This is a genomic window from Flavobacterium sp. ABG, assembly GCF_001027725.1.
In the GTDB taxonomy this organism is placed as follows: domain Bacteria; phylum Bacteroidota; class Bacteroidia; order Flavobacteriales; family Flavobacteriaceae; genus Flavobacterium; species Flavobacterium cupriresistens.
Map to the genome: position 1 here is coordinate 1 of NZ_LEKS01000009.1, position 57,671 is coordinate 57,671.

Here is a 57,671-nt window from a genome sequence, read left to right on the forward strand (position 1 = left end):
GGAACAGGTCCTTATACAGTAGTCTATCAGGAAAATGGTGGTGCCAATCGTACACAGACTAATGTTACCAGTGGTACTGCTTTTACAACTTTTACGACTCCGGTTACGAGTTCTACGACTTATACTTTAGTTTCTGTAACAGGGGCAGATACCTGTGTTCGAAGCTCCGGCTTTACCGGTGGTTCGGCGACAATTACGGTCAATCCACTACCACAAGGTAGTTTAACAGCCAATGGTCCGTTTTGTGCGACGGGAGCTGGGCAATTAACTTTTACAGCAACCGCGGGTACAGGTCCTTATACAGTGGTTTATAAAGAAAATGGCGGAGCAGATCGTACGCAGACTAATGTGACCAGTGGTGTTGCTTTTGCGACTTTTACCACTCCGGTTACAACTTCTACAACGTATACTTTGGTTTCTGTAACCGGAGCTGATACTTGTGTTCGAAGTTCAGCATTTACAGGTGGTTCTGCTACTATCACAATAATTCCACAACCAACTGCGCCCGTTAATGGAGGAATTACTGATCCAACATGTCTAACGCCGACCGGTACGTTAGTTTTAAATGGATTGCCCAATATGAGTAATTATACGATAACGCAAAGCGGTTCTTTCCCCAATACTTATGCGGGAGGTGCTGGGCCTGATCCAACAACATATACAATTACCGGACTTGCACCCGGAACCTATAATTTTATTGTTCAATATAGTGGTAGTTGTGCTTCACCACCCTTATCGAATATAGTTATAAATCCACTTGTAACAAATACTTACACTATAGCAGGAGGCTGGTCGGGTGGAACACCAACAATAAATCATAATATTATCTTTGCTGACGATTATGCGACAACAGGAGATATAAACAGTTGTACCTGTAAAGTAAATGCAGGGAAAAAAGTGACCATAAATGCATTAAACACGCTAACGGTAACTAATGCATTAACTGTTGATTCAGCACCGGGAACGGAATTACTGTTTGAGAATAATGCAAGTTTAGTTCAGGCAAATGATAATCCGTTACTGAATTCGGGCTCTATTAGTTACAAACGTACAGGTAAACAGATTTTTATATACGATTATATTTATTGGTCAACACCGGTGAGTCCACAAAAATTAGTAGATGTGTCACCCTTAACGTTATCCGATAAATATTTTAGTTTTAATGGAACAAACTGGGTGATGACCAGTTCCAATACCGAAATGATAATTGGTAAAGGTTATATTATTCGTGGACCTCAAAGTTATTCAAATACGGTAAGAGCCGATTATACAGCTCAATTTGTTGGCGCTCCAAACAATGGTGCTTTGTCCGGAGAAACAATGGATGCGGGTAACTTTTATTTAATCGGAAATCCATATCCTTCTGCTTTGGACGCGGATCTTTTTTTACCTGCAAATTCTTTTCTGGATGGAACTATCTTTTTCTGGACTCATAATACGCCTATAGGTAGAGTAGGGCCATATAAATACAACGCAGATGATTATGCGAGTTATAATGTTGTTGGAGGTGTAGCAATATCTGCAAAAAGTGATCCCGGGCATACGGATAATCCGGCTACGGATGCCGGGGTTAAACCAACGGGTAAAATTGGGGCAGGACAATCTTTTTTCGCCACAACGGTTAGTGCCGGAACGGTCGCTTTTACTAATGCAATGAGGTTGGGGGGTGCGGATAACAGTCAGTTTTTTAAAATAAAAAATACTTCAAAAAATACCGATTTAGAGCGACACCGCATATGGCTTGATCTGGAAAATGAGGAAGGAGCATTTAAACAATTGCTGATTGGTTATGTAGAAGGAGCAACAAACGGTCATGATAATAGATTTGATGGTGTAACACTTGACGGAAATCCGTTTTTGGATTTTTACAGTATTAACAGTAACAAAAAATATGTTATCCAAGGGCGTGCGCTGCCTTTTTTAGACACCGATACAATTCCTTTGGGATATCGTTCTGCAATTGTAAGTGATTTTACTATTTCTATAGATGATTCCGATGGGAATTTGGTACATCAGGCCATTTATATCGAAGATAAAATAACCGGACAAGTACATGATTTAAGAGAAAGTGATTATAAGTTTTCAACCGGAATAGGTGTCTTTGACGATCGTTTTATATTGCGTTATGTCAACAAATCATTGGGAGTTGGCGAGTTTGAAAATAAAGGAAAAGAGATTATTGTAAGCGCAAAAGATAAAATAATCAATATCAATGCTTCTGAAAGTACAATTAGTGAGATTCTTATTTTTGATGTAAGCGGAAACATGATTTATAAAAAATCAGCGATTAATGATCCGGCTTTTCAAATTGTAAATTTAAAATCTCAGGATCAGCTTCTTTTTGTAAAAGTTAAGTTAGAGAATAATACAGTATCAATTAAGAAAGTGATGTTTTAAAAGTTAAAGCGAGTGCGATGACTTGTTTTTCTTGCAGAGTCGCAGTATTGCAAAGAATCAAACTTTGCGTTTCTGCGACTTTGCGAGGAATAATTTTCAGGTTCAAAGGTACAGAGGCAGAGTAAGATAAAGGTTAAAAAAACTTTGAAACTCCTTTATAGTTAAAACAAGTATTCTAAATACCTTCCTAAATAAAGATTTCTCTTTGTCAGACTGAGCGAAGTCGAAGTCAGACAAAGAGAAAAAACTTTGCGTTTTCGCGTCTTTGCGTGATTATTCAAAAACACACACTTTATTAATACTGATGAACGTAACAAGGGAAGATCCTTCCTTAGTCAGACTTGATACAATTGTAAAATTTGTAAATAGAATCAGATCTTGAGATTTTCCTTTCTCATTTTCCTAAATAAAAAAATTGCTTTTGACCTTAAGCCAAAAGCAATTTAAAATAGTATTTGAGATTTATAAAATCTTTATGTTAAACTTTTGCTTTACCTGAAGCTTCAAGATTTCTTTCAATGCTATGCCCCGGTCTTGACCACTTTGGTTTTTCACCCAGTGGGACAAATTGAGAGTCAGCTGCTTCAACCGTTTTTGGTTGCGAAACTTTTGTAAAAGGTTTTTGTGGATTCAATCCTAATAATTCGAACATTTTCATGTCTTCGTGAACATCAGGGTTTGGTGTTGTAAGCAATTTATCTCCGGCAAAAATAGAATTTGCTCCGGCAAAAAAGCACATTGCCTGTCCTTCGCGGCTCATATTGGTTCTTCCTGCAGACAAACGAACTTGTGTGTCCGGCATTACAATTCTTGTTGTAGCAACCATACGAATCATTTCCCAGATTTCAACAGGTTTTTCATCTTCCATAGGCGTTCCTTCCACGGCAACCAAAGCATTAATTGGCACAGATTCCGGTTGTGGATTTAAGGTAGAAAGCGCTACAAGCATTCCTGCTCTGTCTTCAATACTTTCGCCCATTCCAATAATACCTCCGCTACAAACCGTAACATTGGTTTTACGAACATTTTCGATCGTTTCTAAACGGTCTTCAAAACCACGGGTTGAGATGACATCTTTATAATATTCTTCAGAAGTATCTAAATTGTGATTGTAAGCATATAAACCAGCTTCTGCCAGTCGTTGTGCCTGATTTTCGGTGATCATACCCAAAGTACAACAAACTTCCATGTCCAGCTTATTGATGGTACGAACCATTTCTAATACCTGATCAAATTCTGCTCCGTCTTTTACGTTTCTCCAAGCAGCTCCCATACAAACACGAGATGATCCGCTTGATTTAGCACGCAAAGCCTGAGCTTTTACCTGACTTACACTCATTAAGTCGTTTCCTTCAACTCCGGTGTTATAACGCGCAGCCTGTGGGCAATAACCACAATCTTCAGGGCATCCTCCCGTTTTAATAGATAACAGTGTAGATACCTGTACTACGTTTGGATCATGGTTTTGTCTATGAAGTGTTGCTGCTTCATACAGCAAGTCCATCATAGGTTTATTATATATTGCGATTATTTCGTCTTTTGTCCAGTTGTGTTTCGTAATGCTCATTGATACATTTTTTTGATGCTCCAAAAGTAGTTAAATTGTTCTAATCAACCAATGATGTGTTCTGTAAATGAATATTTGATAGGCATTTTCAAAAAAGAAACACTCTAAAATCATAGAATTATATTTTTTTATGATTTTAGAGTGCTAAAATGTTTGTTTTACTTTGAAAAATTAATCGGCTACATACTTGTTATTCCAGTATAACATCATCATTAAAGTGACGATTACCGACGATGCGATCCCTTCAAACAATAAACAGATACAGTAAGTTGGTACTGAGGGATTTCCTCCAAACATAAAAGTCTCTGATAATGTTTTAACATAGGCATCTCCACCTCTTGCATAACTATAAACTAACAGCCCGAAAACGCTCATTGCGACACCAACTACAGAGGTTGCCATCGCAGAAACGGCATTCGAAACAAAGTTGGTTTCTCCTTCGTGAAGGTTCATTCGCATGGTTTTATTTACGCCATAAAATATAAAAAACACATTTAAGGTTCGTAAATAGAATAAATGGGCTAAACCTAATACATTCATCAATAAAAAATAAACGCCAATTCCAAGGAATATCAAAAAACCGTTGGTTATTTCTTTAGGTAATTTCATAATGGTTATTTTTAAAGAAGTTAATAGTAAGCGATTGACAAACAGAGTTGTATATCAAATTTACTAAAAAAATAACTACGATGATTTAAAAACGATAAAAAGTATAACAGGAGTTTCTAAAGCTGATTGATAAAAGCTAAAGCATTTGTTTTATCCTGATTGAGCTGCTCTTTGAGTAAGTCAACAGAGCCGAATTTCTGTTCTTCGCGAAGATAAGTTAGTAAAGAAATTTCTATTTTTTTACCGTAAATATCAGCATCAAAATCAAAAAGATGTACTTCTATGGTTTGTTTGTCCCCGTTTACAGTGGGGTTAAAACCGATATTCATCATTCCAAAAACGATTCTTCCATTATGGAATGTTGTCTGAACGACATAAACACCATTTTTCGGGATTTTTTTATAATCTTCCTTAATATGGATGTTGGCTGTCGGGAATCCGATTGTTCTTCCGAGCTGTTTTCCTTTTACAACTTCACCACTTAAAAAATAATTATAACCTAAATATTCGTTGGCCAAAGTGACATGACCTTCGTCTAAAGCCTTTCTGATTTTGGTCGAACTTACCGAAACATCCTGAATTTCCTGAGCCGTAATTTGTTCCACTTCAAAACCATATTCTTTTCCAAAAGCAATAAGATCATCAATATTGGCCGTTCGGTTTCTGCCAAAGCGATGATCGTGGCCAATGATTATTTTTTGAATATGAAATTGATCTACTAAAATAGAATGCACGAATTCTTCGGCAGTTAATCTGGAGAAGCTTTCGTCAAACGGGTGTATTACCAGATTTTCAATTCCGGTTTGCTCCAGAAGTTTTGTCTTTTCAGCAATGGTATTCAATAGTTTTATTTCCGATTTTTCCTGCAGTACCATTCTGGGATGCGGAAAAAAAGTAAGCACTAAACTTTCGTATTTTCCATTTTCGGTGTTTTGAGTAATTCGTTCCAGAATTTTTTTATGACCAATATGCACACCATCAAAGGTGCCAAGAGTTAAAATAGTTTTCTTGGTTGACCGAAAATCGTTTATAGAATGAAAAAGCTTCAAAGCAAATTATTTAAGATGCTGCAAATTTATACTATCTATTTTAAATTTGATACTCAGCTCAATTGATTTTTTTAATGAAATTGAGTGTCTTTTTGTGAAAAGAGCAAGAGTCATAGGTAAAAAAGGAAAAATCACTTTATTAATGTAGGAATTCACTACACGTATGGAAGCGAAATTTTAATTTAATTAGCTTATCTTTGATGTCTAAAATATACTTTTGAATTTATGAAAAAACTACTACTTTTTATATTGATTCTTTTTTCTAGTGCCGAAATCAATGCGCAAAGCGATGTTTTATGGCAAAAAGTAAGTTCAGCTTCTAATCTTGGTAGAAAAGTAACGGCTGATGATTCAGAAAAAATGTATTTTAAATTAAACTCAGATTTTCTGAAGACAAAGCTGTCCACTACCACCGATAAAAAAGCAAAAAGTACTACTACTGAAATTACTTTTCCAAATTCGAACGGAGTTTTAGAGCGATTCTCTGTTTGGGAGTCATCGAATTTTGATCCTGAACTGCAGGCAAAATATCCGGACATTAGGGCATATGAAGGTAATGGGATCGATGATAAATCAGCAAAAATTCATTTTAGTGTTTCTCCGGACGGAGTACAATCTATGGTACTACGCGCAGAAAAAAATCCCGAGTTTGTAGAAAAGAACCCGGATAATAAAACGCAATATGTTGCTTTTGCTTCAAAAAACAGTCTTTCAAAATCAACTCTGATTTGCTCTACTAAAGAATCTACAGCTAATAAAAAAACAGCTAATAAGGCCAGTACTGGAAAGAGCAGTTCAAATAATAAAGTTTTCAAAACATTGCGATTGGCTCTGTCATGTACGGGAGAGTATACCACTTTTTTTGGAGGGACAAAACAAGGTGCATTAGCAGGTATGAATGCTACTTTAACAAGAGTTAATGGTGTTTTTAACAGAGATCTCGCCATTAAAGTAATTTTGATTGCGAATAATGATGTCCTTATTTATACGGATGCGAATACGGATCCTTATTCAGTTGCTGATGTAGGTGCTGAAGGAGCTTGGAACCAGGAAATTCAAACTACGTTAACCAATGTTATTGGTAATGACGGTTATGATATCGGACATTTATTTGGTGCTTCGGGCGGAGGAGGAAATGCTGGTTGTGTAGGTTGTATTTGTACGAATCCTACAAGCTCTGAACCATTAGGAAAAGGGAGTGCTTATACTTCGCCTTCAAATAAAAAACCTCAAGGAGATACTTTTGATATTGATTTTGTGGTTCATGAATTTGGACACCAGTTAGGAGCCGAACACACTTTTTCGTTTGATGGCAGTCAGAGAACAAATGTTAATGTAGAGCCCGGTAGTGGTTCTACAATTATGGGATATGCCGGGATTTCTAAAGGTTACGATGTGCAAAACAGATCAGACGATTATTTTGCCTATGTTAGTATTTTGCAAATTCAGAATGTGCTTTCAACTGCGAATTGTGCAGTGAGTTTACCTTTAACCAACAATCCGCCAACGATAAGTGCGGGTCCTGATTATACCATACCAAAAGAAACCGCCTTTATTCTAAAAGGAACAGGTTCTGATCCGGATGGAGATACAGTGACGTATTGTTGGGAGGAAAATGATGTTGCAAGCATTACAGCTGGAGAGACCAGTATAGCTTATCCGACTAAACCGGATGGACCTTTGTTTCGTTCTTTTTTACCGGTGACGTCACCAATTAGGTATATGCCTCAGCAAAATGATGTTTTGAACAATAAATTAACATCTACGTGGGAATCCGTTTCTTCTATAGCAAGAACCTTGAATTTTACTTTAACGGGGCGTGACAATGCTGCTCAAGGCACAGGACAGACTAATACGGACGCGATGGTTGTTGTTGTGAATGCTAACGCAGGTCCCTTTGCAATTTCGTCGCAAAATACAGACAATATCGGTTGGATCAATGGAAGTCTGCAAACGATAACCTGGACGGTTAATAATACAAATACTTTAGCGGGTTCTTCCAATGTTAATATCAAACTTTCTACGGATGGGGGATTGACATTTCCAATAACCTTAGTATCAAATACGCCAAATGATGGTTCAGAAACCATTACTGTTCCTGCTGATCTTAAGGCTACCGCCTGCAGGTTATTGATCGAGCCAACTGCTAATATTTATTATGCTGTAAATAGTAAACAGTTTGCAGTAGGATACAACACTGTTGCAAATACAAATACGTACACTTTTGCTGCGCCAATTGTAATTCCGGATAACGATTTGGTATATACTACAAGAATAATTACGGTGTCTGCTCCTACAGGGAAAAATACGATTACGGCAGGATTAAACGATGCTGACAGTGCTGCTAAAAAAACAGTGACTACTGCTGATGGAGCTGAAATTCTTGATGTAGATTTGAATATTAATTTTACGCACTCTTTTTTATCCGATGTTCAGATAAGTATAAAGAGTCCAAAAGGGACGATAGTTCCATTGTTTGATGGTGGTTGTGGCAGTACTTCAAACACCTTGTCTTTAAAATATGATGATACAGGTGCTGCCCTTTCTTGCGGAGCAAACACCTTGCAAATCGTTGTTCCTGTAGGTAAATTAAGTGCATTCAATAAAGAGAGTCCTTACGGAGACTGGACTTTAATGGTTCGCGATATTGATGTCGGAAAAACAGGAACTATAAATGCTGCATCGATTACAATTAAGACTCAAAAATTTACTTTAGGAACGGACAAGGTTGAGGCGCCTATTGATTTTGTTCTTTATCCAAATCCAAATAAAGGTAGTTTCACGATTCAATTTTTATCCGAATCAGGTTCAGGAATTAACGTTTTTGTAAATGATATTTTGGGAAGAACTGTTTATTCAAACTCTTTTGCAGGATCGGCTATTTTTAATCAAAACATTCAACTTGCAAATGTGTCTTCAGGGATTTATCTGGTAAGTGTTATTGATGGTAACCGAAAAACCGTTAAGAAAATAGTAATCAATTAAGGTAAAATCTTTTTAACCTAAACGGGACTACTATTCGAAATTTAAATCAGTATTGGCCCGTATTTAATCTGTTTTTTTATTTCGTACAAGGTCTTTTTTTGAGCTTGTAGGGGTAAGACATAAATTAAGATACCTACAAGGTCAAGAAAAGACCTTGCAGGAAAATAGGAATGCTTGAAAATAAGTAGTTTAATAATCAAACTTGGTTTTTTAGTGTGCGATTGCCATACAGACAATGCTGATTTTTGCGCCCGGAATTTTTAATAAGGCCCGGGAACAAGCCTCCAGTGTCGCTCCTGTGGTAAGAACATCATCGACAATTAAAAAGTGTTTATAATGGTGTTCTTCTGAAAAACGGACATCAAATATATTTTCGATATTCTCTGAACGTCCGGAAAGATTCTTTTTGGACTGTGTTTTAGTGTATGTTTTGCGGTATAAAATGGTATCATCATAAGGAATGGATAAACTTTCGGCCAAGGCTTTTCCAAAAGTTGTGACCTGATTATAACCTCTTTCTTTAAATTTTCGTTTGTGAAGCGGAACCGGAATTATCGTATGGAAAGGACTTTCTAATGGTAGTTTCTTCAGATCTTCGGCGTACCAATGCCCTAAAACAGTTCCAATTTCTTCCTGTGCCTTGTATTTTAAATTGTGAATGAGTTCCTGAACGATCCCTTTTTTATTGAAATATAGAAAAGTGGAAGCATGCTCGATAGCAATTTTTCCGTAAAATTTCTTGACCGCTTCATTTTCAGGATCTAAATGATATTGCGTAAGCGGTAGTTCATGACGGCATTTGGTGCACAAAACAGATTCATAAGTCATTAAAACGCTGTGACATCCGGCGCAAACTTTAGGAAAAAACAGGTCAATAATATAATTAAACACAAATAGAAAGAATTTAGTTACAAAAATAACGAAATCAATCCCTCAAACTTTATTATTTTTCTTTTTTTTAATGGTACTTTTTATATTTTTGCATCACTATGGCAAAACAAGAAGATTTATTTAAGAATGTGGTTTCGCACGCAAAAGAGTACGGATTTATTTTTCCGTCAAGCGAAGTATACGATGGATTGAGTGCAGTATATGATTATGCACAAAATGGCGTCGAGTTAAAAAAGAATATTCGTGAATATTGGTGGAAATCAATGGTTCAGATGAATGAAAATATTGTCGGCTTAGATGCTGCAATATTAATGCACCCTACGACCTGGAAAGCTTCAGGCCACGTTGATGCCTTCAATGATCCGTTAATTGACAATAAAGATTCGAAAAAAAGATACAGAGCAGACGTTTTGGTTGAAGATCATGCTGAAAAGATCAATCTGAAAGCCAAAAAAGAAATCGAAAAAGCAAAAGCTCGTTTTGGCGATGCTTTTAATGAAGAAGAATTTATTACCACTAACGCACGAGTGGTTGAATATCTTGCAAAAGAAAAAGAAATTCGTGAAAGACTTGGACGTTCTTTGGGTAATGGTGATCTGGAAGATGTAAAAGCTTTAATCGAAGAATTGGAAATTGCTGATCCTGAAACAGGTTCCAGAAACTGGACAGATGTAAAGCAATTTAACCTAATGTTCGGAACTAAATTGGGAGCTTCTGCAGAATCTGCAATGGATTTATATTTACGTCCGGAAACGGCTCAGGGTATTTTCGTGAATTTTGCCAATGTGCAAAAATCAGGTCGTATGAAAGTTCCTTTTGGAATTGCTCAAACGGGAAAAGCCTTTAGAAATGAAATTGTGGCAAGACAATTTATCTTCCGTATGCGTGAATTTGAACAAATGGAAATGCAATTTTTTGTACGTCCGGGTGAAGAAATGCAATGGTACGAACACTGGAAAACAACACGTTTGAACTGGCATTTATCTTTAGGACTAGGAAAAGAGAATTACCGTTTTCACGATCATGAAAAATTAGCACACTACGCTAATGCGGCGGCTGATATAGAATTTAATTTCCCTTTCGGATTTAAAGAATTAGAAGGAATTCACTCTCGTACAGACTTTGATTTAAAAGCGCACGAAAAATTCTCAGGAAGAAAATTACAATATTTTGATTCTGAATTGAATGAGAACTACGTGCCATACGTAGTAGAAACTTCAGTTGGTTTAGATCGTATGTTCCTGGCGGTTTTTGCAACTTCATTGCAAGAAGAAACTTTAGAAGATGGTTCTACAAGAACGGTTCTAAAATTACCGGCAGTTTTAGCGCCAACAAAAGCAGCTGTTTTACCATTAATTAAAAGAGACGGTTTACCTGAAATTTCTAAAAAAATCATCGAAGATTTAAAATGGGATTTCAATGTAGCGTATGACGAAAAAGATGCAGTAGGGCGTCGTTACAGAAGACAAGATGCTTTAGGAACTCCGTTTTGTATTACAGTAGATCATCAGACTATCGAAGATGAAACGGTTACGATTCGTCATAGAGACACCATGAAACAAGATCGTGTTAAAATTGCTGAATTAAGAGCCATCATTGAGAACGAAGTTTCAATGAAAAACTGGTTAATGAAGATGTAATTTTTCAAATAGAAATATAAAAATCCCAAATTCCACATCAGGAATTTGGGATTTTTTTTAATTTAGACCTTGTATTTCATCGGACATATTGGTATTTTGTCTTTATGTTTTAACATTTGTTGGTAATGTATTAACAATGAAATGTTTATGCGTTTGTAATTCGTAGCTTTAATTGTAGATAGAATCAAGACATTCCGATATTGAAAAAGTATTCGTATATTATTATTGATGATGACACTGAAAGTATTTTGAAAACCAGAACTGTTGCAGCTGGTTTTTCGGACTTAACTTTTGTGGGATCAGCTGTGAATTACCAACAGGGATTAAATCTGATTTTGCAACACAAACCTTCTCTTGTCTTTTTAGAAATTGATCCTAAAGACCCTTCAAGTAAGTTATCGCTTTATTTTATCAATGAATTGTACCGGTATTTATCGATTATTCCTAAAATAATTATTACCACTTCAAAAACAGAATGGGCCTATGAAGCAATTCAATACGGTGTTTTTGATTATGTACTGAAACCGGTTTTGGAGATTGACTTGCAGAAGCTTATTTTAAAATTGAATAAAACCACTTTGGTGACAGAATTAGTCCGTACAAGAAATGATAGCTCTGCTCCGGTTTGCGCTCCCGCTAAGGACTGCGAGAAACCGCTTGTTATTTGTATAAAGTCATATGGTGATTATCGTTATCTCAATGCAGAAGATATCATCTATTTTCAGGCCGATAATAATTCAACAGACATCTACCTTAATACAGGTGAAATGATAACGGCTTTTAAAACGCTTAAACATTTTGAGAATGTTTTATCCTATCCTTTTTTCCGAATTCACAACAGTTATATCGTTAATCGGAATTATGTGGCACGCATTCATAGCGGAAACTCAGTTTGTTACATAAAAAACACGGCAAAAAAGATTCCTTTCTCTAAAACATACAAATCAAATGTTGATTTAATAATCTCGGATTTTAGTATAGGGAATTATTTAGAGGTCTAAAAATTAAGTGTTTACGTTGATTTGGTATCTGTTTACTATCAATTGGGTATGTTTCACCACAAACTAATTTTTTTGTGCAATTTTTTTTTGGTTCCGGGCTTAGTTTTACACCGTGGTTCTTTTCTAATTAATCACATGCCCCAAATAAAAACATAAACTAAAAAAATCAAGATCATGAAAAAAGCAGCTCTAACAATCGGATTATTATCTTTAGTAATGGTAGTAACTTCTTTTACTACTCCGGACGAAGTAAACAATGCAGCCGATACAGATGTAAACATTATCAACCCAATAGACGGTACTTCAATGGGAAGGCGTAAGAGTGATGTTAACGGACATGAAATGCAAATGAATGTAAATGCGAATCAATCCGGGAGTTTTACTACAGATAACCAGTCAACACGTGCGAATGTGAAATTGGATTAAAAAAAATAAAAATACAAGAGAAGGCTGTCAATTTTTTGACAGCCTTTTTTTTAGCCTATAGTTTTAGTATTTTTGATGAAATTCAAAGACACTATTGAAAAATAATTACTTAATATTATTCCTTCTCTGTATTGTTTTTTTTGGCTGTACCAAGAAAAACAAAAGCGATAAAAATGTCAATTTATCAGAAGATAGTCTTGCCACTTATTTATCACTGGCAAATGATATCAACCTGCCTTTTAACTACAAACAAGGGTACAATAAGAAGGCTTTTGCCATTGTTATAAATCAGAAAAATGATTCGCTTAATAAAGTTAATCTTTTTAAAATTGCCAATCGATATTATAACATGAGTGATTGGGTTTCTTATCTTGAAACCACAGAATTAATTTTAGATCGGTCAAGAAGCTCGCGGGATTCGCTTAATATGGCTAAAGCGTATAGTTATCTGGGAGATTATTATACGGTACATGCTGTTACAGACAGTGCCTTTTTGAATTATTTCAGAGCAGAAAAGGTGTATTTGAAAATTAACGATCACTATAATTTGGCCAAGACTTTTTTAAGCAAAGCAACACTTCAGTACAATGAAGGTGATTATTTTGAAAGTGAGATCAATATTTTTAAAGCACTCCGGATTTTAAAGCAACAAAAAAATGTGAACGACCTGCTTTATGATTGTAATAACTTGCTTGGCATCTTATATAATGAAAGGGAAGAGTATCGAAAAGCGCTTGAATTCCATCAGAATGCATTGCGTATTCTTGCAGATAAATCAATTCCTGCGGACTTTCAGTTAAAAGCAACCTCATTGAATAATATCGGGTTTGTTAATTTAAGAATGCGCAATTACAGTAAAGCAAAAGTATATTTTATAAAAGGTCTTGAAGAGAAAAATCTATTCAGGGAGAATACCATATTGTATACCATTATATTAGATAATCTGGCGTATTCTAAGTTTAAATTGCAAGAGTCGGAAGGACTTCCGGGACAGTTTTTTAAAGCATTAAAAATTAGAGACAGTATTGGGTTAAAATCGGGCGTTGTGTTGAGTAAAATACATTTGTCTGAATATTATGCTTTTAAGAAAGACACTTTTAGAGCAATTCAATATTCTAAACAAGCACTGGTTTTGTCGCGTAGTTTAAAAAAAATCAGAGATATCCTCGAAGCGCTGAAACAAATAGAAGTAGTGGATCCTAAAAATGCTTCTGTTTATACTAAAGAATATATCCGATTGAACGACCGAATGTTGAAGGCGGAACGAAAAATGGGAGAGAAGTTCTCCAGAATTGAGTATGAGACCAATGAAATAAAAGACCAAAACTCGAATCTTCAGGAGAAAATTAAAACCTTAGTTTATGTTTTTAGTATCTGTACGTTGATTGGTTTGGTTTTTTATGTGTATAAAACCCAAAAAGCCAAAAACAGGGAGTTACTTTTTAAACAACAACAGCAAATTGCAAATGAAGACATCTATAATTTGATGATTTCACAGCAAAATGATATTGAAATGACTCGCATCAAGGAAAAGAAAAAAGTGGCTCAGGAGTTACATGATGGTGTTTTGGGAAGAATGTTTGGTGTTAGGATAAGTTTGGATAGTCTGGATAAAATAGAGGAAGCCGATGCATGCTTAAAAAGAAAAAAATATCTGGCAGAACTTAAAAATATCGAGGAAGATATACGGGAAATTTCGCATGATTTAAATAGAGAAAAATCCGAATTAATTAATAATTTTGTCTTGATTTTGAACAAGTTGTTTGAAAATCAACAACAGACCTACCCTTCTAAGTTGGTTACTGCTTTTGATTCCCAAATCAAATGGGAACTGGTCAGTAATGCTGTGAAAATTAATCTGTACCGGATTATCCAGGAAGCGCTTCAGAACTGTAATAAATATGCGAAGGCAGAAACGATTACAGTTGAATTTAAAAGCGAGATAAATCATCTGGCTGTAGCTGTTTTTGATGATGGAATTGGATTTAATGTAAAAAGAACCAAAAACGGAATCGGATTGCACAACATCGAATACAGAGCTGCAGAATGTAAGGGAACCGTAACCATAAAATCTGCCAAAGGAGAAGGCACGCTGCTTTTGGTAAAAATACCCATCGATCAAAAAATTAACCTACAAAAGAAATGACAGTTGACCCAAACACTACAATTTCACAATTAAGTAAACAAAATATTTTAATTGTTGATGATCATCCTTTTATTATTGAAGGATACAAAAATGCGATAACGCGTTACAATACCAAACAATATGAGTTTATTATTGCACAGGCTCATGATTGCAAATCAGGATATGATTTGATAGAAAATAGTACAACACCAAATTTTGATGTTGCGTTTTTAGATATTAGTATGCCGCCGTATGAAGAAAAAGATATTTTTTCGGGCGAAGATCTGGCAAGATTAATCGCAAAGAAAATGCCCCATTGCAAGATTGTTTTGCTAACGATGTATACGGAATTGTTGAAAATTAAGACGATTATCAGAACCATAAACCCCAATGGTCTGATTATTAAAAATGATCTTACTTTTGATGAATTGCTGTTTGCATTTGACAGAGTGATGAAAAATGAAAAGTATTACAGTCAGTCGGTACAAAAAATGCTGAATCAGTCGCCTCATAATTCGATTGAAATTGATGAATTCGACAAGCAAATTTTATTTCATTTATCTAAAGGAACTTCGGTAGCAGACATGCCACAATACATTCCGATTTCTATAAACGCCATAGAAAAAAGAAGAACGAATCTAAAAGAGCTTCTCAAAATAAAATCCGGATCGGATGACGATTTGGTAAAAGAAGCTAAAAGTAAATCGCTTTTTTAGAAACGAAAGCAAATAAAAAACGACATCTTTTGGATGTCGTTTTCTGTTTAAAAAGCTTTTATCTATTCGCTTAAAGCATCCCAACCGCGGGCCTTTAAAGCAATTTTAGTATTGGCACGGGTTACCAAATGAATTCCTTCACTCTCCTCAGCCATGTGACCAATGATAGAAAAATTCGGATTCCCTTTTATTTTTTCAAAATCATTGATGTCAATGGTAAATAATAATTCATAATCTTCACCACCATTAATCGCAACGGTTGTACTGTCAATATTAAATTCTTCACAAACAGTAATAAATTGTGGATCTAATGGAAGTTTGTCTTCGTACAGATTACAACCCACTTTAGATTGTTTGCATAAATGAATAATTTCTGAAGATAATCCGTCAGAAATATCAATCATAGAAGTTGGTTTGATTTCAAGGGCGTGTAATAGCGTACGAACGTCTTTTCGTGCTTCAGGTTTTAACTGGCGTTCGATTAAATAAGAGTACGCGTCTAAGTCAGGCTGACTGTTTGGATTCACCTGAAAAACCTGTTTTTCTCTTTCTAAAACCTGTAATCCCATATAAGCCGCACCAATGTCACCGGTCACCACTAACAGGTCGGTTTGCTTGGCTCCGTTTCTATAAACGATTTCATCCTCATTAGCTTCACCAATGGCAGTAATGCTAATAATTAGTCCTTTTTGCGATGAGGTGGTGTCTCCGCCAATAACATCTACTTTATATTCTTTTGCAGCGTGTGTAATCCCTTCAAATAATTCTTCTAAGGCTTCTAGTGGGAAACGGTTAGAAACAGCCACAGAAACCGTTATTTGAGTTGGTTTGGCGTTCATAGCACAAATGTCAGATACATTTACAACGACTGCTTTGTATCCTAAATGTTTTAAGGGCATATAAGCCAAATCAAAATGAACTCCTTCAATTAGTAAATCGGTAGAGACCACTACTTTTTTATCTTTAAAATCAAGAACTGCGGCATCATCACCAATACTCTTTAAAGTAGATTCCTGGATAACATCGAAGTTCTTGGTTAAATGTTCAATTAAACCAAATTCACCTAATTGCGCTATACTGGTACGTTGCGGATTTTTATCTTCTATCATTTTTCTATGTTCCAATGTTTTTAAGCTGCAAAGGTACAGGTTTTATTTAGATTTATTTTGACGGCATATCGGCGATAAAAGGTGATAAATAATAAAAAATTACAAAAAAGAATAAATTTTATTTTCCTGCTGACAAACTGTTGTCACCAGCCCGTTTTACTTTTGAAGTACTAAATAATTAAAACTTTAAAATCATGAAAACATTAGCAGCTCAAGTTATTACTCCGGAAGATTTGTTGAAACACTGGCAAGGACATCGTGCATTGACACGTCACGTAATCGAAGCTTTTCCTGAAAAAGATTTCTTCGAATTTTCAATAGGAGGAATGAGAACCTTCGCGAAATTAACAGATGAACTTCTGTCTATTGCAGTTCCGGCTCTAAAAGGAATTGTAAACAGAGAAGTTTCGCCTTATAGTGAACCAGAAGAAAAATTGATTTTTAAAGCGCAATATCTTGAAAAATGGGATGAGGCTACCGCTGAAATTGATAAATATTGGCAAGAACTGACTATTGAAGATTTTAATGACACGTTTAATCTTTTTGGTCAGTACGAATTCCCGATTATTCACAATGTTTTGTATTTTATTGATAACGAAGTACACCATCGTGGACAAGGATACGTTTATCTTAGAGCTTTAGGAATTGAACCTCCGTTTTTCTGGGAAAGATAAAAGAATAATTCTTATCTTTCTTTAGTTCAAATAGTTAATAAGTAAAACAGCAATATGTTATGAGCTTTAAAAATATAATAACCAATTATGCGGAATACAATTTGTGGGTAAATCAACAATTTGTAAACTGGCTTTCTACAAAATCGGATGAATTACTTCAAAAGGAAGTTCCGTCAAGTTTTTCAAGTATTAGTAAAACACTTAATCACATTTGGGCAACCGAAGAGTATTGGTATTCCGTTATAGCCGAAACTGCTGAATTTGATAAAAGAGAAAATCAGGAGTTGATTACGGAGGAAATATTCAAAGGATTGCTAAACAGGTCAACCCGGTTGGCTGAATTTATTAAGTCGTTATCTGAAGAACAATTATTGAAAAAAATTAAAATCGAGAATCCTTGGTTCCAATGTGAATTACCAATTAGCGATTATTTGCTGCAAGTGGTCAATCATGGCACGTATCACAGAGGGCAAATTGTAACTATGGGCCGAAATATTGGGATCACAGATGCAACAAATACAGATTATAATTTTTACAATGTTGTAAAAGCGCAGTAGTTATTATAGAAGATTATAGTTGATTCATTTTCAAAAAACGAACAAAAAACTCCTCAGGCACCTATGCTTTTGAGGAGTTTTTTTATAAAAGTCTTTTTTTATTAATTTCCAGTAATTCCAATAGGGTTGTTTTTAGCAGTTCGGGTTCCAGTATTTTGGCGTAATCCCCGAACATCAAAAACCAACGCGCAAAACCATTTTTGATATCACGAGACATAAACGTCATTTCGATTTGTCCGTCGACTTCTTTTTCAGAAACGTAACCATGGTATTTTTGTTCATGTCGAAGGTGGCCGACAACTTTTTTTGAAACCAGAATGCGGACTTTTGTTGTGGTATTGGAGTGCTCTTTTTTTGTTAAATAAGTTTCTAATGGACCATGTTCGATCGTGAATTTGAGCTCTGTCTTTTTAATTCCCTGAATTCGATCTGTCCTAAACTGACGATAATCCTTTCGTAAATGGCAATACCCCAAAAAGTACCAATTATTATTTTCATGAAAAATACCTACGGGTTCTATATTTCTATCGCTTGCTTCTTCAGATTCTACTGTTTTGTAAGATAACAGAATTTGTTTTTTTTCGGCAATACTCTCAAACAGTGGCGCTAGCGTATTAGGAGAATTGTCATTAAATAAAGGCTGTGCGGTATGCATCAAAATTTTTGATTCGATGTTCGAAAGCCAATCCTTGTCCGTACTTCTCAAAACCGATTTTAACTTATACATCGCTGAGGCATAATGACTACCAAGAGAAGGATCGGTAAATTTCTGCATTAGTTTTTCGGCAGCGATAAAACTGCTGACTTCTTCACGTGTAAACATAACGGGAGGTAGTCTGTAACCGTCCATTAACGCATAACCAACTCCGGCCTCACTGTAGATTGGTACTCCCGATGCTTCCAGAGTTCTAATGTCGCGGTAAATGGTTCGAAGACTACAATCAAAACGATCTGCCAATTCCTGTGCTTTTACAATTTTTTTAGATTGCAATTGAATCAGTATGGCAACAATACGGTCAAATCGTTTTGGAGTTTCGTCGAGCATTTTTTTGAAGGTTCTAAGGTTCTGAGCTGCTGAGGTTCTAAGACTCAAAGATACAGTTCAAAAACAGAAAACCCAAAACTTTCGCTACCTGGTTCTTATTATTTATTTCGGTTTTTCCATATTTCAGGATTTCTTGAAGTGTGAAAAACAGCGAAAATGAGTATGGTTTTTTCTATCTCGTTTATAGTATAGTGGATTAAGAAGGAAAATTTTCGATTTTTTTACAACGTATTTCATTGTATCGGATTCTTAAACCTTTTGATTGCATTTCAGACCATTCAATTGTCTGTTGAATATTTTTAAATGCATCAGTATCTATCTTTAGAATATGGCTCAATTGAATTAAAGCGTTTTAGAAACTTCTTCCCAGTTTAATAATCGCTCAGGATCGGACTTAGCTTTTGCCATTCTGTCCAGCACTATTTTTTGATGTTCAACAGGAATAAACACATCTTCATTCCAAATGGCATCATTGAGTTTCAATCGCTCCTTGGGAGATAGTTGTTTTGCAGCCTCAATCAGTTGATTGACATTCAAATCTATATTTAGTTTTATGGTTTGCATATAGACAAAGTTAGTGCAAAAATAGATTGGTATATTAGGTTTTGAATTTTCTGAATTTTGAAGTGATTGAACTGCTTTATAGACAGTAAATAGCTGGATATTTTACAAGAGTGTGATATAAGAATTAATGAACTTCTTTGTTTTCTAAATTTAAAAAACCTGACAACTTTCGCTATCAGGTTTAGAGGTTTATTATTTGGTCTTTGTATTTTCGAAAGAGTGAGTGCTTTCTTTTGAGTTTGTAATTAAATGATTTAGAATCTGTAAAGCACTCCAAATTTTGGTTGATCAAAAATGTTCTCGAATAAATTGATGTTTAATTGAAATGTATCCGAACTAGGCCCATTTTCCGGAGAAACGGTGTTGTAGGATAAAAGATTTGCCAGTGTGAAAGTTACCGCGATGTTTTTAGTTAGAAAATAGTTCAAACCAATGTTAATATTAGCGGTAAGACTATTGCTGTCATTTGAACCTGTTGGAGACTCTACTTTGTTTCTGCCATAACCCAAACCGGCTTCGCCATAAGCTTTAAACCGTTTTTTATCTAGTTCTAAGAAGTAGTATCTGGCAAAACCACCTATTCCAAAAACATTCGTTTTGATTCCTGTTGATTCGAATTTGTTACTGGAAAAGTTTACTTGCCCTCCAACGGCAAATTTGTCATTTAGTAAGTATCCGAATTTGGGATTTAGTGCATAATAATCCTGATCTCCGCCTGTGGTAATTTGTATGGAGCCTTCAATAAACATATCTCCATGTTTAAAGGTGATGCCTTTCGCTGAATTCATTTCTGAATCAACCTGATCCTGTTGAGCATTCGCAAAATAAAAAGTAAATAGCGCTAAAATAAGTGTGATTCTCGTTTTCATGTTATTAATTTTTTAGTTACTAATGCTAAAAGTAGCTTTTTTCCTCCAACATATTACTTAAAATTATTGATAATCAGTCTTTTGAGTATTACTCGTAATGATTTATGAGTTTTTTCTGACGATAAATATTTGGAAATTGCAACCCTTATCCGTTTGCATATAGGTGCTGATAATTAGCTGTTTAAAACAAAAAAACCTGACAACTTTCGCTATCAGGTTTTATCTATGTTCTATTCTCTTTATTCTATTTATCTAAAAAAAACTAGTCGTTCAATTTCAAAACAGCCATAAACGCTTCTTGAGGAATCTCAACGTTTCCTACTTGTCTCATACGTTTTTTACCTTTTTTCTGTTTTTCAAGTAATTTACGTTTACGTGAAATATCTCCACCATAACATTTTGCGGTAACATCTTTACGAAGCGCTTTAATAGTCTCACGAGCAATAATTTTAGCTCCAATTGCGGCTTGAATCGGAATGTCAAATTGTTGTCTTGGGATTAATTCGCGTAATTTCTCGGTCATTTTTTTACCGATATTGTAAGCGTTGTCTTCGTGGATCAATGCAGAAAGAGCATCAACAGTTTGTGCATTTAAAAGGACATCCAGTTTTACTAATTTAGAAGTTCTCATTCCGATTGGAGAGTAATCAAAAGAAGCATACCCTTTAGAAACGGTTTTTAAACGATCGTAAAAATCGAATACAATTTCGGCCAAAGGCATATCAAAATTCAATTCAACACGTTCTGTTGTCAAATACGTCTGATTGGTGATTGCACCACGTTTTTCGATACATAAACTCATTACGTTTCCTACGAAATCAGCTTTTGTAATGATAGTAGCTTTAATAAACGGCTCTTCAACGCGATCCAATTTAGATGGTTCCGGTAAGTCCGATGGATTGTTTACAACGAAAGGAGTTTCCGGATCTTTTTTGGTGTAAGCCAAATACGAAACGTTAGGTACTGTAGTAATTACAGTCATATCAAACTCACGCTCTAAACGTTCCTGGATAATTTCCATGTGAAGCATTCCTAAGAATCCACAACGGAAACCAAATCCTAAAGCGGCAGAACTTTCAGGAGTAAATACTAACGAAGCATCATTCAATTGCAGTTTCTCCATAGAAGAACGTAAATCTTCATAATCTTCTGTATCAACAGGATAGATTCCGGCGAAAACCATTGGTTTTACATCCTCAAATCCTGTAATCATATTAGTAGTTGGTGTTTTAGCATCCGTTAGTGTATCACCAACTTTTACTTCTTTGGCTTCTTTAATTCCTGAAATTAAATAACCAACATCACCGGTAGAAATAACACTTTTTGGAACCTGATTTAGTTTTAAAGTTCCTACTTCATCAGCAAAATACTCATTGCCTGTAGCCATGAATTTAATTTTTTGCCCTTTTCTGATTTCACCATTTACAACTCTGAAGATTACTTCAATTCCACGAAACGGATTGTAGTGTGAATCAAAAATCAAAGCTTGTAACGGTTCATCAACATTTCCTTTTGGAGCTGGAATCTTTTCGATAATAGCTGCCAAAATGTTTTCAACACCAAAGCCTGTTTTTCCTGAAGCATGAATAATATCTTCTAATTTACAACCTAGCAAATCAATAATATCATCACTAACTTCTTCAGGGTTAGCACTTGGTAAATCTACTTTATTCAAAACCGGAATGATTTCCAGGTCGTTTTCTAAAGCTAAATATAAGTTTGAAATCGTTTGTGCCTGAATACTTTGTGCAGCATCCACAATCAAAAGTGCTCCTTCGCAGGCTGCAATAGATCGGGAAACTTCATAAGAAAAGTCAACGTGACCGGGAGTGTCAATTAAATTTAAAATATATTCTTCTCCTTTATAGGTGTATTCCATCTGAATAGCGTGACTCTTAATGGTGATTCCACGCTCACGCTCCAAGTCCATGTTGTCAAGCAATTGTGCTTTTTCTTCACGAGCTGTTACCGTTTGTGTGGCGCCAAGTAAGCGGTCTGCCAATGTACTTTTACCGTGGTCAATGTGTGCAATAATGCAAAAGTTACGTATCTTCTTCATTTTAATATGTCAATTCTCTAAACGAGTTTAAGTAATTTTTGTTTAAAATCTGCGCCAGAGCAATTGCCTTAGAGCATGTTATTAAAGCGCAAAGATAGCGCAAAGTTTTGGATTCTGGAATCGTTGTCGTTTGATAGTTGAATTTATACTAATAACTAAACCCGGCGGGTTTTTAAAACCTGTCGGGTTTGCAATTTAAAAATGATACTAAAGTTTGTAATTATAACCCAATTGTATATAAAAAGGGACCATAGGTTCCGTTTTAAAATCCTGAGATATCACTTTTCCTAGTCTTAAAGTGATGTCGTTTCGATGAAAAGAATAGCCGCCTTGTATTCCGTAATTCGCATTTCCTCCTGTTGACGGTTCATACCACCCGTCTTTTACAGCCGGATATACTTCCCGATATATTTCGGTATGTTTAAAATGGGTGACGATCGCTTTGTCAAAACCCAATTCTATTGCGGTAAACCATTTAGGTTTGTAATAACCGATAACGACAGTTGCATCAGCACCAAAATTCTGCAATGTTACCAGAGGATTTTCATAACGGCGATAAATACCATGCAAAGAAGCATTAAAATGAAAATTATTGATTTGATACACATTGATTTGTCCGCCAATTTTGGTTTTGAAATCATCAAAAACAGTTTCGCCTGATGGAATAGAAAACGAAGCGTCAACAACAATAGGTAGTTTGGTTTTAAGTTTATAGCCATATGCAACTCCATAAACCAGACCATGTTCCCATCCGACAGTCGCATTTAGGAGGTGTTTTTCTTCTTTTTTCAGATTTTTCCAGTTAATGGTTTGGGCGAGCGTTGTCGTAAAACTCAAAAGCCAGAGTAGTATTGCGGTAATTATTTGTGTCATTCTCATTTTGTGACTAGTTTAAAGCGTTTAAATAATTCAATACTAAAGGATGTACCTTTTCCCATTTAAAGTAGATCATCTCATGACCCGTATCTTTTACTTCGGATACGGTTGCGGTATTAAAGAAAGCAGCTTCTTTTTGCGCAAAACTAAAACCGTAAGATTGATTAAGTTCTCCGTATAAAAATAGGACCGGAGGCTGGTATTGTTTGAGATTTGTAGTGAAATCAAAACCATCATTTTCAGAAATATCTGAAAAACTTTCTAAAACAGTAGTTCCGATTCGCCAAAAGGGTGATGGGCCGGGAATGCCTTCCTTATTGCCTTTGGCGTATGAAAAACTGGTGGAAATACCGAATTTGTAATCGAGTATTTCATGTTGGTTTTCTTTGCCGGATAAGAACTGATCGAGGTAAAATAAATTGTTTGTTGCTTCAGAAAATAAATCCATTTTTCGACTCATTTCGCCGTAATCATCCAGTAGTTTTTTAGTAAGTCCGCCTGGCTCCGCCAGTATTACACCATCGATCCGATCGGGATAAGAATTTACATAAGCCGCGGCAAGCATCGCGCCCCACGAATGTCCGAATAAGAAAATTTTCTGATCAGGACTGGTTCGGTAATATTGGATAACCGCAGTAAGATCATCTAAAACCAATTGTATAGAATAGCTTTTTTTATCCTGTCTTTTCGATAATCCGGAACCTCTTTGGTCATAGAATACTACATAATAACCATCGTCGGCAAGTTGTTTGGTGTTAAGACCATTTCTGTAGTCTGAGCCGGGTCCGCCGTGTAAAAAAATAAGAATCGGATCGTTGGGATTTCCAAAAGTCTCGGCATGTAACTGTGTTCCATTAACAAAAATGGAGGGAAGAGTGGGGTTCTGATCAACGGTTTTTGGAACCAGATTTCCGGGGTCATTAATATAATTCTCCTGTTCGCAGCCTAAAAAAAGAAAAAGAGAAACGGCTAATGTGAGGGAATAAATTACGGTACTTTTCATGGCATAATTTTTTAAATTTCTGCAAAGATGTGCCGTATGACGCTGCGGGTCGCCCCAACTTGTAAGGTGGTTCTATTTTATTTTAAATAGGCTGAAGGAGAAAGCCCGGTTGCTTTTTTGAAATTGCGATTGAATGCCGTTTTAGAATTAAACCCGCATTCGAAAGCCAAAGACAGGAAAGTGTATTTTTGATTTTCGGGTAATTGAATCAGATTTTTGAATTCTTCAACGCGCTGACAGTTGATGTAATCGTAGAAATTTTTTTGCTCAACAGAATTGATGACTTGCGAAAGAATGTTGGGGTGTACATTTAACGTTTGAGACAATTCGGTTAAAGTTAAATCAGGATTTTTATACTGTTTTTCCTCCCGCATAATGGTCGTTAGCTTCTGATGAATGGATTGAAGTTCAGTAACACTTAAACCTGATTTTTCGTATTTAATTTTTTCCAGTTGATTTTCCGTTGTCTCATTTTCAACAGTAACGTTTTCTGTAGGGTTGTTTACTGCTAAAGGCTGATTGGTGAAAATTCCAACTTGTTTGATTCCAAAATAACCAATGAAAAAAAGATAAAAGACAACGACGGAAAAAATGTACCGATCGTTAGAGAAAATGACAACGAGCCAAATAAAACTGGAACCTAAAATGAGATAACGCAGCCAGGCCAAATTGATTTTTTCCGTAAAGGAGAATTGATTGGTGATGTTTTTTCGGTGTTTTGAAAGTTCCTTTAAGCAAAACAAGGCATAAGTAATTCCAGAAAGTAAGATTGAAGCATACAAAATCGTGATCAAATCTTCATAACCTTTTCCTCCATTTCTAAAAATGCTGATCTTTTTTTCAAACGGTAAATTGAAAAAAGGAGTCAGAACCAGAAACGCAATCAGAAACGGGATGAAATGTAAAAAAGCATATTTTCTTTTCTGATTCGGATTGGTCAAAGCCGTAGTATACCAATATAAAAAGGGACCCTGAACCAAAGGCATAGGAAGTTCAAGCCCTAATAAAAAAGGGAATTTGATGTAATGGTCATTAAAATGCAGGTAAAATAAAGACAAATGAAAACCGGTAAAAAACAACCAAAGCGCCAGAATCTTGTCCGGATTGCTTTTGTTTTTTTTGCTAATCAGAATAAAAACCAAAAAAGCAGTAATTATGATGCCTGCCAAATACAACATATTCTAATAAATTTTAGTTAGATCCGATGTTGGAAAAAGTAGGCAAGATAATTTATTTCTGTCAGATATCTGAGGTAGAAGTGTTTCTGAAAATTATTCTTTTTCAGATTCCGTTGAAGGCTTTTCCTGATTGCCTTCTTTGTGGTTTTCTTTAAAAGTCTCGTACCATTTTTCAATTGATGGATAGACAAAAGCCGCTACTTTTTTAATCGGGTTATAAAAAATAGATTGGTCTAAAGTTTCTTTTTTTGCAAAAGTGTTGTTGAAGTTTACTTTTTCAAAAAGAGCGATAACGATACTTACGATAAGAATGGTTTTTAGAATTCTAAAAAAACCACCACCCAACTTATTGACTAATCCCAGTTGAGCAAAATCAGCAATTCCGGTTAAGAATTTGGCCAACAAATAAACACCTACCACTACTAAAATGAAAGTCAGAATAAAAGCGGTAACTTGAATATTAGTGGGATTCCAGCTTACATGTTTGGCAATCATATCTCTCATTAAAGAAGAGAATTTCATAGCTAAATAAATTCCCAACAATAAAGAAATGAAAGAAGCAATTTCTACAAAAAGTCCATTTTTAATACCCTTGTATAAACTAAAAGCCAAAAGGGCTCCCAAAATAATATCTAAAAAACTCATATTCGTGTTTGTGATTAATGAAGGCGCAAATATAAAAGAATAATGGAGGTATTGTGAAGGTTTTTTTTAAAGTGAAAGGTTAGAGGTGAAGAGTAGAATTTGTATAATCAAAAATCTGCAATCTAAATTCTACAATCTAAATTCTACAATCTAAAATCTACAATCTAAAATCTGCAATCTAAAATCTACAATCAAAATTCTACAATCAAAATTCTACAATCTAAAATCAAAATTCTACAATCTGAAGTCTACAATCTACCTATCTTTGCATTTCTAGTTTTAGAGTTCAGATGGTGGAGTTTAGATTTAAAAATCTTACGTTTAGCAAAAATCTGAAGTTTAAGATCTAAAATCATAAATATATATGTCTAGAGATACACAATTAAAAGAGCGTTGGGAGAAGCTCGTCGATATACTTTCAAATCAATTTTCGCAAGGCGAAGATTTGGATTTAGATTCCATTATTTATCTAATCGGAGTTCAGGAACTTGGAAAAGTACACCGTGAATTCAAGAAAGATGAAAAATTAAATTTAATGCATATTGCCATTTGCAGATTATTGGAGCCTTATGGTTTCTATGAATTTGAATTTTTTGATGATGAAGGCTGGCCTCATTACCGCGTGAAAGAAGAATTACCGTCACTAAAGGCGGGCGAACAATCGGTTTTAATGAAAGAAGCGATTGTAAATTACTTTTTAGAAAGAAAACTTATTGAATAGTTTTTAGCCGCAGTCACAGTTTTCCGCTAATTGTATTCTTAAAACTGTGATTGTTACTGTTAACTTTCAACTAAAATGACTAAATTTGTTCCCTCAATTATAGAATGGAAATGATAGATAAGATAAAAGAGTATATCGGCGAAGCAGAAGCCTTTTCGACAGAAAACGCTGCAGAGCTGGAAGCATTCCGTATTAAATTCTTAGGAAAAAAGGGAGTTTTAAACGACTTTTTTGCTGAATTTAAAAACGTGCCAAACGACCAAAAGAAAGAATTCGGACAAGTTATTAATGGATTAAAAACAGCTGCTGAAGATAAAGTAAAAGCAATTGTGGAATCATTAGAAAGCAAAGAAGAAGCTAAAGGTGTTTTTGGTGATTTAACGCGTGCGGCAGAACCGGTGATTATTGGTTCACGTCACCCGATTTCGATTGTTAAAAATCAGATTATTGATATTTTTGCGAATATAGGTTTTAACGTTTCTGAAGGTCCGGAAATCGAAGATGACTGGCATAACTTTACGGCTTTAAACCTGCCGGAATACCATCCGGCACGTGATATGCAGGATACCTTTTTCATTCAGACTAATCCTGATGTGTTGTTGCGTACCCATACGTCATCTGTTCAGGTGCGTTATATGGAAAATCATAAACCGCCAATCCGTACGATTTCTCCGGGGCGTGTTTTCCGTAATGAAGCAATTTCATCACGTTCACACTGTATTTTTCACCAGGTGGAAGGATTGTATATTGACAAAAACGTTTCTTTTGCGGACCTAAAACAAACCTTATTGTATTTCACAAAAGAGATGTTCGGAAAGTCAAAAATTCGTTTGCGTCCGTCGTACTTCCCATTTACAGAACCTAGTGCCGAGATCGATATCTATTGGGGTTTAAAAACCGAAACAGATTATCGTATCACCAAAGGAACCGGTTGGTTGGAAATTGGAGGATGTGGAATGGTGGACCCTAATGTTCTTAAAAACTGTGACATCAATCCTGATGAATACAACGGTTTTGCATTCGGAATGGGAGTAGAGCGTATTGCCATGTTGTTGTATCAAATTGGTGATATCCGTATGTTCTATGAGAATGATGTTCGTTTCTTAGAGCAATTTAAATCAAACATATAATTAAAAATTGTAGGTTTTAGATGCAGCTTAATTTTTGTAATTCTAAAATCTTTAATTAAAAATACAATAAACCTTTGTCAGAGTTTTGCGCTTTGACAAAGGTTTTAAAGCTTTTAATAAAAATGAAAAAAGATATAACAATCCCGGAAGTAGAAAACGTATTTCTTGCTGCCGTTCAGGAATGGAGCGATGATTTTATGGAAAAAGTCTGGTACGCTTATTTGGTAAACGACAGTGACTTTAATCTGGATAGTGTTATGGTAGTTTCCAAAGCATTTGGAACTATCGAAGGTGAAATGAAAAAGACCTCAGTTTTGCGCCACGCTTTTGTTGAGGTTCCCGCTGTTTCTGTAGTGAAAATCGAAATGATTGAAAAAAGCCTTTTGGTTTTAAACAACGAATTCATGGTGACTTTCTTTATCGGAAACACATTATACGATAAGAAATTCATTTTCAAATCCAATCTGATCAATGAAAACGATACGGAAGAAGTGCCGATTTTATTTGTTGAAGGGGTTATGGTGAAGTAGGGTTTTTAGTCTTCGGTCTCAGTCTTCAGTCCCAGTCCCAATTTTCAGGGAAGAATATATAAAAAAAGAGTCAGGAATAAGCATTATTTCTGACTCTTTTTTTTATGCGACTGCGACTGCGACTGCGACTGAAACTTAATCCAAAGACTCCGTTAGTTTCTTAAAAACCGACTTAGCATCTTTTCCTTCGTATAATACGGCATAAACAGCGTCTATAATTGGTGTTTTAGCACCGTAACCCTGATTTAGTTTGTAAGCACTTTTGGTGGCGTAATAACCTTCTGCTACCATGCTCATTTCCATCATGGCACTTTTTACCGTGTATCCTTTTCCGATCATATTTCCGAACATTCTGTTTCTGGAGAAAACAGAGTATCCTGTAACTAATAAATCTCCTAAATAGGCAGAGTCATTGATGTTACGTTTCATTTTGTGTACTTTTCGAATGAATTTTTTCATTTCGCGGATTCCGTTACTCATCATAACCGATTGAAAGTTATCACCGTAACCAAGACCGTGTGCTATTCCGGCAGCAATAGCGTAAATGTTTTTAAGCATTGCAGCATATTCCGTTCCGATAATGTCGTCTGAGATTTTGGCTTTGATATAGTTTCCGGAAAGATATGTAGCCACGTTTTTAGCTTTGTCCGGGTCTCCACAGGCAATAGTTAAGTACGAAAGTCTTTCTAATGCTACTTCTTCAGCATGACAAGGACCGGTAATAACACCGATATTGTAATAAGGAATGTCGTATTGAATGTGGAAATGTTCTCCAACAATTAAACTGGTTTCCGGAACAATACCTTTAATAGCAGAAAAAATGATTTTATCAGCCAGAGAAACGGTAAGATTTTTAAGTTCCGCATCCAAGAAAGCAGATGGAATTGCAAAAATTATATAATCTGCATAAGCAACCGCTTCATTTATATTATTGGTTAATTTAAGTTTTTGGGTGTCAAATTCAACCGAACTTAAATAATTTGGATTGTGTTTGTATTTTTGAATGTGCTCTATAGCAGCATCATTACGCATGTACCACGAAATTTCAGAAAGATTTACGCAAAGCATCTTCACAATTGCTGTAGCCCAACTTCCTCCTCCAATTACGGCAAACTTTAAATTTTCGCTCATTATTTTAATAATTTAAAGCAAAAGTACTTAATAAAGTAGTAATAATACAAAATCTGATTTAAGAAATTTAAAGTGACGCTTGTAAGCACAATGGTTTTCAGGTAGTTTGGAATAATTCTAAAAATATTTTAACAGTCAGACAATAAAATTGTAATCCGTACGTTGTAAGTATTTATAAATTAGAATTTTAATGAGTTTAGCACAAATTGAGTTAGTTAGTTTTGTTTTAGTATTTTGAAAAGGCGTTCCTAAATTACTTAAGAACGCCTTTTTTTGTTTGTAGTATTTAGTGTCAGTTCTCAGACTCAGTCTCAAACTGCAATTCAATTTTACTGATTACTGCGACTGAAAACCGCAAACTAATAACTCATCTCCACAATAGATTTAACCTTCTCCAGCGTGATCAATTGTTTTTCACCTAAACCTTTCCAGCCTCTTTCATTAAAACGGTTTACAATGAAATCAGCGGTTTTATCATAATCGTTGGTGTATTGGGATAGTTTGGTATCCATTCCCATAGTATGAAAGAACGCTACCGTATGATTAATCGCTTCTTTAGCGACTTCGTCATCAGTACCGCTTAAGTTAAAAATACGTCTTCCGTATTGTGCCAGTTTTTCTTTTTTGGTGTCAAACATTACATGGTACAGACTTGGACCAATAATCGCTAAAGTTCTGGCATGATCGATACCATATAAAGCGGTTAATTCGTGACCAATCATATGCGTAGCCCAATCAGAAGGAACTCCCTTTTGAATCAAGCCGTTTAAAGCCATGGTACAGCTCCACATAAAGTTGGAAGCCAAAGCATAATCGGTTGGATTTTCTACCACTTTTGGACCAACTTCAATTAAAGTCTGCAAAATTCCCTCTGCAATTCGGTCTTGCAAATAACCTTCGTGTGGGTAGGTCAGGTATTGCTCCATAACGTGAGTGTAAGCATCTACCACACCGTTTTGCAATTGTCTTTTTGGTAAAGAAGCAATAACAGTCGGATCACAAATAGAAAATTTCGGGAATAAAGCACTTCCGCCAAAAGCCAGTTTCTCCTGTGTGGATTGAATCGTTACTACTGCTCCTGAATTCATTTCGCTTCCCGTTGCCGGTAAAGTTAGAACGGTTCCAAATGGTACCGCGTTTTCTTTTATTAAAAGGCGTTTTTGCAAAATATCAATCGGATTTCCGTCGAAGTTCACTGCAGCCGAAATAAATTTTACCCCGTCAATCACAGAACCGCCCCCAACAGCAAGTATGAAATCTATTTTCTCCGCTTTAATAACGTCAACCGCTTTCATTAAAGTTTCAAAATGTGGATTGGGTTCTATTCCGCCAAATTCTACGATTTGAAAACCTTTTAAATTCTGGAGTACCTGTTCGTGAATTCCGTTTTTAAAGATACTTCCCCCTCCGTAAGCCAAAAGGATTTTAGCGTCTTTTGGAACTAAGGTTGAAAGTTTTTCTATTTGTCCTTTTCCGAAGATCAAATTCGTCGGATTGTATAATTCAAAGTTTAACATAGTGTTTTTTTTTAAAGGTACTGAGGTGCTAAGTTGCTGAGTTGCTAAGTTTTTTTTAATGTAAATTTTAGCTAATCAGATTCTTAGCGTGTTTTTTTGCTTTTCAGTATTGTGTTGTTTTAATAATTTTCGGATCGTTAATTTAGAGAGGCAAGTGTCTAAGTTTTTAAAAAGACTAAATCTTAGAGACTTAGCCACTCAGAACCTTAGTACCTCTTCCTTACTTCTTAACGTTTAATTGTTGCAATAATTTCCCGGCTACTAATTTTAATAATTTCGGGTTATTAATTTAGAGGAAGCAAATGTTTAAGTTTTTTAAGATAAGAATCTCAGCAACTTAGCCACTCAGACTCTTAGCCTCTTTTCTTATTTCTCAGGGTTTAGTTATTTTGGTATTAAGTGTCTAAGTTTTTAAAAAGGCTAAATCTTAGAATCTTAGCCACTCAGAACCTTAGTACCTCTTCCTACTTCTTAACGTTTAATTGTTCTAATAATTTTCCGGCTACCAATTTAGACGAAGCGGGATTTTGACCTGTAATCAAAAGACCGTCTTCTACTGCATACGGTTGCCAGTTTCCTGCTTTCGAAAATTTTGCTCCGTTTTGTGTTAAAGCATCTTCCAATAGAAAAGGAACTACTTTCGACAGACCAACTGCAGCTTCTTCTTCATTGGTAAAACCCGTTACTTTTTTATCTTTTACCAGATATTGCCCTTTTACTTTTACGTTTTTCAAAACGGCCGGAGCATGACAAACAAAAGCGACTGGTTTTTTATGCGTATAAAAAGACTCGATTAAAGCAATAGAACTTTTGTCCTCCACCAAATCCCACAGTGGACCATGACCTCCCGGATAAAATACGGCATCGTAATCTGCCTGATTTATTGTGGAAAGCTTATGTGTCTTTTTTAATTTTTCCTGTAAAACCTTATCAGCGTCAAATCTCTTGGTGTCTTCTGTTGCCGAAGCCGGATCTGCACTTTTCGGATCAATTGGGGGTTGGCCTCCAAGAGGAGAAGCAATTGTAATTTCAATACCCTTGTCCAGTAATTCATAATAAGGCGCCGCAAATTCTTCTGACCAGAATCCGGTTTTTTCTCCGGTGTTTCCTAGTTTATCATTGCTGGTGACAACAAACAGCACTTTTTTTGTTCCTTTTTTATTTGATTTTTGAGCTGTAACAGAAAGACTGCCAGCCGTGATTGCTATAATCGCGAGTAAAACTATTTTTTTCATAATGTCTGATTTTTAAACAAATTTAGTGCTTTAGTGATATCAGTAAAAATAAAATAAACTATGTTTGTTATAAATATATTTATATCATGGTCAATCTCGAATGGTACAGAACTTTTAAATCGGTCTATAAAAACGGTAGTTTTTCCGTTGCGGCAAGAGAGTTGTTTATGAGTCAGCCCGCAGTAAGTCAGCAGATGTCAATGTTGGAAGCGCATGTGGGTAATAAATTATTCAACAGAAAATCAAAAGGAGTAGAGCCGACCGAATACGCTAAGTTACTTAATAATTTAATTATTGATGCGCTCGATCGTTTAGAAAATGTGGAAAGCGGTTTTAGAGCTAAAGCACAGGATTCTAAAAGATTAGTGTCCGTAGGTATTTCGAAAAATTTGTACAGCAGTTTAGGGAGCATTTTGATTTCTAAGTTTGATTTTATTGATTTTACTTTTGCCGATAATGATTCTCTTTTTGCTCTTGTAGATGCTAAAAAGCTTGATTTTGCTATTGTGACCAAACGTTATGATACGTTTGATACGGTTCAGGAAATTGTAGGTCAGATAAAATTGGTCATGGTGACTTCTGTAAATGAAGAAATCCAGGAGTTTAATCAAAAAGTGCAATCTCAAAATTTTACAGAAATTGAACATTGGCTAAATGAACAGAAATGGTACAGTCACGAAGCAAGGATTCCGCATATAAAAATATTCTGGTTGCATGCTTTCAATAAAAAAAGGCCGTCAATGGTTCCCAATTATATTATTCCGTCAGAATATCAAATGTTGGAAACACTTTCGAGAAACTCCGGTGTTGCTATTACGTGGAGTTGTAATGCCAAACAGTTTATTCAGGACCAAAAGCTACAGTTGTTGTGGGAAAGCGATCGATTGCCTGAAGTAGATGTATTTTTGTTAACTGCTAAAAACAATAATTTAAATTCGCTCTTTGAGATTGTCTCTGCAGAATTGAAGGCAGTTCTACGATAATGATATTTAATTTCTCATTTATACAACTGTCAGGCTGAGCGAAGTCGAAGCCTCACCCTGAGCGAAGTCGAAGGCTGTTTAAGTTATAAAGGGGCTTCGACTTCGCTCAGCCTGACATAGGGGGAAGTGTGGGGCTGGCTTTGTGAGAAACTACTTTTTTTTAATCTCTCGTCGATTACCTAAAATAATTTGTATCTATATTTGTGTAAATTATACGCATTATGTCAGCAAATCAAAATATCCGGGTTGCAGTAGACGCAATTGTTTTTGGCTATCAAAACAATCAATTGTATGTGCTTTTAATCGAGCAAAAGTTTGGATCCAGTGAGTCGTATTGGGCTTTTCCGGGAGGATTAGTGCAAAATGACGAATCTCTGCAAGCTGCGGTTAAAAGAGAATTGAAAGAAGAGACCAATGTTGCTGTAAATTATTTAGAGCAGTTATTTACATTTGGAGATGACGTTCTTCGGGATCCCAGAAACCGGGTGATTTCTGTTGCTTATTTTGCTTTGGTGGATCCTTCCAAGCTAATAATCAAAGCCGATTCTGATGCCGAAAAAGTGCAATGGTGTAAGGTAGAAGAAGTTCCTACATTGGCTTTTGACCACAATCTGATTCTGAAAAAAGCGATCGAAAGAGTAAAAGCAAAACTCACCTACGAACCAATTGGTTTTGATTTACTACCCAATGAGTTTCTGTTTTCGGAACTCGAAAATCTGTATTGTACGATTTTAGAGAAGGAAATTGACCGTAGAAATTTTAGAAAAAAAATCCTGAGCTACGGAATTATAGAAGAAACTGCTAATTTTTCGCCCGTTAAAACAGGAAGACCTGCAAAATTATTTAGGTTTAATACTCATAAATACAATGCTTTAGTGAAAGAAGGGTTTCACTTTGAAATTAAGTTTGCGTAATTTTTACACAAAATAATTGTTCGATAAAATATTAAATGTATATTTGCGTATAATTAACGCAAACTAAAAAATTATGATACTTAACCTAGACCCAAATTTCAGACCGTTTAATGGTCAAAAAGAAATAGAATTTAAAAGTTTTACCTTTTCAGGAGGAGAACCACACATCAAGATTAATCCTGATTTTGATGTTAAAGAAGAAATCACCATTACACATCGTTTAAATTCATTCAATGATTTAGGATTATTGTGTCTTACCGTAGACGCTTTAAGACGAATGGATGTGAAAATCATAAACCTCTTCATTCCGTATTTTCCTGCTGCGAGACAAGATAGAGTGATGATCAAAGGTGAGCCACTGTCTGTAAAAGTGTATGCTGATATTATTAATGCAATGCAATTAGAGAAAGTTTTTGTGTTCGACGCGCATTCTGAAGTTACTCCGGCATTGGTGAACAACTGTGAAATGATTCCGAATCATACCTTTATTCAAACCGTTATTAAAAGTATCGGTAACGACGTAAAACTCATTTCTCCGGACGGAGGAGCTTTAAAGAAAATCTATAAAGTTTCTGAGTTTTTGGGTGGTGTTGAGGTAGTAGAATGCAGCAAAAGCCGTGATGTGAAAACAGGAAGATTGTCTGGTTTTAAAGTGTATGAAGACGATTTACAAGGAAAAGATTGTTTAATTGTAGATGATATTTGTGACGGTGGCGGAACATTTGTTGGTCTTGCCGAAGAATTAAAAAACAAAAACGCCGGAAAATTATACTTAGCAGTCAGCCACGGGATTTTTAATAAAGGTTTTGAAGTTCTAGATTGCTTCGAAAAAATATTCACAACCAATTCTTTTAGAGATTTTGAGGATAAAAGAGTTGAGGTTGTAGATTTAAAAGAATTGATATGAAATATACTATAGATCAATTGATAACAGAAAAAACAGCGAATAAATACCTCTTTTTCTGGGGACATCAGCCGAATAAAGACGGAAGTATTTCTAAAACCTGCTTCAGTCAATGGTGGTTAAGTTCTTTTGAAGTTGATAACATAACGTATAAAACAGCCGAGCACTGGATGATGGCCAAAAAAGCAGAATTGTTTAATGATACTGGCGTTTTAGAAAAAATAATTCGTGCTAATTCTCCGGCTGAAGCAAAGAAATTAGGTAGAGAAGTTAAAAATTATGTGGATACCGTTTGGTTAGAAAACAGATATGAAATTGTTCGACTGGGGAATTTTTATAAGTTCAGTCAGAATAAAGAGTTGAAAGAATTTTTAAGCAACACCAAAGACAGAATTTTGGTAGAAGCAAGTCCCGTTGATCCCATTTGGGGAATCGGAATGGCAGCAGATCATAAAGAAGTTAATAATCCTGAGAAGTGGAAAGGTTTAAATCTTTTAGGTTTTGCTTTGATGGAAGTTAGAGATGAATTGAAATAAGTAGGACTATGGAAACAACACGATTGTATCGTCCGGTAGGATTGAAAGAAATGGAATTAATTGCAGAGACCGGTTATACTGAGTTTCCGCCTAGATTAGATTGGCAGCCTATTTTTTATCCCGTTACGAATCAACAATATGCAGAACAAATTGCCTTTGAGTGGAATACTGTAGATGAGTTCTCCGGTTTTATCGGAATCGTTACAGCCTTTGAAGTAAAGACTGCTTTCTTAGAAAAATATGAAGTTCAAAATGTAGGAGATAAAAGTCATAACGAACTTTGGGTTCCTTCTGAGGATTTAATGGAGTTTAATTCCAATATCTATAATGGGATAGAATTGGTAAATGTTTTTTTTACAGCGCGATCTTTTATAAGTAGTAATGTAGAATTAAAGCATAAATTAGATAGTTTTAGAAAATGATTTTAGAAATCGTTAAAGGAGATATAACAGAAATAGAAGTTGACGCGATTGTTAATGCTGCAAATACATCTCTTCTTGGTGGTGGTGGCGTCGATGGAGCTATTCATAGAAAAGGGGGTAAAGCAATCTTGGACGATTGTATAACTATCAGAAACAGGCAAGGCGGTTGCAGTGTTGGTGATGCAGTTATTACAACTGCCGGAAATTTGCCTTCTAAATTTGTCATTCATACTGTAGGTCCGGTTTGGAATAATGGTGAGAGTAAAGAAGAAGAATTGCTTCAAAGTTGTTATGTTGCTACTTTAAAACTAGCTGTTCAAAAGAATATCAAAACGATTGCTTTCCCTAATATAAGTACCGGAATATATAAGTTTCCAAAAGATTTAGCTGCGAAAATAGCGTACGATTCTATTTGTAAATTTGAACAGAAAGGGTATTTCGAGAAAATTATTTTTGCGTGTTTTGATGATGAAAACTTTAACCTTTATCGCAATTTGATAGCAAAAGACAATGGCAATAAGATTAAATCAGGTTTATTCGGTGTTGCTGTTGGAGATGCTTTGGGTGTTCCCGTCGAATTTGAATCGAGAGATTATTTAAAAGAAAACCCTGTTTTGGATATGACAGGATATGGGACGCATTATCAACCAATCGGAACTTGGAGTGATGACAGTTCGTTGACTTTTTGTTTGGCTGACAGTTTGTGCAGGGGTTATGATTTGTCTGATATAGCCAAAAAATTTGTAAGCTGGTACAGCACCGAATTATGGACACCACATGGGAAGGTATTTGATATTGGAATCGCTACCAGAAGTGCGATTCATAATATTGGAAAAGGTCATTTGCCGGAATTGTGTGGTGGTTTTGAGGAAAAAGATAATGGAAATGGTTCTTTGATGAGGATTTTACCTTTAGTGTTTTATCTTCAACAGGAGAAAGATATTGCCGTTATTTATAAGAAAGTAAAAGAAGTATCGTCAATTACGCACGCACATTTTAGGTCGGTATTTGCCTGTTTTATTTATGTGGTTTATTGTTTGGAGATTCTGAAAGGAAAAAATAAAGTCGATGCATATAAAGAAATGCAGAAAACGATAGCAGCATATTTAAAGGATAAAAAATTTAACGTTTCTGAAATTGACTTGTTTGACAAGGTTTTAAATAATAATATAGCGGAATATCCTGAAAACAGAATTCTTTCTTCGGGTTATGTTGTAGATAGTTTACAGGCTAGTTTATGGTGTTTTTTAAATTCAGAGTCTTATGAAGAAACGGTATTGAAAGCGGTAAACTTAGGAGAAGATACAGATACAACAGGTGCTATAGCTGGAGGTTTGGCCGGCATTTATTATGGAATTGAAAATATTCCCAGAAAGTGGGTAGCTGTTTTGGCAAGAAAGAAAGACATTGATGATTTGTGTGAGCGATTGTCAGTGAAATTAAAAGATGCACAATAAGTTTTGTGTAAGTATATAATGAAAATAGAATTAAAAAAATATAACGAGCAAATTGTAGAATGGCCGGATAAAGGACATCACATTATGGCTCAATACGATGATAAAGAAATAATCGTTTATCAATCGTATCGAAAAGAGATAGGCGAATTTGCTGTGAAAAATCAGTTTTTTGGCGGTGAATTTAGCCTAACAAGGATGACATGGATCAAGCCAAATTTCCTGTGGATGATGTACAGGAATGGCTGGGGAACTAAAGAAGGTCAGGAAATAGTCTTGGCAATTCATCTAAAAATAGAGGCATTTCAAAAATACTTGCAAAATGCAGTTTACTCTTCTTACGATACATCGTTTGAATTAAGCTATGAAGAATGGAAGTCTGAAGTAAAAACATCCTCAGTTCGATTGCAATGGGACCCGGATCACAATCCTTATGGAGAAAAGTTAGAGAGAAGAGCGGTGCAAATTGGTTTAAGAGATGATTTTATAAAGTCTTTTGCTAAAGAAGATATCTTGAAGATTGAAGACATCTCTGAATTTGTAAAAGAGCAATATGAGTTTGTTCAGAATCGGCAGTTAGAAAACTTAGTAGTGCCTTTTGAAAAGCCATTTTTATTTGCTGATGAAGTGTTGAACAGAAAATTGAAAATTTCATAGAAATCATGGATCAGAAAATCATAAAAGGAACAAGCAAGTTTCTGAGTTTTGTTCTCCGACATTCACCGGAAACGATTGATTTAAAATTAGATGAAAATGGCTGGGCAAATGTTGATGAATTGATTCCTCAGTCTAATAAACATAAAGTGCCACTCGATTTTGATTTGCTTCAGGTTGTGGTAGCAACCAATGATAAGAAACGTTTTATTTTCAATGAAGACAAAACAAAAATAAGAGCCAGCCAAGGACATTCTATAAACGTTGAGTTGAATTTGAATGAGGTTGTACCAGAGGGCTTTTTATTTCACGGAACTATAGCAGCCTGTATCGATAGCATTAAAGAAACTGGTTTGCAGAAAATGAGTCGTCAGCACGTACATCTCAGCAAAGACAAAGAGACGGCAATTAAAGTGGGAGGCAGAAGAGGAAAACCAGTCATTTTAACTGTAGATGCCGAAAGAATGCAATTAGAGGGATTCAAATTTTATCTTTCGGAAAACGGTGTTTGGTTAACGGATGAAGTTCCTGCAAGATATATTGAGTTTTAAGAGATGAGAAAGACTTTTGCAATAGGAGATATTCACGGGGGATTAAGGGCACTGACTCAGCTTATTGAAAGAATAAAACCTGCAAAAAATGATTGCTTGATTTTTTTAGGTGATTATGTTGACGGATGGAGTGAATCTGCTCAGGTAATTGATTTTCTTATTGACTTAAGCGGCAAATATGATTGTGTTTTTGTGAAAGGGAACCATGATATTTGGTGTGAAAGTTGGCTGGAATCAGAAGATTTAGATTCGGTTTGGACTAAACATGGTGGGGTAGGAACTATAAAAAGTTATGAGGATTACACCGTAGAACGTAAACATGATCATGTATTGTTTTTTAAGAACATGAAAGACTATTATATTGACGAAGAAAACAGGCTGTTTATTCATGCTGGCTTCTCGTCGATGCACGGGCCAGAGAAAGAACATTATTCCACTAATTATTCGTGGGATCGAACGCTATGGGAAATGGCTCTAACGATGGATAAACGTATTCAGAAAGATTCGCTTTCCTATCCAAAGAGATTATTGCTTTTTAATGAAATTTATATTGGCCATACACCAACTTTAAATTATAATATTGATGTTCCAATGCAAGGCTGTAACGTTTGGAATATTGATACGGGAGCTGGATTTTATGGGAAATTGTCGAGTATTGAAATAAAAACAAAAAACATTTACCAAAGTGATGTTGTTAAGGATTTATATCCAAACGAAAAAGGAAGAAATTAAAGTTATAAATTAAAATAATAAACCATGAACCCATTATTACTAACTGATGGTTACAAAGTAGACCACAGAAGACAATATCCCGATGGAACAACAGTCGTGTATTCTAACTGGACGCCAAGAAAATCAAGAATTGAAGGTATTGAAGAAGTTGTGTTTTTCGGATTGCAATATTTCATTAAAAAATATATTATTCAGGACTTCGAATTGCATTTTTTCAAACAACCCAAAGAAGAAGTGGTTAGAAAATATGCAAGAAGAATCAATAATTACTTAGGCGAAAATTTAGTTGGAACCAAACATATCGAAGATTTACACGATTTAGGATACATTCCGATGGTTTTTAAAGCGTTGCCGGAAGGAGCAAGTGTGCCAATTCGTGTACCAATGTTCACGATGTACAACACGCTTCCGGAGTTTTTCTGGTTGACCAATTATTTCGAAACCTTGCTTTCAGCTGTAGTTTGGTTACCATGTAATTCGGCAACAATTGCTAAAGAGTACCGAAAAGTTTTAGACAAATATGCTCAGGAAACTTCATCAGTTCCCGAATTTGTAGATTGGCAGGCACATGATTTCTCTATGCGTGGAATGGGAGGAATTGAAGCTTCTTTAACATCTTCTGCTGGACATTTATTAAGTTTTACTGGTTCTGATACGATTCCCGCTATTGATTTTATGGAAGAGTACTACAATGCTGATTCAGATAAGGAGTTAATTGCCGGTTCGGTTGCGGCTACAGAACATTCGGTAATGTGTATGGGGACTACGGAAGGGGAGTATGAAACTTTCAAAAGACTAATTTCTGAAGTTTATCCAAAAGGGATTGTTTCAATCGTTTCTGATACTTGGGATTTATGGAAAGTATTAACAGATTATTTACCTCGATTAAAAGAAGAAATAGTTTCAAGAGAGGGCAAAGTGGTGATTCGTCCAGACAGTGGTGATCCGGTAGATATTATCTGTGGAAATCCAAATGGAAAAACAGTACAAGAAAAGAAAGGAGTTATAGAATTGCTTTGGGAGGTGTTCGGCGGCAGTACAAACGATAAAGGCTTTAAAGAATTGGTGCCACAAATTGGTGCAATCTACGGAGACAGTATTACCGTAGCCAGAGCAACTCAAATCTGTGAGCGATTAAAAGTAAAAGGATTTGCGTCTACCAATATTGTTCTTGGAATCGGTTCTTTTACGTATCAATACAATACAAGAGATACTTTTGGTTTTGCAATGAAGGCGACTTACGGAGAAGTAAACGGAGAGGGAAGAGCCATCTTCAAAGATCCAATTACGGATGACGGAACCAAAAAATCGGCCAAAGGATTAATGAAAATTGATTTAGTAGACGGTGTGTATCAGCTAACCGATAATGTTACTTGGGAAGAAGAACGAAAAGGAGAGCTTAAAGAAGTCTTTAGAGACGGAAAACTGTTAATAGATCAATCGCTTGCCGAAATCAGGAATAATGTCAAAAAAGAGCTGACAACAGTATAAAACACAGAAGCCCGAATGTAAATCGCATTCGGGCTTTTTACATATATGATTTTATCGTTATCAGTTATGATTTTCTTTAAAAAATCTTGAAGAGCAATTCTAATTTTATTTTCTATAGGTATTAAATAACTAAAGAGTAATTAAAATCTTTAAAAAAAAATGAAATTGAAATCTCTTATCGTAGTAGTTGCAATTGTTTTTCTTGGTTTTTGCTGCAGTAAAAAGGATACAGAAAAAATAATTGATTGTGTTGAAGAATCTATACTTGTTCATATAACAGACAGTAAGGACGCCACTAACAAAAAGAAAGTTAACTTTACTGTGGATTATAGCGGGACTTATACCTTTAGTTATGTGAAATGGGATTTTGGAGATGGAACGTTTCAGGAGGTTACCGCTAAAACAATTTCGCACATTTACAGTACAGCAGGAACTTTTGCCGTAAAAGGAACTGTTACCATCAAAGACGGGAAGAGAACTTGTACCTCCTCGCCTACAAGAAACGTAATCGTTGAATAATATGGATTACTTCTTGTAAAAATTATTATGATCAATATATTCCCAAACTTTAGGAGGTAAAAGCGGTTGAATGTTTTTGCCTTCCTTAATGTTGTTGCGAATAAAAGTGGACGAAATTTCCACAATCGGCGCATCTATAATATGGATTTTCGGATGTGATTTTAGTTCTATATTTTCCTCTTCAGCTGATATGCGCGGATAAACATAAATGTCATAATTGGCCAGTAGTACTTCATAGTTTTTCCATTTATGAAGTGTTTTTAAGTTGTCCTCACCCATAATCAAAGAAAATTCATGGTTGGGATACTTTTCATGTAAATGCACCAAGGTATTAACCGTATAACTAGGCTGAGGGAGTTTAAACTCAATATCAGAAGGTTTAATTTTCGGAAAATCTTCGGTAGCCAGATAAACCATTTCTAAACGCTGCTGATCGTCCAGTAATGTCGATTTCTTTTTTAACGGATTGTGAGGTGTCACCACCATCCAAATCTGATCTAAATCAGCAAACTCCGCCATGTGATTGGCAATGATCAGATGACCAACATGAATAGGGTTATAAGTTCCGAAATAAAGGCCTATTTTCATAAATAGTTTGTTTCACAGAGATTCGCAAAATTTTCACAAAGATTCACAAAGCAATTTATAAATTTTTTGTGAAGCTCTTTTTTGCTTTGTGAATCTTTGTGTAATAATTATTTGTTTACAAAATCTTTAACCAATTGATGCGCTTCTTCTAAAGCTACTGGTAAATCATAGTTTTTGATAATCACATCAAATTGTGGAGCAGTGGCCAGTTCTACAGATGCTTTTGCGATTCGCATATTGATTTTGTCATCGCTTTCGGTAGAACGTTGTTTTAAGCGGCGTTTTAATTCGTCAACGCTTGGAGGTTTTACAAAAACAGCCAGTGTTTGCTCCGGAAATTTATGTTTGATACGCAATCCGCCTGCAACATCGATGTCGAAAATAACATTTTTACCCAAAGCCCAAATACGTTCGATTTCAGATTTCAAAGTACCGTAAAAATTATCACGGTATACTTCTTCCCATTCCAGGAAATCTTCGGCTTTAATGTGTTTTTTGAATTCTTCTAACGAAATAAAATAATAATCTTTTCCGTTAATTTCTTCTCCACGCGGGTCGCGTGAAGCTGCTGAGATGGAGAATTCTAAATTTAAATCTTCCTTCCCAAGTAAATGTCTAACTATAGTTGTTTTTCCTGATCCTGAAGGTGCCGAAAAAACAATTAACTTTCCTTTATTCATTATATATGCTTTAGGCTTTAGGCAGTACGCTTTAAGCTTTTTATTGATGTCATTATTTGCCTATGGCTTAAAGCTTAAGGCATAAAGCACAGGGCTTTTACAAAACATTCAAAACCTGTTCTTTAATCTTCTCCAGTTCGTCTTTCATCATCACGACCAGTTTTTGCATTTGAGCGTGATTGGACTTAGATCCCATAGTATTGATTTCACGGCCCATTTCCTGTGTAATAAAGCCTAATTTTCTACCATTGGCTTCTGTGCCTTTTATCGTCTCTAAAAAGTAGTCTAAATGATTCGTCAAACGTACTTTCTCTTCCGTGATGTCTAATTTCTCTAAATAATAGATTAATTCTTGTTCAAAACGGTTTTCATCTACATTTACTTTCAATTCAGAAATAGCCGTTTGTAAACGGTCTTTTATGGCCTGAACACGTTCCGGATCAAGAGCCAATGCATCATTCATGTATTGACGAATGTTTCCGATTCTGAGATTGAATTCTTTTTCAAGAGATTCACCCTCATCTCTTCTGAAATTTAAGATGTTCTGAAGTGCATCTTCAATGATCACCTGAATCTGCTCCCAATCATTTTCGTCAATTTCCTCACGCTCCGTTTTTAAAGTGTCCGGCATACGAATAGCCATTTTCATTAATTCCGTTTCATCAGCATCAGGGTAAACTTCTTGTAGTTGGGCGATATAGTTTCTAACAACAGGAACATTTACTTTAGTCGAAGTTTGTTCCGCAGTACTTTCGATGTAAATTGCGAAATCAATTTTTCCTCTTTCAAGTTTAGTAGAAATAAAAGTTCGTAAGCCTAACTCCATTTCGCGGTAAAGCGAGGGCATTCTTACGTTTAAATCTAAACCTTTACTGTTTAAGGATTTTACTTCGACGGTAATTTTTTTTGTAGGCAATTGCAAAGAAGCTTTGCCAAACCCTGTCATAGATTGTATCATATAATTGAGTGTAAAGGCGCAAAGATAATTAAAAGTTTGCAGTCTTGAGTTGCAAATCGTTAATCTGTTACCTACAACAGATTTTACAATTTTTTACCACGAATTTCACGAATGTGAACGATTCAATGTTAGAAAAGATCGAATTTCACAAATTCCGGGCGGGTTTTATTTGTGAAATTCGTGGGTAATTTTTGTGAAGGTTGTTTTTGACGGGCTTTTATTCCAAAGCTTTCATCACCTGCAAGATATTTTGCTGTGTGTTGCCGACATAAATTTTACCATCTATAATAAAAACCGGGCGGCTTATGAAAGTATAATGCTCGAGGATGTATTTTTTAAAATCGGCTTCGGTCAATGCTTTGTTTTTCAAATCCATCGATTTGTACAACTGTGCTTTTTTACTGAACAAAGCTTCGTAACTCCCCGAAAGCTGATACATTTCTTCTAGTTCTGCTTCGGTTATCGGATTTTGCTTGATGTCGTGAAAAACCAAATTGTTGTCTTTAGGTAGGTTTTTGATGATTTTTCTGCAAGTATCGCAAGAAGCCAGGTAATATATTTTGTTCATGATTTCTAAATTTAATTGAGTACAAAGAAAATTCATTTGAAATATAAAAATGCCTAATTTTATAAAAAAATTACAATTATGAATTCAGTTTTTGAAGTACACAGAACGATAAGAAACGTTCTTTTAAAGGTTTTGGACGGTCATTCGCTAGAACAGTTGAATAAAATTCCGGACGGTTTTAGTAATAATTTGATTTGGAATATGGCGCATTGTGTCGCTACGCAGCAGGTTTTATTGTATAAATTGTCAGGTTTACCAATGAAGGTTTCGGATGAATTTATTGCCAAATACAGAAAAGACACTAAACCCGAAGGTGATGTTTCACAAGCTGAAGTTGATGAGGTGCGAAAATTGCTTCAGGAAACTTTTGATCAGGCTATTTTAGATTTTGAGAATCAGCTTTTCAAAGGATATCAGGAATATACAACAAGTATCGGATTTACGCTTCATAATATAGAGGATGCGTTTAGCTTCAATAACTTTCATGAAGGAATTCACACGGGTGTGATAATGAGCATCAGGAAGTTGGTTTAAGGAATAAGTTTGCAGTTGGTAAACAGATATTTTTGTGAAACATAAAGCTTTTTTTAAACCATATAAGTGATGTAAGTTCATGTTAAGCTAAACTTATATTTTCTTATATAATTTATATGGTTTAAACCTTGTTATTTAGTGCTTCTTCAGTATTCGTAAAAGAAAATAGCCGTCTCTGTTGTGAGACGGCTATTTTTTATTCTATTATAGTTTCGATTGTGACTTTCATGGCACCGGCACCTTTGCTTTTGGTGATTTCCATAAAGGCTCTTTTCGACAAATCGAGTTCTCTGGTTCTAACAAATGGACCGCGATCTGTAACCTTTACAATTACAAATTTTCCGTTGGCTTCATTTGTAACTTTTATTCTAGTTCCGAAGGGAAGTTTTTTATGCGCTGCAGTATAGGCACTGTTACTGAATCGGCTTCCATTGGCTGTCTTTTTTCCGTTAAAACGGTCGGCGTAGTAGGAGGCATGTGCATTTTTCTTGTACGGCTTTAATTTTAAACCTTTGTCAGTAAAAACAGAATCTGTTGGGATTGCAATTATATTCGGTTTAACATTTTTTACAGTATCCTGAATGATTTTAGGTTCTGTAGTGGGTTTCGTTTGACTTATGACATAAGTAAAACAACTTAAAAAAAGTAATGTAAGTGAAGGGATTAAAATGTTTTTTTTAATTCTCATAGTTTATTTTTTTCAGACTTGGGGAGTTTGTACAAATAATATGCCGAGATAAAAAAAGTCCTATTTTTTAGGACTTAATTTTTTTTATTGAAACCAAAGGTTCCATGGTATTCTGCTAAAGATTAGTAATAATCCTAATCCGTAAAAAATAGCAAATGTTTTAAATTTTGATGTGCTATTGATAAGTTTTTTATGTTTTGACCAACCAATAGTTATTAAAGCTATAGCAATAATGTTGATTAGCGGGTGTTCTAATGAAGTTAATCTAAGTTCGGCATTAGACATTTGTCCAAAAGCAGCTTTCCCTAAAGGAGATACAAAATAAAGAATTAGACCGATTAAAAGTTGGGTGTGCGCTCCGATTAAAGCAAATAAAGCAATTTTGCGGTCTTTTGCTGTAAACTCTTTTTTTGAAGTAAGGCCAATAATGGCATTTACAACGGCAATCAATAAAACCAACAATGCCAGATAAGCCCAGCCAGAGTGGAGTTTTTGTATAAAATGGTACATAAAATGTTTTTTTGTTGAAAACAAATATAACAAAAAAGGACTATAAAAAAACGGCATTAAACTAAAAGTCAATGCCGTTTTTGGTATTTATTTAGATTCTAAATATTAGAAATCATAACGTAATGTGAAGTTCCAAGTTCTTCCGAAACCAAAGAATACTTGGTTACCGTCAGCAATTCCTTTGTAAAGTCTGTTGTTAGAAGCATAAGTTCCTGCAGCAGCGTTTGAAGTTACATTGTCGCTTGCGAAAATGTTTGTTCTTGACTCAGCAATATAGATCTTATCAAACAAGTTGTTTACGTTTAATCTGAAGTTAACAGATTTGTCTTTGTTTTTTCCAGTTAACATCTTGTAAGAGAAACCAGCATCTACTAAACCGTAAGAAGGTAATTCTAATGCTCCTTTGTTTGTTGGAGAAGAGAAGTTAGTTGGGCTAATTCCTGCGTATAATTTATCATTAAAATTATAGTTAGCATCAATAGTTACTCGTGTTAAAACTTCATAAGAAGCTCCCAAAGAAGCTGTCATTTGAGCAGCATCACCAACTTTTACTTTGTCCATATAAACTGGTACGTCAGTAAATCCTGTAACTGGTGAGTTGTCTGCTTGGAAGTAAGCATTAACAGTTGCATTTCCTTTGTATTCCCAGATTCCATAAGAGAACATTGCGTTAACTTTTAGTTTTTCTGTAATATTAGAATTTGCTTCTATTTCAATTCCAGAGTGTACCTCGTTAAGACCTAGGTATTCTGTGTAAGTAGTATTGTCGCTTGGTAATGCATTACCTTTTAAGTATCTGTCGTTCCAAGTAGTGTTGTAAACGTTTACTGTAGCATTAAAAAGTCTTGAACGGAAACCGTATCCAGCCTCAAATCCAGTAATTTTCTCATTAGTAAGATTTGGGTTTACGATAGATCTGTTGTTAGGGTAAACAGAGTTAAAGAAAGGTTGTCTTGAGTAATAACCTGCATTAACATAAACATTGTTTTTTTCGTTAATGTTGTAGTTGGCACCTCCTTTTACGTTACCTCCAAAGATGTTTTTGTAGCTTGTAGAAGCTAATTTATCAGTTGGAAGATATACGAAGTCATCTTCTCTCTTAAATCCTTGTTGAGAAGCAGCTCCCTGAACAAATACAGTTAAATTATCTTTAGAGTATTCTAGTTGTGTAAAAAGACCTAACCATTTTACTTTTCCAGTACTGTTAAATGAAATTTTGTCGTACGATTTTTTGTCGAAAACATTCCATTGAACCTCTGTTGGGTAAGTACTTGTAAGGTGTCTTCCTGCTGGTTTTAAACTAGCAATGTTGTTGTCATAAAATTCACCTCCACCTAATAAATCATTTACTACTGTAAAGTGGTATCCTGTGTAAGTTCTTGCATCAAGACCGAAATCAAGAGTTAAGGACTCCGTTAATTTTTTGTTCAAGTTGATTACAGCACCAAACCAGTCATGTGAGTTGATAGATGATGTTTGCGAAATACCTGATGTAGTATTGTAAACATAATTTGCCGCTGATGTCCCTGTTCTACCTGTTGAAGAACTGTTTTGGTAAACACCACCAATTTGTGTTCTTGTTTGGTTTGCTCCGTTAAAGTTAACAGTTCCCTGACCAGAGTTCCATGCTTGTATTTTATCGTAGTTAACCATTCCGTTAGGTAATAAAAATGCTGGACTGTTGTAGATTAATCCTCCAACACCACCAGTAGCACCAGCACCAGCACCACGACCCATAGAAGCGTAAAGAACTGTAGATAATTTTGTAGTTTCGTTGATTTTGTAATCCCAGTTAAAAGAAGCTACCGGCTTGTGGTAGTAATTTTTTCTGATGTTATATTCTTCACCATTTAAATATCCTGCATCAGCATTGTATCTGATGTTCGGATCGCTTAATGAACCATATTTTTGGTACGTTGCAATGGTAGAAACTGTAGATCTTTGACTATGTGATTGAGGAGCACCAGTTAAAGTAAACTGAAAGTCATGTTTGTTATTTTTAGTAGCGTATCCTAAAGCAATAAAATAGTTTGTTCCTTCAAATTGAGTACCGTTGATGTATCCATCTCCCATTGTTTGAGATAATAATACAGAAGCAGAAAGTCCGTTTGCTAATTTTCCTGTATTGTATGAACCTTGAACTTTAAAGTTTCTTCCATTTCCAAAACCAGAAGAGAATGATCCACCTTCTTTTTTGTCTGAAGATCTAGTTACAATGTTGATCGTACCTCCAACAGAAGGAGTTGCAAGTTTAGAAGAACCTAAACCTCTTTGTACCTGCATAGCAGAAGTAACATCTGATAAACCAGCCCAGTTACTCCAGAATACAGAACCGTTTTCCATATCGTTAACCGGCATACCGTTAATCATAACAGCAATGTTTTTCTGGTCAAAACCACGAATATTGATTCTTGAATCTCCGAAACCACCACCTGATTTAGTTACATAAACAGAAGGAGTGTTTCTTAGGATTTCCGGAAACTCCTGAGTTCCAAGTTTTTCCTGGATTTCAGCAGCCTTAATTGTCGATACAGCAACAGGAGTTTTTCTGTCTTTTGCGATATCAACTACTGTACTTTTTACTACAATTTCGCTTAATTCGTTTGAATTACTTTCCAAAACGATTGCGCCTAAATTAGTTGTTGCGCCGTTTAAAACTGAAAATTTTAAGGTTTTTGAATCGTATCCTAAATAGGTAATAACCAATTCTCCCGTACTAGTTTTAACGTCGATTGTAAATTTACCATCGAAGTCTGTTGAAGTCCCATTAGTAGAACCTTTAACAGCAACATTCGCTCCAGGTAAAGTTGCACCCGCGTCGTCGGTAATAGTACCGGAAACTTTTCCTTGAGAAAATACGGTTGAAACTATCATGAACAAAAGTCCAGTAAGTAACCAATTTTTCATTGTCTTCATTTGTTATTAGTTTATTGTTTATTGTTTTTGGCAAAATTATAACAATTAAATCGGATAATGTTATCAAAATGTTAAGAAAAGCAAGTTTTGTATAATATGTTGCGTATTAAAATGATTTTTTCTTTTTGTGTTAAACAAAATGACTTTTTTTTGAATTTTAGGGGCTGTTTTTTGTTAAAATGATAATGTTTTTTACAGTGTTGTAGTCTAAAACGTTCAAAGTGGTGTTCAGATGGTCTGTTTACAGGGTGTTTTATGCGAAAAAACGCCTTAATTTGTGTTAAATTAAAGCGTTTCAGTGTGTTATAAAGGAGTGTGAATTTACTTATTTCTTAAAAAATGATTCAATAAGAATGTAGTTGAACTGTCGTGCGTTTTTACAGTTTTAGTATTTATTTCATCTAATATAGAATTGGCGAGCTGTTTTCCTAATTCCACTCCCCATTGATCGAAGCTGAAAATATTCCAAATGATTCCCTGTACAAAAATTTTATGTTCATATAAAGCAATTAAAGAACCTAATGATTTTGGTGTTAGTTTTTGAATCAGGATCGTATTTGTTGGTTTGTTTCCTGTGAAAACTTTGAACGGTTGTAAGTAAGCTGCTTTTTCCGGAGAAAGTCCTTGTTTGTCAAATTCTGCCTGAACCTGATCGGTGGTTTTTCCGTGTAACAAAGCTTCTGTTTGTGCAAAAAAGTTGGACATCAATTTATCGTGATGGTCTTCATTTCCGTATAAAGGTTTTACAAATCCAATAAAATCTGTTGGAATTATTTTTGTCCCCTGGTGGATTAATTGGAAAAAAGCATGCTGCGAATTCGTTCCCGGCTCTCCCCAGATGATAGTTCCGGTTTGGTAGTTTACCGGTTTTCCGTCGCGCCCGACACTTTTTCCGTTGCTTTCCATGGTAGCCTGTTGCAAGTACGGAGCTAATTTTTGTAAGTACTGAGTATAAGGAATCAAAGCTTCGCTCTCCGCTCCAAAGAAATTATTGTACCAAACGCTTAGTAAGGCTAGGGTTACCGGAATGTTTTTCTCGAATTCGGCGGTTTTAAAATGCTCATCCATTTCATAAGCACCCTCTAGTAAATCATTAAAATTATCAAAACCAATGGCCAATGCAATGCTCAAACCAACAGCGCTCCACAAAGAAAATCTTCCTCCAACCCAATCCCACATTGGGAAAACATTGTCAGGATTGATTCCGAATTCGGTTACTTTCTGGATGTTTGTCGATACTGCCACAAAATGTTTGGCGATATCTTCTTGTTTTGCCGATTTTAAAAACCATTCTTTTATAGTTTCAGAATTGGTTAACGTTTCTTGTGTAGTAAACGTTTTAGAAACAATCAGGAAAAGAGTGGTCTCGGGATTTAACTTTTTGATTATCTCGTTTACATGATCTCCATCGACATTAGAAACAAAATGTAAGTTCAGATGGTTTTTGTAAAATTGTAAAGCTTCCACCGCCATAACCGGACCAAGATCAGAACCTCCAATACCAATATTCACGATATCAGTAAACGCTTTTCCTGTGAAACCTTTTCTTTGACCGGATATAACTTCCTGAGTAAAGTTTTTTATTTTGTTTTTTACTTCATAAACTTCCGGAATTACATTTTCTTCATCCACTTTTATTACGGCAGCTTCAGGAGCACGCAATGCAGTGTGCAAAACGGCTCTGTTTTCTGTCAGGTTAATGATCTCTCCATTGAAATAATCTGCAATGGCATTTTTTAATCCAATAGAATTGGCCAGTTTCAGTAAAAGTGAGATCGTTTCGGAACTAATGTTGTTTTTAGAATAGTCTACTAAAAAGTCGTTCCATTGTAAGTTGAATTTTTCAACGCGAGCAGTATCTTGTTGAAATAATTCCTGTATCGTAGTTTTATGAGTAGCGTTATAGTGGTTTTGCAGATTTTTCCACGCTTCAGTCCCGGTTGGGTTTGTTGTGTTTAAAGCCATTTTTTTTGTTTAATTAAGGATAGGATTATCAAAAACAAAAATACTGAAATTAGTTTTTAATAGCTTAAAGCTTTGCAATTATATAACAATTAGTTACGAAAACGTTTTCCTGATTTTTAGTTTTTAATCCTGAAAAAGCGATATCGATAAAGTGTTAAACAAATAAAGGTTAGACTCGTAGTGTATTTAAGCAATGTTTTTGTTTAAATTATTTTAGATGTAATTTTTGAATAGCTTCCAGTTTCATCTAGAGGGATATAATTAGTTCAAGATTTAATGGTTTTAGCCGAATTATACCGCTCAATTATTTACCTCCAGATGAAGCTCAACATCATTAAGTTAAGATGTTTTTTCACGCAGATTTTGCGGATTTTGCGGATTTTGCGGATTTTTTTTATTTTGATCTGCTAAAATCTGCGTGAGGCTTTTTTTGAGAATCACTAACTTAATGGTGTTGGGCTTTAATCCAAAACTATACTTAAGGTTTTGGCTAAAGCCTCTTTATTCAACCCTACGTTACCGTTGGTTAAAACCAACGGCTATTCAAAACCGGATTGTTTATTTGTAATGGAAAAGACTAATCTTAGTGGTGATAAATGATATTTGCAATAAAAAACTCTCGCGATTTGTTGAAAGTTCTACTAATAAATTGTTATGTATGAATTTCAACTTTATAATTTACAGTAATTGGAATAATTTTTAATGACTTGTTTTCTAAATGCACTGCAGGTAGGTCAGCTTTATTTTTATTTGAGTTTTATGGTTATTATAAAGTAGTGTGGAATTTTAAAATGTGTTCCAAAGTTTTCCGGTTTGATGTCAGATTGAGCTACTTCGCAATAAGAACTTGAACCGTCTTTGTGGATGGTTGGAGTGATTAACGCAAGGAGTGGGATTTCCTGGTTATTGCTAATATCAAAGTTTAGTTCTTTTTTACTGCCAAAGAAATCTTTCAGCGCATAATCTTCAAAAGGGCTTTTTAGTTTGAAATAAACTGTTTTGCTTCCTAATTGAGTGCCTTGTACATATATCTTTACTTTTTTATCTGTTGTTTTAAAGAAGAACTTTAAGGATTCTTTATTTGATTTTAATTTGAAGTAATCATTATTTCCATAAGTGTCAAAAAGGCTGTAAGTATGAGTGAGTTTTCCTTTTGTAAATTCCTGAAGACTTATTTCGTAATGTTTTCCTTTGAGATTTTCGCCTTCAAAATGGAGTTGTTCAATATAAATATCGTCAAAATCCAATAAATTCTGAATGTCATTATTCTCACTTCCGTAATTGGCGGTAAGTTTGATTGTGTTTTGGCTAAAAATAAAGTTAGAGAATAGCAGCGCAAATAACAAAGCAGTTTTTAATTTCATAAATTGATTTTTGAAAAATGGTTGTGAAGTTTTTAGATACGATTTGAATTAATTAATAAAAAAAGAACAAAGATCGATACGACATCGATCTTTGTTCTTTTTAAATTTTAGAAATGATATTTGATTCTGCTTTAGAAAACGTTGTTACAAATTCCCAATGCTGTCCAATTCTCTTTTTAACGGTTCAGTTTGTTTCATGAAGCGGGTTCTGTCGTTTCCGGTCAAAGATTCTCCGGTTGGTAAATTAAGTCGAAGGGCATCTACCTGAACGCCATTTTTCCAGAAACGGTAGCAAACATGTGGTCCTGATGCAAGACCGGTACTTCCTACTAAGCCTATTTTTTGTCCCTGTGTTACACGTTGACCACGGCGCACTAAAATTCTGGACATGTGTAAGTATTGAGTCGAGTAGGTTCCGTTGTGTTTTACTTTTACAAAGTTTCCGTTTCCGGCTGTATATCCTGTTGCTTCAACAACTCCGGATGCCGTTGTAGAAATCGGAGTTCCGGTTGGAGCGGCATAATCGGTTCCTTTGTGTGCTTTCCAGGTGTGTTGCACGGGATGGAATCTGTTCATGGTAAAACGAGAAGTGATTCGGCTGAATTTGATCGGTGTTTTTAAGAAAAAGTTTTTTAATGTTCTTCCTTGATCATCATAGTATTCTATTTTTCCTGAAAGCGTGTCCTTCTCAAACGGAAAAGCATAAATGATTTTTCCTTTATATTCAAAAAAAGCAGCTTCCAGCTCTTCAACTCCGTCGTAAACTTTATTGTTTATAAAACGTTCCGTGAAAATGAGTCCGTAACGATCTCCTTTTTTGAGTTTAAAAAAGTCAATGGACCACGAGAATACTTTGGTGATTCTGCTGGCAAGGGCTGTTTCAACGCTTTCATTTCCTAAAGTTTCGGATAAAGAGCTTTTTAAAACACCACCAATAATTTTACGTTTTAGTGTAACGGGTTTTACTTTTTTATAAGCTTTTGCGATACTGTCTCTGAAATCAACCACATAATAGGTCAAGGCATCGGGCTGATAAATAAAAACCTGAAGGTTGTTTGTTTTGTTTTTGGATCGAAGTAACGTATAAGGTTTGTTGTAACGAATGCTTCTTACGTTAAAAGAATCTTTGATCTGTTCTACAATGTCATACACTTTTTTATCTCCAATATTTTGACCTTGGAAGATAGATCCAAAAGAATCTCCTTTTTGGATGGTGTCGTGAATAACATTAAAATCAGTGTAATTAAAACCAAATTCAACTTTTTTAGCTTTTGGTTTGGTAATTTTGGTTTCGACTTTCTCTTCTGTTTTTTTACATGAAAATATTGAAAACAATATTATAATAATTACGACTGCTTTTTTCAAACTTTTATTTTTTTACTGGGAAATTAAACGATGGTTTCGTTACCCCAATTGGACAATTCTTCTTCGGTCCACAATTTAGGAAAAAAGATGCGTCTTTGGTATTTTGGATGCATATATTTTTGCCAATCGCTTCCGCCCGTAGCTTCTCCATTGCCTTTTCCGCTTTCCAGTATGTATTTTCTTGCAGTATTAAGGTGTTGCATAACCCAGGTAATATTAACCGTATGGTCGTAATGACGCATCGCTTGAATTAGTTCCGGATTTAGTTGGTCTTCTTCAGGTAGCTGAGTAAATTTTTGCCAGATGTTTTTTGTTTTAAATGTAGTGATTTGACGTAAAAACTGTTCCTTGTATTTGTTCTCGAATTCCTGAAGTAAGTACGACTTTTTGCCTGTTTGGTAATCTTTTCCTGCGGCCTGCCAATACAAATGTTCGAAACTGGTTTCTAAATCGGTATTTTCGTCAAAGTTGGCTTTGTATCTGCGATCTGTTAGATTGATTACATCGGTAGAGGCAAATTCAATTAAGCGGTATTGTGCACTTTGAAAACCACTTGCCGGAGTTAGAGTGTTTCTGAACTTCATGTATTGTTCTACTTCCATTCCGTTTTCCATAATGCTGAAGGAATTGGTCAGCATGTCAAAATAACGAGTGATTCGGGATAGTCTTTCACTAAAAAAAGCAACCTGAATGTTTTCGGTATCCGCAATCTGGTCAATTTCCCATAAGATCATTTTGAAAATCAACTCATTTACCTGATGGTACATGATAAATACCATTTCATCAGGAAGGGTAGTGCGTTGTGTTTGAAGACTCAAAAGAGCATCGGTCTGAATGTAATCCCAATAGGTGATTGGTTTTGACCAAAGCAAACCTTCAAGTTGAACTTCTGTTTTTTGATTTATAGCTTGAAATTTAAGATCAATTTCTTTTAAGATGGATTCCGTATTATCTGGGGTGTTCATTATTTTTTTGCTTTAAATGGATTTTTTAATCCTTTGTATTCGTCAAGATCTGCTTTAAGAGAACCTACGGCGAGGTCTGCTTTAATTCTAATCGGGACTTTGTTATTGTCGTCTGTGATCCAAAGCGTTAAACTTTCTTTTTCTTTGAATACTCTTCCTGTTTGTACAAGAGGCTTGAAGACCATTGTAGAAACGGTTCCAAATTTAGTCGTAATATCTTGACGGCCTATAAATTTTAACTTAAATTTTGTGATTTCATCATCAAAAAACATGTCGATTGTAATGGAGTCGCCGGATTTAAGTTTGTCTATATTCGGATGATTTCTCAAGTAGTAAAAAGAGGAGACGATATCCTGAACAGCGTCAGTTGTTACGAGCGTTTTTTCGGTGTTACGTTTGTAGTCTTTTACCAGAATTCTATTTTCATTTTGATTAAAAAAACCTTCCTGATTTTTGGTGTATCCGCCTTCGTTTATTTTTCTGACGTATCGATAGGGACTGCCGGTTTCTTTGTCAAAATAACTTTCGTATAAATCTTCGACTTTAAAAAAGAGTTTCGACATTCCGGTGGTGTAACCTTTGCCTACCGCATGAAACACTTTTTTGTTGTTTACCGTAGCATCTTTTATTTCTAAAGTTGCATAGCCGGCGTTTATGATTCCGTAATGAATTCTAAATTTGAAATATTCTCCAGTATCGAAGGCATCTTCTTTTTGAGAGTCGAAACTAAATGTAGTGAGAACTAATAGGATGAGGACTATTTTTTTCATAGTGCTAATTGACAGTTATTTATGAGGATAAATGCAAATTCTATTCCAAATGTACCAAAACAAAAAAACTCAGTCAAGGAATGACTGAGTTTTTATGCTATTAACTAACCAAAAAACTATAAATTATGAAATTTATATCAATTCGGAAGGAAACCACCCCTTCCTGATTTGCGAGTGCAAAGATAGATACAAAGTTCAAGAAATAAATAGTAAAAAGTGAGTTTAACATATCATTTGCATTAAAAGCATCGTTTTACAGAGAATTTTTTTGCATAATGTAAAAATAATGCGTTTTTACAAAGTTCCTCGCAATTCCTGTTCTCTCTCGATTGACTCAAAAAGGGCTTTAAAGTTTCCTGCGCCGAATCCTTTTGCTCCCATTCTTTGAATAATTTCGAAAAATAAGGTAGGTCTGTCCTGAACAGGTTTTGTAAATATTTGTAATAAGTAACCATCTTCATCGGCATCGACCATAATGGCTAACTTTTCAATTTCATTAATATCCTCTTTCATCATATCCATATGCACTCCTAATCTTTCAGGAATAGCTTGGTAATAGGTATGAGGTGGTGCAGACAAAAAGTCAACACCTCTTGCTTTTAATTCAGATACCGTTTTGATAATATCGTCTGTAGCAATTGCGATGTGCTGAATTCCGGGACCTCCGTAGAAATCTAAGTATTCCTCAATTTGAGATCTTTTCTTTCCTTCTGCCGGTTCGTTAATTGGGAATTTGATTCTTCCGTTTCCATTAGACATTACTTTACTCATCAAAGCCGAATATTCGGTATTGATTTGTTTGTCGTCAAAAGATAAGAAGTTTACGAATCCCATAACGTCTTCGTAGAATTTTACCCAGGTATTCATTTCATTCCAACCTACATTTCCTACCATGTGATCGATGTATTTCAATCCTGTTGGCTCGGGATTATAGTCTGATTTCCATTCTTTATAACCCGGTAAGAAGATACCGTTATAGTTTTTTCTTTCTACAAAAATATGAACCGTTTCTCCGTAGGTGTAAATTCCCGAACGAATCACTTCTCCAAATTCATCTGACTCAACAGTTGGTTCCATAAAAGAACGGGCACCACGTTTCATCGTTTCTTCATAAGCACTTCTGGCATCTTCAACCCATAAAGCGGCAACTTTTACACCGTCACCATGTTTTTTAAGATGTTCGTGTATTGGAGAATCCTGTGTTAATGGAGTCGTAAGAACAATTCTGATTTTGTCTTGTTTCAAAACATAAGAAGCTTTGTCTTTTACTCCAGTTTCCAATCCTGCATAGGCTAATGATTGATAACCGAAAGCCGTTTTATAATAATGTGCTGATTGTTTTGCATTTCCTACGTAGAATTCTACATAATCTGTTCCTAATAAAGGAAGGAAGTCTTGTGCTCCTTCGAAGATTTTCTCTAATCCGTATTCTACTGATTTTACTTCTTTACTCATGTTTTCTATGTTTTTTTCTTCGAAGTTTGAAGTTCGAAATTGTTTTTTTTGATTTGTTTTTTTTAATAGCCAAGGATTACTAATATTCATCAGCAAGGATAATATAACCCTTGCGGCCTTTGCGTAAATTCTTAGCGCACTTTGCGGTTAAACAGGTTACGTCTTATTTTACTCCGTCCAGGATTTGTAATACTGACCATCGTCAAGACCCATGGCTTCTTCCGTTACCATAAGTGGTCTGAAAGTATCAACCATAACGGCTAATTCCTGTGTTTCTTTATGACCAATACTGCGTTCCATTGCGCCCGGTGCCGGACCATGTGGAATTCCTTTTGGATGTAAAGTGATATGACCCTGCTCAATATTATTACGGCTCATAAAATCGCCATCAACATAATACAGTACTTCGTCTGAATCAATGTTGCTGTGGTTATAAGGTGCCGGAATTGCTTTTGGATGATAATCGTAAAGTCTTGGACAGAAAGAGCAAACAACAAAAGTTGCTGTTTCAAAAGTTTGGTGTACCGGTGGCGGTTGATGCACACGTCCGGTTATAGGTTCGAAATTATGAATGGAAAATCCATAAGGAAAATTGTAGCCGTCCCATCCAATAACATCAAATGGGTGTGTGGCGTAAACAACTTCATGAATCATTCCTTCTTTTTTGATTTTAATTAAAAAATCACCTTTTTCATCGTGTGTTTCCAACTCGTTTGGCAAAATAAAGTCTCGTTCGCAAAATGGCGAATGCTCTAAATGCTGACCCGATTGGTTTTTATAACGTTTTGGAGTGTAAAAAGGAGAATAAGATTCGACATAAAAAAGTCGGTTTTCGGTAGTCTCAAAATCTATTTGATAGATAACTCCTCTTGGAATAATCAGATAATCTCCATATTCAAAAGGAATATTGCCCAGCATCGTACGTAACTTTCCTTT

Annotated in this window: 54 protein-coding genes (1 of these 54 running past the window's edge); 24 read left to right on the forward strand and 30 right to left on the reverse strand. The window is 35.3% G+C overall.

Annotated elements, in window-relative coordinates; all coding sequences use genetic code 11:
• A partial coding sequence (locus AB674_RS11140; RefSeq protein WP_053004247.1) for a T9SS sorting signal type C domain-containing protein occupies positions 1 to 2,397 on the forward strand: 2,397 nt, incomplete at its 5' end.
• Between the two features lie 478 nt (positions 2,398 to 2,875).
• On the opposite strand, the gene bioB is transcribed toward AB674_RS11140, so the two are convergent.
• The 3 genes from bioB to AB674_RS11155 form a co-directional block, all read right to left on the reverse strand.
• The gene (bioB, locus tag AB674_RS11145; protein WP_047776607.1) at positions 2,876 to 3,964 is read right to left on the reverse strand and encodes a biotin synthase BioB; all 1,089 of its coding nucleotides are present in this window, start codon (positions 3,962 to 3,964) and stop codon (positions 2,876 to 2,878) included.
• A gap of 171 nt (positions 3,965 to 4,135) precedes the next feature.
• Complete coding sequence (locus AB674_RS11150) at positions 4,136 to 4,573, reverse strand: hypothetical protein (RefSeq protein ID WP_047776608.1); 438 nt, start codon at positions 4,571 to 4,573, stop codon at positions 4,136 to 4,138.
• Positions 4,574 to 4,689: 116 nt separating this feature from the next.
• Positions 4,690 to 5,622, reverse strand: coding sequence for a bifunctional riboflavin kinase/FAD synthetase (locus tag AB674_RS11155; protein ID WP_047776610.1), 933 nt, complete (start codon positions 5,620 to 5,622; stop codon positions 4,690 to 4,692).
• 225 nt (positions 5,623 to 5,847) lie between these two features.
• Between AB674_RS11155 and AB674_RS11160 the strand changes: the two genes are divergently transcribed.
• Positions 5,848 to 8,607, forward strand: a complete 2,760-nt coding sequence (locus AB674_RS11160; RefSeq protein WP_047776611.1) for a reprolysin-like metallopeptidase — start codon at positions 5,848 to 5,850, stop codon at positions 8,605 to 8,607.
• A gap of 210 nt (positions 8,608 to 8,817) precedes the next feature.
• Here AB674_RS11160 and AB674_RS11165 read toward each other — a convergent pair whose 3' ends face one another.
• A complete protein-coding gene (locus AB674_RS11165) occupies positions 8,818 to 9,498 on the reverse strand; it encodes a ComF family protein (RefSeq protein WP_047776613.1) in 681 nt (226 codons plus the stop codon).
• A 98-nt stretch (positions 9,499 to 9,596) separates the two neighbouring features.
• On the opposite strand from AB674_RS11165, the gene AB674_RS11170 reads away from it, so the two are divergent.
• The 5 genes from AB674_RS11170 to AB674_RS11190 all read left to right on the forward strand — a co-directional run bounded on the left by AB674_RS11170 (position 9,597) and on the right by AB674_RS11190 (position 15,406).
• Entirely contained in the window at positions 9,597 to 11,138 is a 1,542-nt protein-coding gene (locus tag AB674_RS11170; RefSeq protein ID WP_047776615.1) for a glycine--tRNA ligase, read from the forward strand.
• A gap of 200 nt (positions 11,139 to 11,338) precedes the next feature.
• Positions 11,339 to 12,139 (forward strand): LytR/AlgR family response regulator transcription factor, encoded by an 801-nt coding sequence (locus AB674_RS11175; protein WP_047776616.1) that lies wholly within the window; start codon positions 11,339 to 11,341, stop codon positions 12,137 to 12,139.
• A gap of 174 nt (positions 12,140 to 12,313) precedes the next feature.
• On the forward strand, positions 12,314 to 12,565 hold the full coding sequence (locus tag AB674_RS22980; RefSeq protein ID WP_047776618.1) for a hypothetical protein: 252 nt from the start codon (positions 12,314 to 12,316) through the stop codon (positions 12,563 to 12,565).
• 94 nt (positions 12,566 to 12,659) lie between these two features.
• The gene (locus AB674_RS11185; RefSeq protein WP_047776620.1) at positions 12,660 to 14,711 is read left to right on the forward strand and encodes a two-component sensor histidine kinase; all 2,052 of its coding nucleotides are present in this window, start codon (positions 12,660 to 12,662) and stop codon (positions 14,709 to 14,711) included.
• The gene (locus AB674_RS11190) at positions 14,708 to 15,406 is read left to right on the forward strand and encodes a response regulator transcription factor (RefSeq protein ID WP_047776621.1); all 699 of its coding nucleotides are present in this window, start codon (positions 14,708 to 14,710) and stop codon (positions 15,404 to 15,406) included. Before AB674_RS11185 ends, AB674_RS11190 begins: the two co-directional genes overlap by 4 nt.
• A gap of 62 nt (positions 15,407 to 15,468) precedes the next feature.
• On the opposite strand, the gene thiL is transcribed toward AB674_RS11190, so the two are convergent.
• Positions 15,469 to 16,515, reverse strand: coding sequence for a thiamine-phosphate kinase (gene thiL / locus AB674_RS11195; RefSeq protein ID WP_047776622.1), 1,047 nt, complete (start codon positions 16,513 to 16,515; stop codon positions 15,469 to 15,471).
• A gap of 194 nt (positions 16,516 to 16,709) precedes the next feature.
• Here thiL and AB674_RS11200 point away from each other — a divergent pair, with 194 nt between their 5' ends.
• Both AB674_RS11200 and AB674_RS11205 read left to right on the forward strand, forming a co-directional pair.
• Positions 16,710 to 17,189 carry a DinB family protein gene (locus tag AB674_RS11200; RefSeq protein WP_047776624.1) on the forward strand — a complete coding sequence of 160 codons (480 nt, stop codon included), beginning with the start codon at positions 16,710 to 16,712 and terminating at the stop codon, positions 17,187 to 17,189.
• Positions 17,190 to 17,248: 59 nt separating this feature from the next.
• Positions 17,249 to 17,746 (forward strand): DinB family protein, encoded by a 498-nt coding sequence (locus tag AB674_RS11205; RefSeq protein ID WP_047776626.1) that lies wholly within the window; start codon positions 17,249 to 17,251, stop codon positions 17,744 to 17,746.
• A gap of 82 nt (positions 17,747 to 17,828) precedes the next feature.
• Here the strand turns inward: AB674_RS11205 and AB674_RS11210 are convergent, their stop codons facing one another.
• The 8 genes from AB674_RS11210 to AB674_RS11245 all read right to left on the reverse strand — a co-directional run bounded on the left by AB674_RS11210 (position 17,829) and on the right by AB674_RS11245 (position 25,985).
• Positions 17,829 to 18,791: a helix-turn-helix transcriptional regulator gene (locus AB674_RS11210; protein ID WP_047776841.1), complete on the reverse strand. Its 963-nt coding sequence runs from the start codon at positions 18,789 to 18,791 to the stop codon at positions 17,829 to 17,831.
• A 342-nt stretch (positions 18,792 to 19,133) separates the two neighbouring features.
• The gene (locus tag AB674_RS11215; protein ID WP_047776628.1) at positions 19,134 to 19,355 is read right to left on the reverse strand and encodes an addiction module protein; all 222 of its coding nucleotides are present in this window, start codon (positions 19,353 to 19,355) and stop codon (positions 19,134 to 19,136) included.
• Between the two features lie 254 nt (positions 19,356 to 19,609).
• Positions 19,610 to 20,224, reverse strand: coding sequence for an outer membrane beta-barrel protein (locus tag AB674_RS11220; protein ID WP_047776629.1), 615 nt, complete (start codon positions 20,222 to 20,224; stop codon positions 19,610 to 19,612).
• Between the two features lie 262 nt (positions 20,225 to 20,486).
• Positions 20,487 to 22,283: a translation elongation factor 4 gene (lepA, locus tag AB674_RS11225; RefSeq protein WP_047776631.1), complete on the reverse strand. Its 1,797-nt coding sequence runs from the start codon at positions 22,281 to 22,283 to the stop codon at positions 20,487 to 20,489.
• 207 nt (positions 22,284 to 22,490) lie between these two features.
• Positions 22,491 to 23,156: a hypothetical protein gene (locus AB674_RS11230; protein ID WP_082210625.1), complete on the reverse strand. Its 666-nt coding sequence runs from the start codon at positions 23,154 to 23,156 to the stop codon at positions 22,491 to 22,493.
• A 13-nt stretch (positions 23,157 to 23,169) separates the two neighbouring features.
• Positions 23,170 to 24,162: an alpha/beta hydrolase gene (locus tag AB674_RS11235; protein WP_047776634.1), complete on the reverse strand. Its 993-nt coding sequence runs from the start codon at positions 24,160 to 24,162 to the stop codon at positions 23,170 to 23,172.
• A gap of 77 nt (positions 24,163 to 24,239) precedes the next feature.
• A complete protein-coding gene (locus AB674_RS11240) occupies positions 24,240 to 25,340 on the reverse strand; it encodes a helix-turn-helix domain-containing protein (protein WP_047776636.1) in 1,101 nt (366 codons plus the stop codon).
• 93 nt (positions 25,341 to 25,433) lie between these two features.
• Positions 25,434 to 25,985, reverse strand: coding sequence for a CvpA family protein (locus AB674_RS11245; protein ID WP_047776637.1), 552 nt, complete (start codon positions 25,983 to 25,985; stop codon positions 25,434 to 25,436).
• Positions 25,986 to 26,349: 364 nt separating this feature from the next.
• On the opposite strand from AB674_RS11245, the gene AB674_RS11250 reads away from it, so the two are divergent.
• The 3 genes from AB674_RS11250 to AB674_RS11260 all read left to right on the forward strand — a co-directional run bounded on the left by AB674_RS11250 (position 26,350) and on the right by AB674_RS11260 (position 28,366).
• Positions 26,350 to 26,706, forward strand: a complete 357-nt coding sequence (locus AB674_RS11250; protein WP_047776641.1) for a hypothetical protein — start codon at positions 26,350 to 26,352, stop codon at positions 26,704 to 26,706.
• A gap of 110 nt (positions 26,707 to 26,816) precedes the next feature.
• On the forward strand, positions 26,817 to 27,836 hold the full coding sequence (gene pheS, locus AB674_RS11255; RefSeq protein WP_047776842.1) for a phenylalanine--tRNA ligase subunit alpha: 1,020 nt from the start codon (positions 26,817 to 26,819) through the stop codon (positions 27,834 to 27,836).
• 122 nt (positions 27,837 to 27,958) lie between these two features.
• Positions 27,959 to 28,366, forward strand: coding sequence for a hypothetical protein (locus AB674_RS11260; protein WP_047776642.1), 408 nt, complete (start codon positions 27,959 to 27,961; stop codon positions 28,364 to 28,366).
• 135 nt (positions 28,367 to 28,501) lie between these two features.
• Here the strand turns inward: AB674_RS11260 and AB674_RS11265 are convergent, their stop codons facing one another.
• The 3 genes from AB674_RS11265 to AB674_RS11275 all read right to left on the reverse strand — a co-directional run bounded on the left by AB674_RS11265 (position 28,502) and on the right by AB674_RS11275 (position 32,249).
• Positions 28,502 to 29,497 (reverse strand): NAD(P)H-dependent glycerol-3-phosphate dehydrogenase, encoded by a 996-nt coding sequence (locus tag AB674_RS11265; protein ID WP_047776644.1) that lies wholly within the window; start codon positions 29,495 to 29,497, stop codon positions 28,502 to 28,504.
• 359 nt (positions 29,498 to 29,856) lie between these two features.
• Complete coding sequence (locus tag AB674_RS11270) at positions 29,857 to 31,014, reverse strand: iron-containing alcohol dehydrogenase (RefSeq protein WP_047776646.1); 1,158 nt, start codon at positions 31,012 to 31,014, stop codon at positions 29,857 to 29,859.
• Between the two features lie 464 nt (positions 31,015 to 31,478).
• Positions 31,479 to 32,249 (reverse strand): type 1 glutamine amidotransferase domain-containing protein, encoded by a 771-nt coding sequence (locus AB674_RS11275; protein WP_082210626.1) that lies wholly within the window; start codon positions 32,247 to 32,249, stop codon positions 31,479 to 31,481.
• A gap of 86 nt (positions 32,250 to 32,335) precedes the next feature.
• On the opposite strand from AB674_RS11275, the gene AB674_RS11280 reads away from it, so the two are divergent.
• From AB674_RS11280 to AB674_RS11330, 11 genes are all read left to right on the forward strand, one after another.
• Positions 32,336 to 33,232, forward strand: a complete 897-nt coding sequence (locus AB674_RS11280; protein ID WP_047776648.1) for a LysR family transcriptional regulator — start codon at positions 32,336 to 32,338, stop codon at positions 33,230 to 33,232.
• Between the two features lie 221 nt (positions 33,233 to 33,453).
• Complete coding sequence (locus AB674_RS11285) at positions 33,454 to 34,146, forward strand: NUDIX hydrolase (RefSeq protein WP_047776650.1); 693 nt, start codon at positions 33,454 to 33,456, stop codon at positions 34,144 to 34,146.
• A gap of 73 nt (positions 34,147 to 34,219) precedes the next feature.
• Positions 34,220 to 35,053, forward strand: a complete 834-nt coding sequence (gene prs, locus AB674_RS11290; RefSeq protein WP_047776653.1) for a ribose-phosphate diphosphokinase — start codon at positions 34,220 to 34,222, stop codon at positions 35,051 to 35,053.
• On the forward strand, positions 35,050 to 35,586 hold the full coding sequence (locus tag AB674_RS11295; RefSeq protein ID WP_047776655.1) for an NADAR family protein: 537 nt from the start codon (positions 35,050 to 35,052) through the stop codon (positions 35,584 to 35,586). The genes prs and AB674_RS11295 overlap by 4 nt, the downstream gene beginning before the upstream one ends.
• An 8-nt stretch (positions 35,587 to 35,594) precedes the next feature.
• Positions 35,595 to 36,008, forward strand: a complete 414-nt coding sequence (locus tag AB674_RS11300; RefSeq protein ID WP_047776656.1) for a hypothetical protein — start codon at positions 35,595 to 35,597, stop codon at positions 36,006 to 36,008.
• A complete protein-coding gene (locus AB674_RS11305; RefSeq protein WP_082210627.1) occupies positions 36,005 to 37,465 on the forward strand; it encodes an O-acetyl-ADP-ribose deacetylase in 1,461 nt (486 codons plus the stop codon). Before AB674_RS11300 ends, AB674_RS11305 begins: the two co-directional genes overlap by 4 nt.
• Before the next feature lie 18 nt (positions 37,466 to 37,483).
• On the forward strand, positions 37,484 to 38,119 hold the full coding sequence (locus tag AB674_RS11310; RefSeq protein ID WP_047776658.1) for a DUF4291 domain-containing protein: 636 nt from the start codon (positions 37,484 to 37,486) through the stop codon (positions 38,117 to 38,119).
• A 5-nt stretch (positions 38,120 to 38,124) separates the two neighbouring features.
• Positions 38,125 to 38,667, forward strand: a complete 543-nt coding sequence (locus tag AB674_RS11315) for an RNA 2'-phosphotransferase (protein ID WP_047776660.1) — start codon at positions 38,125 to 38,127, stop codon at positions 38,665 to 38,667.
• Positions 38,668 to 38,670: 3 nt separating this feature from the next.
• Entirely contained in the window at positions 38,671 to 39,399 is a 729-nt protein-coding gene (locus AB674_RS11320) for a metallophosphoesterase family protein (protein WP_047776661.1), read from the forward strand.
• A 24-nt stretch (positions 39,400 to 39,423) separates the two neighbouring features.
• Positions 39,424 to 40,890: a nicotinate phosphoribosyltransferase gene (locus tag AB674_RS11325; RefSeq protein WP_047776664.1), complete on the forward strand. Its 1,467-nt coding sequence runs from the start codon at positions 39,424 to 39,426 to the stop codon at positions 40,888 to 40,890.
• Between the two features lie 159 nt (positions 40,891 to 41,049).
• Entirely contained in the window at positions 41,050 to 41,409 is a 360-nt protein-coding gene (locus AB674_RS11330) for a PKD domain-containing protein (protein WP_047776665.1), read from the forward strand.
• A 6-nt stretch (positions 41,410 to 41,415) separates the two neighbouring features.
• Here the strand turns inward: AB674_RS11330 and nadD are convergent, their stop codons facing one another.
• From nadD to AB674_RS11350, 4 genes are all read right to left on the reverse strand, one after another.
• Entirely contained in the window at positions 41,416 to 41,997 is a 582-nt protein-coding gene (nadD, locus tag AB674_RS11335) for a nicotinate (nicotinamide) nucleotide adenylyltransferase (RefSeq protein WP_047776667.1), read from the reverse strand.
• A gap of 107 nt (positions 41,998 to 42,104) precedes the next feature.
• Complete coding sequence (gene gmk / locus AB674_RS11340) at positions 42,105 to 42,677, reverse strand: guanylate kinase (RefSeq protein WP_047776669.1); 573 nt, start codon at positions 42,675 to 42,677, stop codon at positions 42,105 to 42,107.
• A gap of 97 nt (positions 42,678 to 42,774) precedes the next feature.
• Complete coding sequence (locus AB674_RS11345; RefSeq protein WP_047776670.1) at positions 42,775 to 43,635, reverse strand: YicC/YloC family endoribonuclease; 861 nt, start codon at positions 43,633 to 43,635, stop codon at positions 42,775 to 42,777.
• Between the two features lie 217 nt (positions 43,636 to 43,852).
• On the reverse strand, positions 43,853 to 44,203 hold the full coding sequence (locus AB674_RS11350) for an arsenate reductase family protein (protein WP_047776671.1): 351 nt from the start codon (positions 44,201 to 44,203) through the stop codon (positions 43,853 to 43,855).
• Between the two features lie 78 nt (positions 44,204 to 44,281).
• Here AB674_RS11350 and AB674_RS11355 point away from each other — a divergent pair, with 78 nt between their 5' ends.
• On the forward strand, positions 44,282 to 44,737 hold the full coding sequence (locus tag AB674_RS11355) for a DinB family protein (protein ID WP_047776673.1): 456 nt from the start codon (positions 44,282 to 44,284) through the stop codon (positions 44,735 to 44,737).
• A gap of 196 nt (positions 44,738 to 44,933) precedes the next feature.
• On the opposite strand, the gene AB674_RS11360 is transcribed toward AB674_RS11355, so the two are convergent.
• The 10 genes from AB674_RS11360 to AB674_RS11405 form a co-directional block, all read right to left on the reverse strand.
• On the reverse strand, positions 44,934 to 45,425 hold the full coding sequence (locus AB674_RS11360) for a septal ring lytic transglycosylase RlpA family protein (protein WP_047776674.1): 492 nt from the start codon (positions 45,423 to 45,425) through the stop codon (positions 44,934 to 44,936).
• Between the two features lie 84 nt (positions 45,426 to 45,509).
• On the reverse strand, positions 45,510 to 45,935 hold the full coding sequence (locus tag AB674_RS11365) for a hypothetical protein (RefSeq protein WP_047776847.1): 426 nt from the start codon (positions 45,933 to 45,935) through the stop codon (positions 45,510 to 45,512).
• A gap of 105 nt (positions 45,936 to 46,040) precedes the next feature.
• Positions 46,041 to 48,851: a TonB-dependent receptor gene (locus tag AB674_RS11370; RefSeq protein ID WP_047776676.1), complete on the reverse strand. Its 2,811-nt coding sequence runs from the start codon at positions 48,849 to 48,851 to the stop codon at positions 46,041 to 46,043.
• A gap of 321 nt (positions 48,852 to 49,172) precedes the next feature.
• A complete protein-coding gene (gene pgi / locus AB674_RS11375) occupies positions 49,173 to 50,816 on the reverse strand; it encodes a glucose-6-phosphate isomerase (protein ID WP_047776677.1) in 1,644 nt (547 codons plus the stop codon).
• A 746-nt stretch (positions 50,817 to 51,562) separates the two neighbouring features.
• Positions 51,563 to 52,180 carry a hypothetical protein gene (locus AB674_RS11380; protein ID WP_047776679.1) on the reverse strand — a complete coding sequence of 206 codons (618 nt, stop codon included), beginning with the start codon at positions 52,178 to 52,180 and terminating at the stop codon, positions 51,563 to 51,565.
• Positions 52,181 to 52,324: 144 nt separating this feature from the next.
• On the reverse strand, positions 52,325 to 53,545 hold the full coding sequence (locus tag AB674_RS11385; protein ID WP_047776681.1) for a M23 family metallopeptidase: 1,221 nt from the start codon (positions 53,543 to 53,545) through the stop codon (positions 52,325 to 52,327).
• Between the two features lie 23 nt (positions 53,546 to 53,568).
• Positions 53,569 to 54,510, reverse strand: coding sequence for a tryptophan 2,3-dioxygenase family protein (locus AB674_RS11390; RefSeq protein WP_047776683.1), 942 nt, complete (start codon positions 54,508 to 54,510; stop codon positions 53,569 to 53,571).
• Positions 54,510 to 55,280, reverse strand: coding sequence for a DUF3108 domain-containing protein (locus AB674_RS11395; RefSeq protein WP_047776684.1), 771 nt, complete (start codon positions 55,278 to 55,280; stop codon positions 54,510 to 54,512). The genes AB674_RS11390 and AB674_RS11395 overlap by 1 nt, the downstream gene beginning before the upstream one ends.
• 294 nt (positions 55,281 to 55,574) lie before the next feature.
• On the reverse strand, positions 55,575 to 56,735 hold the full coding sequence (gene hppD, locus AB674_RS11400; protein WP_047776848.1) for a 4-hydroxyphenylpyruvate dioxygenase: 1,161 nt from the start codon (positions 56,733 to 56,735) through the stop codon (positions 55,575 to 55,577).
• Between the two features lie 168 nt (positions 56,736 to 56,903).
• Positions 56,904 to 57,671, reverse strand: the 3' portion of a protein-coding gene (locus AB674_RS11405) for a homogentisate 1,2-dioxygenase (protein ID WP_047776686.1). It continues 390 nt past the right edge of the window; only the last 768 of its 1,158 coding nucleotides appear in the window; its start codon lies off the right edge, out of view; the stop codon is at positions 56,904 to 56,906.

What these genes read in the sequence shown, in the direction of transcription:
- bioB (WP_047776607.1), bottom strand. Translation starts at nt 3,964, where the DNA reads ATGAGCATTACGAAACACAACTGGACAAAAGACGAAATAATCGCAATA.
- AB674_RS11150 (WP_047776608.1), bottom strand. Translation starts at nt 4,573, where the DNA reads ATGAAATTACCTAAAGAAATAACCAACGGTTTTTTGATATTCCTTGGA.
- AB674_RS11160 (WP_047776611.1), top strand. Translation starts at nt 5,848, where the DNA reads ATGAAAAAACTACTACTTTTTATATTGATTCTTTTTTCTAGTGCCGAA.
- AB674_RS11170 (WP_047776615.1), top strand. Translation starts at nt 9,597, where the DNA reads ATGGCAAAACAAGAAGATTTATTTAAGAATGTGGTTTCGCACGCAAAA.
- AB674_RS22980 (WP_047776618.1), top strand. Translation starts at nt 12,314, where the DNA reads ATGAAAAAAGCAGCTCTAACAATCGGATTATTATCTTTAGTAATGGTA.
- AB674_RS11190 (WP_047776621.1), top strand. Translation starts at nt 14,708, where the DNA reads ATGACAGTTGACCCAAACACTACAATTTCACAATTAAGTAAACAAAAT.
- thiL (WP_047776622.1), bottom strand. Translation starts at nt 16,515, where the DNA reads ATGATAGAAGATAAAAATCCGCAACGTACCAGTATAGCGCAATTAGGT.
- AB674_RS11200 (WP_047776624.1), top strand. Translation starts at nt 16,710, where the DNA reads ATGAAAACATTAGCAGCTCAAGTTATTACTCCGGAAGATTTGTTGAAA.
- AB674_RS11205 (WP_047776626.1), top strand. Translation starts at nt 17,249, where the DNA reads ATGAGCTTTAAAAATATAATAACCAATTATGCGGAATACAATTTGTGG.
- AB674_RS11210 (WP_047776841.1), bottom strand. Translation starts at nt 18,791, where the DNA reads ATGCTCGACGAAACTCCAAAACGATTTGACCGTATTGTTGCCATACTG.
- AB674_RS11215 (WP_047776628.1), bottom strand. Translation starts at nt 19,355, where the DNA reads ATGCAAACCATAAAACTAAATATAGATTTGAATGTCAATCAACTGATT.
- AB674_RS11220 (WP_047776629.1), bottom strand. Translation starts at nt 20,224, where the DNA reads ATGAAAACGAGAATCACACTTATTTTAGCGCTATTTACTTTTTATTTT.
- lepA (WP_047776631.1), bottom strand. Translation starts at nt 22,283, where the DNA reads ATGAAGAAGATACGTAACTTTTGCATTATTGCACACATTGACCACGGT.
- AB674_RS11230 (WP_082210625.1), bottom strand. Translation starts at nt 23,156, where the DNA reads ATGACACAAATAATTACCGCAATACTACTCTGGCTTTTGAGTTTTACG.
- AB674_RS11235 (WP_047776634.1), bottom strand. Translation starts at nt 24,162, where the DNA reads ATGAAAAGTACCGTAATTTATTCCCTCACATTAGCCGTTTCTCTTTTT.
- AB674_RS11240 (WP_047776636.1), bottom strand. Translation starts at nt 25,340, where the DNA reads ATGTTGTATTTGGCAGGCATCATAATTACTGCTTTTTTGGTTTTTATT.
- AB674_RS11245 (WP_047776637.1), bottom strand. Translation starts at nt 25,985, where the DNA reads ATGAGTTTTTTAGATATTATTTTGGGAGCCCTTTTGGCTTTTAGTTTA.
- AB674_RS11250 (WP_047776641.1), top strand. Translation starts at nt 26,350, where the DNA reads ATGTCTAGAGATACACAATTAAAAGAGCGTTGGGAGAAGCTCGTCGAT.
- pheS (WP_047776842.1), top strand. Translation starts at nt 26,817, where the DNA reads ATGATAGATAAGATAAAAGAGTATATCGGCGAAGCAGAAGCCTTTTCG.
- AB674_RS11260 (WP_047776642.1), top strand. Translation starts at nt 27,959, where the DNA reads ATGAAAAAAGATATAACAATCCCGGAAGTAGAAAACGTATTTCTTGCT.
- AB674_RS11265 (WP_047776644.1), bottom strand. Translation starts at nt 29,497, where the DNA reads ATGAGCGAAAATTTAAAGTTTGCCGTAATTGGAGGAGGAAGTTGGGCT.
- AB674_RS11270 (WP_047776646.1), bottom strand. Translation starts at nt 31,014, where the DNA reads ATGTTAAACTTTGAATTATACAATCCGACGAATTTGATCTTCGGAAAA.
- AB674_RS11275 (WP_082210626.1), bottom strand. Translation starts at nt 32,249, where the DNA reads ATGAAAAAAATAGTTTTACTCGCGATTATAGCAATCACGGCTGGCAGT.
- AB674_RS11280 (WP_047776648.1), top strand. Translation starts at nt 32,336, where the DNA reads ATGGTCAATCTCGAATGGTACAGAACTTTTAAATCGGTCTATAAAAAC.
- AB674_RS11285 (WP_047776650.1), top strand. Translation starts at nt 33,454, where the DNA reads ATGTCAGCAAATCAAAATATCCGGGTTGCAGTAGACGCAATTGTTTTT.
- prs (WP_047776653.1), top strand. Translation starts at nt 34,220, where the DNA reads ATGATACTTAACCTAGACCCAAATTTCAGACCGTTTAATGGTCAAAAA.
- AB674_RS11295 (WP_047776655.1), top strand. Translation starts at nt 35,050, where the DNA reads ATGAAATATACTATAGATCAATTGATAACAGAAAAAACAGCGAATAAA.
- AB674_RS11300 (WP_047776656.1), top strand. Translation starts at nt 35,595, where the DNA reads ATGGAAACAACACGATTGTATCGTCCGGTAGGATTGAAAGAAATGGAA.
- AB674_RS11305 (WP_082210627.1), top strand. Translation starts at nt 36,005, where the DNA reads ATGATTTTAGAAATCGTTAAAGGAGATATAACAGAAATAGAAGTTGAC.
- AB674_RS11310 (WP_047776658.1), top strand. Translation starts at nt 37,484, where the DNA reads ATGAAAATAGAATTAAAAAAATATAACGAGCAAATTGTAGAATGGCCG.
- AB674_RS11315 (WP_047776660.1), top strand. Translation starts at nt 38,125, where the DNA reads ATGGATCAGAAAATCATAAAAGGAACAAGCAAGTTTCTGAGTTTTGTT.
- AB674_RS11320 (WP_047776661.1), top strand. Translation starts at nt 38,671, where the DNA reads ATGAGAAAGACTTTTGCAATAGGAGATATTCACGGGGGATTAAGGGCA.
- AB674_RS11325 (WP_047776664.1), top strand. Translation starts at nt 39,424, where the DNA reads ATGAACCCATTATTACTAACTGATGGTTACAAAGTAGACCACAGAAGA.
- AB674_RS11330 (WP_047776665.1), top strand. Translation starts at nt 41,050, where the DNA reads ATGAAATTGAAATCTCTTATCGTAGTAGTTGCAATTGTTTTTCTTGGT.
- nadD (WP_047776667.1), bottom strand. Translation starts at nt 41,997, where the DNA reads ATGAAAATAGGCCTTTATTTCGGAACTTATAACCCTATTCATGTTGGT.
- gmk (WP_047776669.1), bottom strand. Translation starts at nt 42,677, where the DNA reads ATGAATAAAGGAAAGTTAATTGTTTTTTCGGCACCTTCAGGATCAGGA.
- AB674_RS11345 (WP_047776670.1), bottom strand. Translation starts at nt 43,635, where the DNA reads ATGATACAATCTATGACAGGGTTTGGCAAAGCTTCTTTGCAATTGCCT.
- AB674_RS11350 (WP_047776671.1), bottom strand. Translation starts at nt 44,203, where the DNA reads ATGAACAAAATATATTACCTGGCTTCTTGCGATACTTGCAGAAAAATC.
- AB674_RS11355 (WP_047776673.1), top strand. Translation starts at nt 44,282, where the DNA reads ATGAATTCAGTTTTTGAAGTACACAGAACGATAAGAAACGTTCTTTTA.
- AB674_RS11360 (WP_047776674.1), bottom strand. Translation starts at nt 45,425, where the DNA reads ATGAGAATTAAAAAAAACATTTTAATCCCTTCACTTACATTACTTTTT.
- AB674_RS11365 (WP_047776847.1), bottom strand. Translation starts at nt 45,935, where the DNA reads ATGTACCATTTTATACAAAAACTCCACTCTGGCTGGGCTTATCTGGCA.
- AB674_RS11370 (WP_047776676.1), bottom strand. Translation starts at nt 48,851, where the DNA reads ATGAAGACAATGAAAAATTGGTTACTTACTGGACTTTTGTTCATGATA.
- pgi (WP_047776677.1), bottom strand. Translation starts at nt 50,816, where the DNA reads ATGGCTTTAAACACAACAAACCCAACCGGGACTGAAGCGTGGAAAAAT.
- AB674_RS11380 (WP_047776679.1), bottom strand. Translation starts at nt 52,180, where the DNA reads ATGAAATTAAAAACTGCTTTGTTATTTGCGCTGCTATTCTCTAACTTT.
- AB674_RS11390 (WP_047776683.1), bottom strand. Translation starts at nt 54,510, where the DNA reads ATGAACACCCCAGATAATACGGAATCCATCTTAAAAGAAATTGATCTT.
- AB674_RS11395 (WP_047776684.1), bottom strand. Translation starts at nt 55,280, where the DNA reads ATGAAAAAAATAGTCCTCATCCTATTAGTTCTCACTACATTTAGTTTC.
- hppD (WP_047776848.1), bottom strand. Translation starts at nt 56,735, where the DNA reads ATGAGTAAAGAAGTAAAATCAGTAGAATACGGATTAGAGAAAATCTTC.